This is a genomic window from Mesorhizobium sp. M0808, assembly GCF_040320025.1.
Lineage (GTDB): Bacteria > Pseudomonadota > Alphaproteobacteria > Rhizobiales > Rhizobiaceae > Mesorhizobium.
Genome location: NZ_JAMYOX010000033.1, coordinates 1 through 57,671, shown reverse-complemented (window position 1 = coordinate 57,671; position 57,671 = coordinate 1). Strand labels below are relative to the sequence as shown.

Here is a 57,671-nt window from a genome sequence, read left to right as displayed (position 1 = left end):
CCTCGACACGTTCCAGCAACGGCTGACGGAAGTTCAGGAAGCATTCGGGCGCGAGGACCATGCCGCCTTGCGCCGGTTGGCAACGCCAGAAATGGTCTCCTATCTGTTCGAGGAACTTGCCGATAACGCCAAAAAGGGCCTCAGGAACGAGGTATCGGATGTGGGCCTGCTGGAGGCCGATATTGCGGAAAGTTGGCGGGAGGGTGACCGCAACTTCGCGACGGCTGCTTTGCGATATGAATCTCGCGACGTGACCCGCGATCGCATAAGCGGCAAGATCGTTGAGGGCCAGGCCGATCAGCCGACGGAGACGACCGAACTGTGGACCTTCATGCGCCAGAACGGCGGGGACTGGAAGCTCGCCGCGATCCAGCAGCCTGGCTGATTTGCTTGCCGTGATTAAAATGTCTGCCCAGAGGTTGTTCAGGTTTCGTGCTACCACTCGAAGGCCAGCGCCCTTTCCGCGCGCTTGATCTTGTCTTCGTCTTCAATCCGTCCCGGACTGATGCGGTAGCTCAGCAGGGCGCGCCGGCGTCGCCTTGGGCGGGTCTGTCAATCGATTCTTCAGCACATCAATGAGGCTTACGGTGATGGCGATCACCGCGGGGCCGAGAACAAGGCCGGATGCTCCGAACAAGACAATGCCGCCGACCGAGCCGATAAAGGCCACCACGGTGTGGAGGCGCAACCTGTTCCCGACAAGCATCGGATAGAGCAGATTGTCGATGCCACCGACAATGACGCCGCCCCAGACGGTCAATATCGCCGCGCTGGCCCAAGCCCCCTCCAGAGCGAGATAGACCGCCGCGGGCACCCAGATCACGAATGCCCCGAGCACAGGCACGATGGCAAGAAGTCCCATGACAAGGCCCCAAAATACCGGCGTGGGCAGACCGAGCCACCAGAACATCAGGCCACCTAATGTTCCCTGGACGGCGGCGACGAACACGGTGCCGAGCAGTGTCGCATGAACGGTCTCTGCAAAGCGGGACAAGATGTGCGCTGTCTCGGGAGCGCGCAGGGGCGAAAGCCCCGCGACGGCTTGCAGGCCGTGTTGGCGATCCCGCAGAAAATAGAACAGCAGATAAAATGTCAGGCCGAACATCGCGACCTGATAGATGGACCCACGCAACAGCGATGTGCTTTGTCCCGTCAGCCATTGTACGAATGCGGCGACCGAACCGGCCGGATCGAATTGGTTCTCAATCCATTGGGCAATGGTCGAAAGGGTGGGATAGTCAGACATGAAGCCGTCTGCGTCCCAACCACGGACGACCTCCTCCAGATAATTGGCTCCGTTTACCGCTTCGCGAACGAGCTGTTGGGCGACGAGTACCAGCGGCAGGCCGACGGCAATCGCAGCAACGCTTACAGATATCAATGCGGCCAGGTTTCGATTTCCGACCCGTCTCTCAACCCATCGATGAGCCGGAGCCAGGATGATTGCCAGGACGAGCGCCCAGGTCAGTGCCGGCAAAAAAGGCCACGCCAGCAGATAGCAGACATATAGACCGATCACCGCCGCTGCGAGGACGCCGAGCAGTCTCAATTGTTTCACGTCGGCTATCTGTTTCAGATCAGGCAACCTTTCGCTGTCTCGCAAGCCCAGCGAGCCTAATTGGTTTCTTGAAAAAAGGGCAGCGTCGGCCGCGGCGCCCTGCGGTGAAGCTGCAAGGAGCGCTTGGCGTGATCACCGAGGCGGGTCAGCTCAAAGGATTGACGATGAAAATCGGCTTTCGCGCTGACGCCGGCGTTGATGAGCGCGCCACCAGGTGCATTGGGAATTTCTCGCCTAGGAGCCACGATCCGGCCGAGATGACGAGGAATATTGCCGGACTGAGGCCCAGCCATGCAAAAGGGAAGAACAGCCCCTGCCCTGCTTACCGGCGTTCCAGAGGCTTCAGAACTCTGCACGTATAATGTCTCGGCAAGCCAGAGCAGCTTCTTCAGTCAGAGATGCGGTTTGCGAAACGCCTGCGCCGGTCGGGCAACCTTGCTCCAGCCGTTCAGCGGGCTGATCCGGTCTCATGAATCACTGCTTCAAGATCAATGTCTGTACCAGATTGCGCTGAAAGACGCCGATAGAAGGCCGAAGCAGGCTCACGACCGGCCTCGCGGAGGTCGTAGAATTCGAGCGCGCGCTCGACCACATCCGTAATCGTGCGGTTTTCACGGCGAGCCAGCCGGCGCGCAAGATTACGCGCCTTGCCGCTACGGACTGAGAGCTGTGGATCGGCCATATCGGATCCCTTCGCGGCATTATTTAGACCGACTTCATTTAGACCCACTTCGCTTGCCAGCAAAGATGGCTGGTGTTGGCCTGCTGCCGCACGAGCGATTAACGCCACAGCTGAGGAAGGAGCCGCCATAATATTCGCGCTCCTATTCGAAGGAATAGGTAAACCCTTGGCCTGAGGCGCCAACCGTGACCTTTGTCATCTTTTCACCAGCGAGCGACCGGTTCAGCACGCCGCGGCTCAACTCCGGGAGGAGCGTGTTGGTCAGAATTGCGTCAATCATCCTGCCGCCCGATTCAATTTCCGTGCAGCGGGTCTTGACCAGATCCATGACACCGTCGCCGATTACCAATTCCGCGTCGTTGGTTGCACGCAGCCGGCGAGCAATCCTAGCAAATTGATGACGGGTGATCGCTTCGATCATCGAATCGGAAAGCGGAAAGTAAGGGATGGTCACCACCCGGCCAAGAAAGGCCGCTGGGAAGACCTTCAGCAACGGGCTGCGTAACGCAGTGTCCAGTTCGTCGAGCCCTGCCCGTACCGCGCCATTCCTTGTCCGGTCCATGATGACTTCGGAGCCGACATTCGACGTGAGAAGGATCAGCGTGTTCTTGAAATCGATCCGTCGACCTTCACTGTCGTCCATCATCCCTTTATCGAAGACCTGGAAGAAGATTTCGTGCACGTCCGGATGCGCCTTCTCGACTTCGTCGAGCAGGATCACCGAATAGGGCTTGCGCCGTACCGCCTCGGTGAGAATTCCGCCTTTGCCATAGCCGACATATCCGGGCGGCGCGCCCTTCAAGGTAGAGACCGTATGCGCCTCCTGGAATTCGGACATGTTGATCGAGATCAGGTTCTGCTCTCCGCCGTAAAGCGTTTCGGCCAGTGCCAAAGCGGTTTCGGTCTTGCCGACGCCCGAGGGGCCGCAAAGCAGGAATACACCCACTGGCTTTTCCGGAGCGCCGAGACCGGCGCGGCTGGTCTGCACGCGCTTGGCGATCATCTCCATGGCGTGATCCTGTCCGACAACGCGCTCGGACAGAGTGACCGCGAGCCGCAGCGCCTTCTCCGTCTGACTCGACAGCATCCGCCCCGTCGGGATGCCCGTCCAGTCCTGAACCACGGCCGCCACGGCGTTGCGGTCGACCGATGGCAGGATCAGCGGTGTTTCGCCTTGCGCCTCGGCCAGTTCGCTCATCAGTTCGCGCAGCCGAGCGAGATCGGCAGCCGGATCGGGAGGCGGAGGACCACCTGCCGCCGGAACCTTCGTCCCGGCATTGGACAGTTCGGTCTCCGGCACCTCCCCGCTCTCTGTCTCCGTGGCGGCCTCCTGCCCTTCCACGGCATCGAGCGGCACGCCGTCGCCGCGGAGCCTGGCACGCAATTCGAGTATCTCGGCCACCAGCGCCTTTTCGCGCTCCCAGCGCTGCTGCGCGGCTGCGAGCGTGCGTTCGGTCTCGGCAAGCCCGGCCTCGACTCGTGCCTGTCGCTCGGCCACTTCGATGCCGATTGCAGCCTCGCGGCCGATAATGCCGCGCTCGACCTCCAGCGCCTGGCGGCGGCGCATGATGTCCTCGACCTCGGCCGGCGTGGCGTGCTGCGATACCGCGACACGCGCGCAGGCGGTGTCGAGAAGGCTGACCGCCTTGTCCGGCAGCTGCCGCGCCGGGATGTAGCGATGTGATAGGCCGACTGCCGCGTCGATCGCCTCATCCAATATCTGAACCTTGTGGTGCTGTTCGAGGACGCCGGCCACGCCGCGCAACATGAGGATGGCTACCGGTTCCGAAGGCTCGTCGATCTTTACCACCTGGAAGCGGCGGGTCAGTGCCGGGTCTTTCTCGATGTGCTGCTTGTATTCCGCCCAGGTCGTGGCCGCTATCGTGCGAAGCTCGCCGCGTGCCAGCGCCGGCTTGAGCAGATTGGCAGCGTCGCCGGTTCCGGCAGCACCACCGGCGCCGATCAGGGTGTGGGCCTCATCGATGAAGAGGATGACCGGCGCTTCAGAGGATTGGACTTCGTCGATTACGGCCTTCAGCCGTTTTTCGAATTCACCCTTTACGCTAGCGCCTGCCTGCATCAATCCGACGTCGAGCATGCGCACGCTCACTCCCTGCAGTGGGGGCGGCACATCGCCTTTGGCGATGCGCAGAGCAAAACCCTCCACGACTGCAGTCTTGCCGACGCCCGCCTCGCCGGTCAGGATCGGATTGTTCTGCCGGCGTCGCATCAATATGTCGACAATCTGCCTGATCTCCGGATCGCGGCCGACGACCGGGTCGATCTTTCCATCGCGGGCGCGCTGGGTCAGGTCGGTGGCGTATTTGGCCAGTGCCGAATCCCCGCCCGGAGCCCGCCGCGGCGCCTCTGTCGCGGTGACCGTTGGCGCAGCGCCGGCTTCGAGTGAGCCCTCCGTGACATCGGCGAAGCGCGCCACGACGGCGTCGGCGTCGATCTTGTCGAACTCGCCGCTGATCTTCGACAGCAGGCCTTCCAGCACCGGTGTCTTCAGGCAAGCAAGCAGAACATGTGCGCTGCGGACCTCCTCCAGTCCGAATTCCAGTGTTGCCAGATTCCAGGCCTCCTGGATGGCGTGGAAGATATGGTCGGAAAACTCTTCGATCGAAGTTGCGCCATAAGGCAGCTTGTCCACCGCGCGCGTCATATCGGCCGCGAGCCGGCTCGCATCCACTCCCGCATCGGCGATCATCATCTGCACATCCGAGCGGTCGGAGAGCACAAGTTGTTCGATGAAGTGGACAAGTTCGACGTAGGGGTTGCCGCGCAGCTTGGCGCTGTCTGCCGCAGCCTTGAAGGCCCGCAAGCCTACAGGATTGAGCTTGCCGACCAGTTCCTTGCGCTTGAAGCTCTGCGATGACCGGCGCTGTTCCATCGAACGTGCTCCTGCATTCTGCAAGTTGATAACCTGCCACATAAGCAGCCGCTTGACAAAGTCGGTGATGAACGAAGGCTTTGGTGCCCGATTTCGCCGGGTCCTGCCATTTGTGAAAGGTCTCGCCTCACCGACTACAAACAACCACGCGACCGGCAGGCCCGATGCGATGGCTTTCGGATGCTGAGTTCGGCAGTTACGCCAGCGATTTCAGCACTCAAGAGTCGGCTAAGTTAGCTTTCGTTAATTTTTCAGCGATCGCTGAATTGTGGTGAGGTGCAGCCGTGTGATAACGTAAAGGCAGGCATGGCCTCAGGGCCAGTCACTGGGGGATCGGTGTGATAGATATCGCACTCTGGCTTGCTCCGCTCGACGGTGAAAATCCGTCCGGCGAAGATTTGCGCAACGATCGGATGTTTCATGAACTGGAGCGCCTGACAGAGCCTCAGGTCAAGGTTGTCCATGATGGCAACAACAAGCCAGTCTCGCAAAGCACCATTCCCGTCGACTGGCCAGCAGTACTCACCAAGGCCGAGGAATTGCGCGCGCGTGGCCGCGACCTGCGCCTGATTGTCATTGTCACACGCGCACTGGCCAACGAGCAGGGACTGGCCGGGTTGGCGCAGGGTCTGACGCTTATTGGGCGGACATTCGACCAGCATTGGGAAACCATGCACCCGTCGCTGCGGCCCAACACGCCGCCTCGCGAAGCGGCCTTGCGCCGCATCAACGCGCTGCTCGACGTTCAAAATGGTCAGGACGGGCTGCTGGCCAACCTGCGGCAAATGACTTTCTTTGCGCCACGCTCGATCGGGCCGATCAGCGGACGCGACCTGGAACAAGCTGCGCTCGACGATCGTGTCATGCTGCAAGAAGCAGCGTCAGGGTTGAATGCGGCCGAAAAAGCAACGCTTGTCAGTGCGCACGGACAACTGTTGAACCGGGTCCGTGCCGGGTGCGCGGCACAGGCGGACCAAGCCAATGAGGAAATGCATTCGCTCATTACCAATGCGCGGGCAGCGGTCGCGGCACTGGAAGCCGTCGAGACAGCCCTCAACGCTCACCTTGAGGGCAGCGGCGGCACCACTATCCCGGAATTGAGACGGTTCCTGCAGCGTTTGCTAACAACCCTCGAGCGCAACTCGGCTGCCGGCGCGATGGCAAATGGCGCAGTAAAGCCGTCCGCTTCGCCTGCAGAACCGGTAATGCCTGCCCGAAACGGTCATGGAGCCGATACTATGGCAAGTGTGGCTAGCTACGCTGACTCGAGCACCGCACTTCCCGACCGGATTACTTCGCGCGACGACGTGGTGAAATGCCTGGACCTCGTGGTCGCCTTTTATGACCGCACCGAACCGTCCAGTCCGATTCCGCACCTCGCCCGCCGTGTACGCCGGATGGTGCATATGGATTTTGTTGAACTGATGGAAGATCTCGCCCCGTCGGGATTGAAGGAATTCCGGCTTCTTGCCGGCGTTCCCGATGCCAAGAAGACGGTCCAGAAGGATGAAAGGTAGCAAGCCATGCCAGCCGAAAGCAAAGCGAAGGTCATCGAACGCAATCGAGCGCCGCGGGTGCAGATCGCCTATGATGTGGAAACCTACGGCAGTCCGACGACAATCGAACTGCCGTTCGTCATGGCCGTGATGGCCGACCTTTCGGGCGCTTCGCAGACCAAGGAAGCGATGAAGTCGGTGCTGGACCGCTCCTTTGTCGAAACCGACGCGAACCGGTTCCCACGTTTCATGGAAGCGCTCGGACCGCGCGTGAAAGCCCGCGTGAAGAATACGCTGCCCCAGGCTGAGGGCGCCGAGCGCGACGAGGAACTGGCGCTTGATCTTACCTTCACCAAGATGGGCGATTTCGCACCAGACAAGATCGCCGAGCAAGTTCCGCAATTGGCCGAAATCCTCAAAATGCGTCGCCAGCTCGAGGAACTTCTCGGCTTCATGGACGGTCGCGTCGACGCCGAAAAGCGCATTGCGCAACTTCTCAATAACGAGCCGCTTCTTGGCAGGATCGCCAGCCAGGCACTGGCCGACGACGATAAGGCAGGGGAATGACCATGGCCGAACAGCAAAAGACTGCCGCCGTCACCGCCGCGGCCGAAGCCATCGACCTTGGCGAATTCAGCGACCTCCTCGAGAAGGATTTCAAGGTCAAGAAAGACGACAGCGAGAAGCTGCAGCAGCTCGTGCGCAATCTCGCGCTTGCGGCGCAATCGCGGTCCGATACCACCACCATCTCGTCCAATGCGATCAAGTCGATCAAGTCGCTGATCGCCGGGATCGACAAGATGCTGTCGGAACAGGTCAACGAGATCCTGCACGCGCCGGAAGTGCGCGAAATCGAGGGCACATGGCGCGGCCTGTGGTATCTCGTCAACAATACCGAGACGGATCAGAAGCTGAAGATCCGGGTGATGAACATTTCCAAGCAGCAGCTGGCCGACACGCTCGAAGATTATGAGGGCCAGATGTGGGATCAGAGCCCGATCTTCAAGAAACTCTATACGGACGAGTATTCGATGCTTGGCGGCGAGCCTATCGGCTGTGTGATTGGCGCCTACGAATTCTCCAACCACCCGCGCGATGTCGGTCTTTTGCGCAACATCTCCGGGATCTGCGCCTCTGCACACACGCCGTTCATCGCAGCTGCCTCGCCGCGCCTGTTCCGTATGGACAGCTGGCAGGAATTGCCGAACCCGCAAGACCTGCAGCAGATCGTCTCAAACCCGGCCTATGCCTCGTGGCAGTCACTGCGCGAGAGCGAAGACGCGCGCTACATCGGCCTGACCATGCCTCGCGTTCTGGCAAGGCTGCCGTATGGGACGGATACCGTTCCGGTGAAGAGCTTCACCTTCGAGGAGGAAGTGCAGGGCGATCACAACAAATATGTCTGGATGAATGCAGCCTTCCCGATGGGCGTGAATATCAACCGCAGCCACAAGCTCTATGGCTGGGGCACGCAGATCCGCGGCGTCGAAAATGGCGGCACGGTCCTCAACCTGCCGGTGCACAGCTTCCCGACCGATGATGGCTCCATAGCGATGAAATGTCCAACGGAGGTCGCCATCGACGACCGGCGCGAGGCGGAACTGGCCAAGCTCGGCCTGATGCCCATCCTGCATCGAAAGAACACCGATCTCGCCGCCTTCATTGGCGCCCATTCGCTGCAGGACGACGAGACAAGGGCGGGACGGCTGGTGGACCCCGATGCGCAGGCCAACGAGCGGCTGAGCGCCAACCTGCCCTACCTTTTCCCGGTCTCGCGCTTTGCCCACTACCTCAAGGCGATCGCGCGCGACAAGGTCGGCTCGTTCAAGGAGCGCTCCGACATGCAGATCTGGCTGACCGAATGGATCAACCGGTATGTGCTGGCCAACCCGGCCTTTGCCGACGACAAGGCGCGCGCCAAGCGCCCGCTCGCCGCCGCCGAGGTTCAGGTGGACAGCGTGGAAGGGCGCCCCGGCTACTACAATGCCCGCTTCTATCTGCGCCCGCATTATCAGCTGGAGGGTATCAATGCCTCGCTCCGACTGGTTTCGGAACTTCCGTCGGTGAAGACTTGATTTGCAGCAACAACATCTTGGTTTTGAAAGCGGTGGAGAAAGAAAATGCCCACAAATACGAAGATTGATGGCTTTCTAAAGGTTCCGGATATCAAGGGTCCAAGCACTCGAGATGGCCATGAGGATGAAATCGAAATCCATGGCGTCGATTACAAGATGATCGCACCCTATGATCCAAATTCGCTCTCGCGTCGCGGTCGTGTGTCCTTGGGTATGATCAAGTTCACCAAGCACTATGACAAGGCTTCGCCCTACCTGAAAAAGGCGCTGTTCGAAAACAAGGCCCTGGACGAAGTCGTGTTTTCGGCACGGCGGACCATTGATGGCGAGACCAAGGATTACCTGGTCGTCACACTCACCGACGCCTCGATCATGGAATACGACATGTCGCAGGCCGAGGATGAGGAGGACCTGATCGAGGAAGAGGTCAGCTTTGCCTACAAGAAGATAAAGTTCGTCTACGACGACAACGACGAAATCGAAATGGATGTCTATGTCGGCAAGTGAGGCCCGGCGGCCCGGCGCGGACAAGTCGCTGGGTAGCGGCAGTTCGCGAGCAAAGCGCGAAGCAGTCCAGCCCTCTCTATGGGACCGCCTCGTAAACGATCTGCCGGGTATGACTTCCGAGATAGACGGGCTGCGCCAGGCCTTGCAGGACGAGCTTGGCGCGGAGCGGCTGGACAATCTGGTTGCGGCCAGTGCGCGGCTCATCGACGCGGACGCGGAGTTGACGGCCGACCAGAAGCGGCGTCTGCATCGCCTGGCCTTTCAGAGCCAGCACCGCGCTGAAATCGAAAGCCGCGGCGTGGTGGTGTCGGCTCGTGTGCTCAAGGAAGCCGTGCGGCGCGACGTCGAGGCCTTGTTCAATACCGAGCGCTTCGAGGCCATTCCGCTTCTTTCCGATCTTGAAAGCGAGCAGGCCGCGGACAACCCCCCGGGGCTCGCTGATTTTCCGGAGGTGCGTCGCAGCGTCGTCAATTACGGCGTGCCTTCCTTCTCGGGCCGTTCCTCCCGCGACTTTGATCGCGAGGCCCTTGCGCGCGAGATCCGCTCGGTGCTTGCCACCTTCGAGCCGCGTCTCAAGGACAGTGCAACAAAAGTTACGGTAACCCTTGGCGACAAAACCGTGGGCCTGAAGATCGAGATAGATGCGGTGTTGATCATGACGCCGACGCCCGAACGCATGCGCCTGCGCACCACGATCAATCTCGATAACGGCTTGGCTCGGACCGAATTTAGGGAAGCCTGAGATGGACCGGGTCTTCGTAGAATATTACGAGGAGGAACTGACCCATATCCGTGCGCTCGCGGCAGAATTTGCCGACATGCATCCGGCGGTGGCGCGCAACCTTTCACTCGATACGGTCCCCTGTCCGGACCCCTACGTCGAGCGGCTGCTTGACGGCGTTGCTTTCTTGGCCGCGCGGACCCGGCTCAAGGTCGATGCGGAACGCTCGCGTTTCTCGCGCGCCGTCCTTGATGTTCTCTATCCCGATCTTGTCACGCCGGCGCCGGCAACGGCCATGGTGGTGCTCAAACCCGGCCAGCAGGTCCAGACAATGATTGGGGGTCATGTCGTCAAGCGCAATACGCGTCTGGTTTCCAGCCTCCAGCCTGGCCTGTCGACGCGTTCCACGTTCACCACCGCCCAGGACATGACGCTGTGGCCGATTGCGATCACGTCGGTCGGCTATTTTCAGGATCGCAGCGCCTTGGCGGCAGCCGGCATCACGCGGATCGGCGGTGTGGATGGCGAGGCGGCGCTTCGCATCACGCTGGCTCGTACCGGAAAAGGCAAGCTCGACGAACTGTCGCTCGACCGGCTTGATCTCTATTTTGCCGCGCGCACCAAGGCACCGCTGCTTTTCGACGCGATTTTCGGCGCCTGCTCGGCCCTTGGTACACGACCGGAAGGCAAGGCCAACCCGATATCGGCGTTGCCGGTACCTAAAATGGTCGGCATCAGCGATGACGAGGCGCTGATGCCTCGTACACGTCCGACGTTCGAAGGATACCGTCTTCTGCGCGAATACTTCATGATGCCGGAGCGCTTTCACTATGCTCGGATTTCGGGGTTGCAGCCCATTGTGCGCAGATGCACAGCCGAGCTCGAGATCATCTTCATCTTTAGGCGTCCGGTGCCTGAACTTGCCGATCTGACGGCGGCCGATTTTGAACTTTTCGCAACGCCGATCATCAATCTGTTCGAGCGTGAGTGCAACGTCGTTGAGCTCGATCCGCGCAAGACGCGGCAGGTGCTGCATGCCGACCGCACGCGAGCGCGGGACTTCGAAATCTATCGGGTTATCCGCGTCGAGGACGCCGACAGTGAGGGGAGCGACGCCGCAATCCCGGAGCTCTTCAGCCTGGGACAGAACCGCGGCAGCGGTTGGGTTTATTCCACCGAACGGCGCCCACGCCGCCCGACGGAGGAGGAACGGCGCGACGGCCTCACCCGCACTTCATACACGGGCGACGACGTTTTCCTGGCGATTTCACGCCCCGCGGAAAGTCCGCCGAACCGGCCGCTGAAGCGCGTCGACATCGTGGCGCTCTGCACCAACCGCGATCTGCCGATCCTTGACGACAACCCTACCTTGACGCTGGAAGCCGGCGATCCGGTCGAAACAATCCGGCTTCTCGGCGCATTGCGCCCGCCTCGCCCAGCCATCCCCGCAGCGTTGCCGTCGGGCGCGGCGGGTGAATCGCGAGCCGACAATCTCGCCTGGCGGCTTGTATCGCAACTCGCGCTCAACTTCTTAAGCCTTGCAAACGAAGGTCGCGGCGTCGATCCGCTGCATGCGCTGCTTGAGCTATACGCCGACAGGGGAGACCCGAGCCTCGCCCGCAATGTGCACTCGATCGTGCGCATCGATTCCCGGTCGGTCATCGAACGACTGCAGATCGATGGGCCGATGTGCTTCGGACGAGGCACGGAGGTGACATTGCATGTCGATCAATCGGTCCTGGCGGGGCAGAGCACCTTGCTGCTTTCGGCCCTGCTGGCACGGCTGTTTGCCCGTCATGCCGGAATAAACGGCTTTGTGCGAACTCGCACATGGCTGCTGCAGAAGCAGGAGGATGTGCCATGGCCGATGACGCCCGGCAATCGCTACCTGATCTAGACAAGCCTGGTCGGTCCGAAGAGCTGTCGGATGCGTTCGACTTCTTCGAGCTGTTGCGCCGGCTCGAACGGAGAGGCGGGCTGTTCGGCTATTCCGGCCCGCCGGAGCGCGAACCCTCGCGGCTCGGGCAGCATGTCCGTCTCAGCTTTTCCGCCAAGGACCTGGCAGAATTCCGCGAAGCGAAGGACAAGGTCCCCGCCCGGGTTACAGTCGCCAACATCGGGCTGATGGGACCTGAAGGTCCGATGCCTTTGCATTTGACGCGCTGGGTGCTCGATCGTCTGTCGCAGCGCTGGTTCAGCGGCGCCGATTCACAGCAGACCAGCGACACGACGTTCATCGACTTCGTCAACATTCTTCAGCACCGTATGATCGCCCTGTATTATAGAGCGTGGGCGGATGCGCATCCGGCGGTTCAGGTCGAACGCGCGGTCGGTGGGCGCGTTCGCGCCATGCTTGAAGCCATGGCAGGGATAGGGCTTCCCGGCACCCAGAACGCCGATCTGGATGCCGTGAAGCTGCGCCAGGCCGCTTCGCTTGCCAATCAGGTCGACGGCCCTGAGCGGCTGACGCTATTTCTGGCAGAGGCGTTCAAGGTGCCGGTCCAGATCAGGGAGTTCATCGCTGCCTGGATAACCATACCAGCCGCGCTTCAGACCCGCCTTGGCAAAGCCTACGCGGGGCTTGGTCGGGGAGCGACGATCGGTCCGCGCGTCTTCAACCGTCAAAGCAGGCTCGAGCTCCGCGTCGGCCCACTGGGCTATGAGGACTTCAAGGCGTTCCTGCCGGGCGGTCAACGCCTCAAATTATTCAAGCAAGCCGTTGGCGACATGGTTGGCGAATCGCTCGACGTCGATCTGCGCATCGTGCTGGCGCGCGATGCCGTTCCGCCGCCGCGTATTGGAACCGTGCAACTCGCCCGGACCGCGTGGCTTGCGCGGCCCGCTGAAAGGGGCGATGCTGACGACATGCAGCTGCGGACATTAGTCGGCTGGCGGCAGGAAGGGGCGGAGGTCGCGGCATGAGTCTGCTGCTGACGCTGGAGCAAGGGCCACGCACCCAGGCGGTACGGCAGGCCTGGCTTGACGAGGGGGAACTGGTGATCGGCCGCAGCGCGGACGCCGGCTGGCAGATCGACGATCCCGACATGTTCGTTTCACGCGCCCATTGCAGGATCACTGGTGGGCGCGACGGATATTTCGTCACCGATACCTCGAGCAGCGGATTGTTCATAGACGACTCCGACAGGCCGCTCGGTGCCGGCAAGTCGACGCGCCTTCGCAATGGAATGCGGCTGAGACTGGGCGACTACATCGTGTATGTCGATCTGCAGACGTCGAGCCCTCAAGCCACATCTGCAGCAGCCGCAGCGCCAGTTCCGGAGCGCTCGCGGCCGGCGTCTCGGGCACCGGTCAGCATCGGCCGGGACGATTTCTTTTCAGCCGCCATGGAAGAAGAGCCGCAGCGGCCACGTCCAGCCGAGCTGCCTAACCCGTTCGAGCAGCCGATCCCGGGTGCGTTTGAACGCGCCAATTCCAGACAGCGAAGCTCGCCTGCTTTCGACGACCCGTTCAGCCTCGATCCGGTTTCAACGCCCCTGTCAAAAAGCGCCGACGCCTACCTGGAACCAGACAGCACCCCCAGCCACGCGGACCCATTCGGCCTCGACCCTATGTCGTCCCCTAAAGGCGCAACGGAGCCCGCGACGGCAAAGCTGCCGGAATTCAATGACGACTTCGGTTTTGGTCCAGCCGCGGCGCCCAGCCCGGGAAGAGATGCGGGCTCGACCGGTCAGCGCGAGCGCGACGCCCACCCACTGCAATCGGGCAATCCCTTGGAAGTGCCCGTGCGAGCGGCAGATGCCCCTCCCCCAATGCGGGCAGGCGCAGCCGCCAGCCCCGCCCGCCAGCCGCCTGCGAGGCAGCACGCCGACATGGCGCTTCGCACCGCATTCCTGCGCGGCATGGGCGTCGCGGAAGCCGATTTTCCCGGGCGCGACGCCGTCGCTGAGATGGAAAAGTTCGGCCGCGAATACCGGCTTATGATGGAAGGATTGATGCAGCTGCTGCGCAAGCGTGCCGAAGAAAAGGGAAATGCCCGCGTTGCCCAGACAATGGTCGGAGCCTCCGAGGTCAATCCACTCAAGTTTCTGCCGACTGTCGACGACGCAATCGTGACGCTTATCGCCGAACGTAGCCCCGGATTTCTCGCCGGCGAAGCGGCTATCGCGGATGCGGTTCGCGATCTGGCACAGCATCACGTGCGCGCCTGGCGCGGCGTGCAGGCTGCCTTGCGGCGGATGGTCGACCGTTTTGAGCCGGCAGCCATCGAAGAAGAGCTGAAATCGAGTTCCGCGATCGGCACGCTGTTGTCGGGCGGGCGCGGCGCCAAGCTGTGGGAGCTCTACCAGAAACGCCATCGTGAAATCGCCGAGAGCGCGGAAAAGAGCTTTCTCGGCGAAATCGGCGCCGATTTTCGGGATGCATATGATGAGGAGTAAGACATGATCGATCGACGCGAATTTATCGTTGCCTTGGGTGCGACCGGGCTGCTTACGGCCTGTCAAAGCGCCGGGCCGCCAAAACCGTCGGTCATCACCGTGAAGCTGACAGGAGCGGCCGGCATGAACCCTGGACCAGGCGGCGGCGACCGGCCAGTGACGGTGCTGGTCATGCGGCTGCGCAGCACCGGTAAGTTCAACTCCGCCGACTACTTTGCCTTGCAGGGGGATGCCGGCTCGCCACTGGCAGGCGATCTCATCGGGTCCGACCAGATTGCCGTCGGGCCTGGAAAAACCGCGACCAAGACCATTACAGTTGAACCGGATGCGACGGCCCTGGGCTTCGTTGCACTTATCCGTGAGCCTGGCGGGCGAAACTGGCGGACGACCAAATCGGTTTCGCCCGGATCAAACTTTACGATCAATGTCACACTCGGCAGCGGCGGCATTTCCGCCTGACGGCCAAGGCAAGGGGAGCTCGATGCAGAGAGTAGCCGGATGAGCGATGCAAACAGGGTGCTGTGGTCCGAGGGCCTTTTTCTGCGGACCCAGCATTTCCAGCAGCAGGATCGTTTCTTCGAGGCGACTGTGCGCGGCGCGTTGCGGGCCGGCCAGCTGCATACGTTCGGCTTTCAGCAATTGACCCTGGATAAGGCATTGCTCGATGCCGGCCAGATCTCGATCCTGTCTGCACGAGGCATTTTCCCGGACGGAACCCCCTTCTCCATTCCGGATCTGATGGACGCGCCGCGTCCGCTGCCGGTCACCCCGGATACAGGCGCCGGCCCGGTGCTGGTCGCCTTGCCGCTCGAGCCGGCCGGCGGCGTTGGCTTCGATCCGGCGCATGCGCCGCCCAGCGGTGCGCGCTATCATGGACGGATCGTTTCGGTGCGCGATGCCGTCCAGGGCGGTTCAGACCCCGAAGAAATCGAAATCGCCCGGCCGCAATCGCTGTTGCTTGCACCCGGCAAATCGGTCGGCGGCTATACCGCCCTGCCGATAGCCGACATCAAGGGGGTTCGTGCCGATGGCGGCGTTTCGCTGGACGAGACGTTCCTGCCACCGGCATTGGTTACCGGTGCAGTGGCCTGGTACCGGCAACTGCTTCTGGAAGTCGTCACAGGCCTCGACCAGATCGCCGAGGCGCATGGCAAGATGGTCATGGGCGGGCCAGGGCGCAGCGTCGAAGACCTGTTGATGCTCAACCTCGCCAACGCGGCGCGTCCGCGACTGGCCCATATGCTGGCGCAGGATGTCTTCCATCCGGCCGAACTTTACCTGGAACTGGCCGGGCTTGCCGGCTCGATGGCGACCTACGGCTCGAGCGCGCGGCGACTGGGCGAGCTGCCGGCTTACGATCACATGGCGCCCGGCCCACCGTTTTCGGCGCTGGCGGATGCATTGCGCTCACTGATCCTGAGCCTGCGTTACATCGAGCCGAAATCGCGTGCGCTGCCCGTCATGCGCCATTCGACCAATGTTTGGAAAATCCGCATCGACAATCCGAAGCTGCTGGTGGCCAGCCGGATCGTCATCCGGGTCGGTTCGGAACTGTCGGAGGACGCGCTACGCAAGATATTCGTCAACCAGGCGACCGTGGGCTCGGCTGATGAGTTCGAGGGCCTGTGGAAGTCCCGCCTGCCCGGCATCCCGCTGAAACCGCTTCATTCGCAACCGCGCGAGATTCCTTACGACGGCGATCGGCTGTGCCTTGAGCTCGACCAGAAAAGCGAGCACTGGGCATCGCTGCTCGGTGCCCCAGGCTTCGTTATTGGCGTTTCGGGTGTACTGCCGAGCGAACCGCAGGTGGACTGCTATTCGGTGAACAGGTGAAACCATGAGCCGGGATGATCCTTTCGGACTGTCGGAGGATCGCGAACGCACTCGCATCAGGCTGACCGGCACGCCGATGCCGCGACCGATGGCGGCATCCTTGCCGGGCGGGCCGGTTAAACGCTCGCGCACCCACCCGAACGGCCTTGTCAACGCCTTTGCGCCCCTGCTCGAGTTTGCGCCTGAGCTTGAAAGCGCGCTGCCACCAGAGATTCCGGAAGTGTTACGCACACGGCTGCTCGAAGAACTGGTTCGGGCACGCGACACGGCAATGGCGGCGGGGTCATCGATGGAGCGGGCCGATCAGGCAGCATGGGTGGTGGCGGCCTTGCTCGACGATCTGGCCCTGAACACGCCCTGGGGCGGGGCCAGCGCATGGCCGCGTCAGCCGCTTGTGGTCATGTTGCGCGGCGACGTCGACGCCGGCACGCAGTTCTTCACACGGCTCGACGAACTGGAACGCCATCCGAACCGCGATCGCGAATTGCTGGAACTTCAGTATGACTGCCTGGCACTCGGTTTTCGCGGCAAGTATCGCGTGCCCGGCCGGTCGGGCGATCGCTCGCTCAATGCCGTTCGTGTGGCCGCGGCACGTTTCCTGCGCGATGCCGACGCCGAGAATGGACCGCTGTCGCCGAACTGGAAAGGCGTCATCGCATCCGACGAGCCGCAGCGCTTCATCGTTCCGATCTGGGTGATGGCCTTGGCCGCGGCGGTCATCGCCACCGCGACCTATGTCGGGCTCTCGATGGGACTAAGCAGCCAGGCGGTGGAGCTTTCAGCGCTGGTCCGCGCATTGCCGCCGCCGACCCGTGGCGACATCAGCCGCGTATCGCCAACCGCCGATGTCCCGCCGCCGGAGACTGTGGATTTCGCGCTGCTGCCCGAATTTGAGGCCGGCGCGCCGGGCAATCTCAGATCGGCTCTGAGCGGCACGGAGAGCGTTTCGCTGGCCAAGCTGGTCATCCAGGCCTCCAACCCGGAACTGTTCCAGTCGTCGCGGCCAACACTGACCGAGGGATTCGAGCCGCTGATCGGCTCGATCGCCAAGGTGATCCTGGCCAATCGTGACCTGATCGGCAACATCACTGTGGTCGGACATACGGACGGGGTTCCTCTGCAAAGAACCAATCCGCTGTCGACCAACCAGCGACTGTCAGAGGCTCGCGCCCAGACCATTGCCGACATGCTGATACAAAACGGAGTGCCGCAGGAACGCGTCCATTCCGAGGGCCGGGCAGCGACGGATCCAGTGGCCGATGACGGCACGCGCGAGGGCCGGGCCCTGAACCGGCGCGTTGAGGTGCTGGTCGAAAAGAGGCTGTGAGATGTTCATCCTGCGCTTCCTCTGGGCGGTCCTGACATCGCGCTGGCTGTGGACACTGATTGGCATCACGCTGCTTTCCTTTGTGATCTGGGTATTCGGGCCGATCGTCAGGGTCGGACCCTACGACCCTTTCGCCTCCGACAATGTGCGCATCGTCATCATCGCGCTGCTGGTCATCTTCTGGCTGATCTGGCTCATCGCCGCCCAGCGTCGGGCGATCCGTGCCAACCGTATGTTCGTCGCCGAAATCGCCGCGCCGGCGGTAGAGAAGCCACTCAGCCCCGGCGAAGAGAATGTCGCTGCCGTCGGAGCCAAGTTCGGCGAGGTCATGGCCGAGTTGAAGCGCCGCAAACTGGGTGGTCGCAAGTTCCTGCGCGAGATGCCCTGGTACGTGATCGTCGGACCGCCGGCCACCGGCAAGACCACGGCCTTGCGCCAGTCGGGGTTGAATTTTCCGATCGACCTGACCGACGACCTGCAAGGGGTCGGCGGCACGCGCAATTGCGACTGGTTCTTTTCGGAGAGTGCGGTTCTGATCGACACTGCAGGCCGCTATGTCCAACAGGAGAGCCAACCCGACGTCGACGCAGTGGAGTGGCTGGGCTTCCTCGACCTTTTGAAGAAGCACCGGGGCCGTCGGGCGCTCAACGGTGTGATCGTCGCGCTTTCGATCGATGTGCTTTCGGAGGGCGACGACGCCATCAAGGCGCATGGCCGCAAGATCCGCCGTCGGCTGGCCGAGCTCAACGACCGCCTCGAAATCCGCCTTCCGGTCTATCTGATGCTGACCAAAGCCGACCTGATCAAGGGGTTCGAGGCTTTCTTCGGCGGTTTGTCGACGGCTGGGCGCGAGCAGGTCTGGGGGACTACGTTCGCACTCGACGCGCATGTCGATGCAAAGACCATCGAGCGGGAAATCGCGATGTTAGCAACCGAGCTCGAGCGGCGGCTGGTGCCCCGGCTGGAGGACGAAGACAAGCTTGCTGCCCGCGCCGAAATCTTCAGGTTTCCCGCCCAACTCGCCAGCCTGTCCGAGCCGATCCAGGTACTGATCGAGGCGATGTTCGGCGAAAGCCGGTATGAGGAGGCCGCTTGGCTGCGTGGCCTTTATCTGACGTCGGCGACCCAGGAAGGGGCGCCCATCGATCGGCTGACCGCAGCGCTGTCTGCCTCCTTCGGCCTTCCGCCGCGCCGGGCGTTGGCCGCGCCGCGTGTCGAAAAACGCAGCTTCTTCCTAAAGAACCTGCTTACAGAAGTCATCTTCAAGGAAGCCGGCCTAGGCACCTTCGATCCGCTGGCGCAACGCCGCCGCGCCTGGATCTGGCGTGGCGCGGCCGCCGCATGTGCCGCAGCCGCCCTGCTGGTCAGCGGCCTATTCACCTGGTCCTACTACGACAACCGCAACGCGATCACGGCCCAGGCAAGCCAGTTCGAGGCGCTGCAAACGCCACTGACCTCGGCCGCGGCAAACCCGGCATCCGTAGAACAGCCTGCCATCGATGTCGCCCTCGGTGCGATGGATGAGGTCGCAAATGCCCGCACCCCGCCGCCTGGCGCAGCACAGGATTTGCTGGGGCCATCAGCCTCGGCGGAACTGGTGCGGGCACAGACCGACACTTACGACCATGCTTTGCGTAACGTTCTCGAGCCGCACATGGTGGCGCTGCTCGAAGCGACGATGTGGCGGCAGATCCGCGATCCGGACTTCATGCTTGGCGCGCTGAAGACCTATCGCATGATGACCGGCCTTTCTCAGATGGATCCAGACTTCGCCCAGAGCTGGTGGGTCAACAGTCTGCCTGAATTCGCCGCGGCTGCCCCCTTTCCGACAGCTGACGCCGAAGAGCACCAGCTTGCCGCGATCCGTCGCATGGCGGTTGACGCCAGTTATATCGCCCCGGACCAGGCACTGGTTGCAGAGGCACTGAAAACCGTCTGCACGATTTCCTTGCCGGCGCGTGCCTACAAGCAGCTGCTGGCCGACCCGGCGGTGGCTGCGCTCAAGGAATGGATTCCTGCCAACTTCGCCGGCCCCAACGGCGCCAAGGTCTTTGCGCGGCGTTCCGACAAGACGCTTCGGGTCGGCATTTCGGGAGCATTCACCTATGCCGGCTTCCATGACGCCATTCTCGACCGGGTCGAGGATGTCGCCGCCCAGGCAGCACTCGACCGGGCGGTGTTCGCCGGCGGTTGCTCGGAAAATTCCGAAGCCTCGGTGTCGGCGCTGTCAGAGGATATTCTGAAGCTTTATTACGACGACTATATCGCGCAATGGGACAGCTTCCTGCGCGACATGAGGCTCGCGCCATTGACCGACCTCAACGTCGCCAGTGAGAACCTCAAGGATCTTTCAAGCGCCGACTCCGCGCTGAAGCGCCTGGTTACCGCGGTGGTCCAGGAGACCGAGCTTACGCGATCCGATGAAGCGCCGACAAACGACAAGGCCGCGGCGGCAGGTGGCTCGAAACTGCTCGGCAAGCTGGGCAAGCTTGGCAAGATCGTAAAAACCGGAGCAAAGCTTTTGCCGCGTGCGGGCTCCGCCGACGAAGTGGATCTTACCGGCAGTCTGGTGGCCGAGCATTTCAAACCGCTCAAGGGTGCCGTTGCCGAGGTCGAGGGCCAGCCGCCGGCGCTCGACGCCGCCATCGTCGCGCTCACCGCACTGTCCAACGTGCTGCAGACGGTGACGGCCAATCCCGATCCTCAGGACGCCATCAAGAAGCAGGGCGGCCTCGCCGAACTGACTGGAGCGGTTGCCAGACAGGCGCAGATCCTGCCCGACCCGATCGACGATTGGTTGGGCGGCATTGCCGGCGATACCAGCGGCCTGACGCAGAAGGCGGTCACCTCGGAGCTCAACGCCATCTGGCGCGCCGACATCCTGCCGTTCTGCCAGGCAGCACTCAACAACCGCTATCCTTTCAGCCCGGACAGCGCCGTCGACGTCAATATCCGCGACTTCGCCCGCCTGTTCGGACCGGCAGGACTGATCGACACCTTCATCAACGACCACCTGATCAGCTATGTCGACACGTCGGCGCAGCCATGGAAATGGCGCGCTGATTTCGGCCTCGACCCCCCGGCTCTGGCCGCGTTCGAGCAGGCAAGGCGGATCCGCGATGATCTCTTTCCGGGCGGTACAGGCCCGCTGATGAGCTTCACGCTCGAACCGAAGGATCTGTCGCCCAATGTCGCGCGCGTGACGCTCAATCTCGATGGCCAGAACCTCGTCTATTATAACAATGCAACAAGGCCGCAGCCGATGACGTGGCCCGGCAAGGACGGCACAGGCGTCATCTCGCTGGCCTTCCAGCCGATCGATGGCTCGCCCGAAATCTTGCTCAACGAGACCGGCAGCTGGGCGTGGCTGAGAATGTTGCGCAGCGGTCGCTTCACAGGCACCTCGCTGTCGGACGTCTACAGCCTGCGCCTTGGCACCCAAGGCATGTACGCCGATTTCCAGCTCAAGGCCGCCAGCGTCGAAAACCCGTACAACCTGCAAATGTTCAAGAAATTTTCATGTCCGCCGCAGATATGATCCTGCCCGGCTTTTACGGCAAGATGCCTGCCACCGGCGATTTCGTCACGCGGCGGCTGCCCGGGGATTTTGTGCGCGTCTGGGACCGCTGGCTGGCGCAGCACATCGTGCCGCTGATGGGCTCGGAAACCTGGCCGCGCGGCACGGCGCTACGGTTCCTAACGGGTCCGGGCTTTGTCGGCGCGTCGGCGGGCATTATCTTGCAGAGCGTCGATAGGGTTGGCAGGCAGTTTCCGTTGAGCGTCGTCGCGCAGCTTCCTGAGGCTTCCGTTCAACTGGCTCGCGCCGATGCGTGGTTTGCCGGGATTGAAGAGACTGCCTTTGCCGCCCAGCGGGGCGAGCTGACGCCTGACGAACTGGATACAGCGCTGGGCGCCCTGCCCGTGCCAACCGTCGAACCGGGTGAAGAGGTGATCGGCGATATGGTGATGTGGACTTCGCATTCGGACATTTTCGACATTGATCCGAGGTCACCGCAAGCGACGCTGGAGCAGATCTTTGCGGCAAGCTGGGAGACCAGCTGATGTTCGTCAGCCAGAACACCACGCCGTTTCTCGCCGAGACCTTTCCCTACCAGGACAAGCATTGCGTGAAACATTGTGTGGCTGTCATTCGTGCCACGTTCGATGTCGATGCCGACGGAAACTGCACGCCCAGTAAGGAGCAGTCGCCCTTCGTCTATGCCGACACCCACTATGGCGATCCGGAAGTCACCTCCATTCGCGTCGAGACCGACTTTGCCCCCGTCAAGCCGAAATGCGAGGTTCTGCTCGACGCGATGGCCGTCGCCCCGAAAGGGCGGCAGGCGGAAGCGATCGAGGTGCGATTGGTTGGCCCGGGACTGGACAAGCGCGCGGTGGTCAGCGGACAAAGGCGCTGGTTCCGAGGCGGGCTCGGCATCCAGGCTTCACGGCCCCACCCCTTCACGTCAATGCCGCTGGCGTGGCACCTCGCCTTCGGCGGCACAGACCGGACCGATCCCGATCCAGCGCAGCATCGAAGCGACGCCGTCAACCCGATCGGCAGCGGCTACCTTGCCGGCCAGGGCAACATCGACGGCACGCCGCTGCCCTGTGTCGAGCACCCGCAATCGCGGATGCGCATCTGGAACGACCGGCCGCGCCCTATCGGCTTCGGGCCGGTGCCGCGCTTTGCGAAAGAACGCGCGCGCTATGCCGGCACCTATGACAAGCACTGGATGGAGAACGTCCTGCCATTCCTGCCGCAGGATTTCGACGACCGCTACTTTCAGGCGGCGCCCGAGGACCAATGGCTGGACAAGCTTGGCGAAGGCATGGTCTTCGGCTGCCTGGGCATGAACGAGAGCGGCAAGTTCAAGGTGAAGCTGCCGGCGATGTCGGTACCGGTACGGTTCATGTTCAACGACAGGACCGAGCACAAGGTGGCGGCGCCGGACACGCTCAACATAATGCCGCATGCGGGGAGGATCGTTCTAGTCGGACGGGTGGGCGTAAAGTTGCCGCGAAAATTCGTGAAACTGCAGCAGGTGCAGGTGGGCAGAGAGCCGAAGCGGATCAACGCCAAGCCGCATTACGCCGGGTTGAAGGAAGCCGTGGCGGCGCTAGCCGCAACGCGCAGGAAAAGATGACCGCTATCTCCTGCATCAGCCTCGTCTGTCCGGTCGGCTACACCCCGGCAAGTGCCATTGCCGCGATGCGGGCGAAGATCGCCGTGTTCGAGGAGTTGCCGTACCGGGACAACGGCGGTCAGCCGCTTCGCGGCGCTGTGGTCGACGCAATTCTGCCCGAGACGCGCGGCCGCAGCCGCCTCCAGGCGCTGGCCCGGTTCGCTGTCGAACATATAGATGAAAAGGTTGCGGCCCTGCTCCCGTGGGGCGAGATGCCGTTCCTCCTGTGCATGCGCGATGCCGGCATGGCCGGCGCCCGCATAAATGGCATTCTGTCCGGGCTTGCTGTGCCCGGCGGAGCGCCGTTGGTGGGATCACGCACATTCCAGATCACCCATGGCCAAATTTCGGCTTTTGTCGCGATAGAACAGGCGCGCAAGCTGTTGGATGAACGCGACGCGGATGCCTGCCTCGTCATGGCGATCGACAGCCTGATCGACGCGCGCTCGCTCAGTTGGCTCGACGACCGGATGCGATTGAAGACGAGCGACGTGACGGATGGCCTCCTCCCCGGCGAGGCGGCCTGCATTCTGGTCGTCAGCAAACGTCCGATCGTCGAGGGGGCTTTGCGGCTGCGAGGGCTGGGCCTCGCTATCGAAACGGCAACCCCCAGCAACGAGGAACCATTCCGGGCGGATGGACTTGGCGCGGCAGTGAAAGCCGCGCTCGCCGAGGCCGGCGTGCAGATGCACGAAATCGCGTTCCGTCTCAGCGATGTCGCGGGCGAGTCCTACGCCTTCGAGGAACTTGTTCTGGCGCAGCTTCGCAACATGCGCCAGACGCGACCGGAGCAGCCCGTGTGGCATGCCGCCGACTGCATGGGCGATTGCGGAGCGGCGGCTGGACTGATCCAGTTTGCCTGGGCCGAGCAAGCATTCAAGCGCGGCTATGCGCCCGGCAACCTCGCGGCTCTGCATGGTAGTTCGATGGCATTCGGCGGCCGGGCTGCCGCCGTGGTTTCGGCCTGAGGGGAGCGAAGATGACAAAGAACGTCTTTGCCGGAATGTGGGAGATCGCCGCCGAGAACGGCATGAACAAGTCAATCGCGCGCTTCCCTGACGTGTGCATGTCGCCGCCCTCGCCGCCGGCCGGGCCGATCCCGATCCCCTATCCGGACACCTCATTCTCCAACAATCTCAAATCTGCTTCATCCACGGTGAAAATCGGCGGCAAAGGCGCAGCGCTGGCACAGAAGTCGTACTACAAGGAATCCGTGCTGGGTGATGAAGCAGCGACCCGCACATTCGGCGCAAACGTCGTGACGCACCAGATTACGGGCAAGACCTATTTCCAGGCCTGGTGCATGGACGTGATGTTCGAAGGCAAAAATGTCTGTCGGCATTTCGACATCACGACGAGCAACCATGCATCCTCGGCGACGACCACGGCGCCTCTTGCAACCATTGAGACAATGAGCCCCGCCGACCAGGATGCCCTGTTGGACAAGGGAATCTGCCCTTGCTGCAAGGGGCCGGTACATAATCCGGAGCAGAAGAAGGGTAACAACATTACTGCGGCAGAGTTCTACAAGCCGAATTTGGCTCAGAATAGAAAGGCGACCGGCAATCCGGTGGGAAAGGATATCGTTGAACGAGCCCAGGCCGCGATAGACTCCATGGAGAAAATTCGGGAAGAAGCAAAAAAGGATGACTGTGAGGCAGCTATTCCTGAAGACAATCCTAATGACGCGTGCGGCCGCCATTATATAATCAAGAGCGCAAAGAACTCGCGTGAAGAGTTTACCGCGCAAGATTCCCCGCTAACGCCCGAGGATCATTATAACACGACCGGTCAGTATGGCCCCGCCGGCCCCTCAATCCTTGCACAGGCAAAGAAGATTCATGCTGCAAAGGATGGCACCAACGTAGCGATAATCGGGCACAAAACCGCGCTCGGCGCAGGGGGGTGCCCCGTTGGCGCGGGGAATCACCAGGGAGTCAGCGCAAAGTGCTCAAAGTACGAATCGGCGCTCGCGAAGGCACAGAGCGCGCTTGTCGACTTCCATCGCAAAGTGCACTTCTGAACACAGTCCCGGAATACCGAGAGCGGTGATCTAATGGCGAATGCAGATCTTCCTTCATTTCTCTACGGGACGTTCGACTGGAGGTTTCGTGGTCTCAACTTTGCACAGACACCTCCGAGCGGATTGCTTGGTCCTGCGGCGCTGGGCGATCGAAATCCCTGGATCGTTCTGGCCACTGTGGTGGAACTGGCCAGGCAAGGTGACCATTCTCACGCCCAGATCCTGAGCCGTTATTATGATGACAAGGACACCCCCGCGCTCTCTCGCGTTTCACTCATGCTGACGGGCGACCTGGCTCCGCAGTCAGATCTGGTCCTGCTGCAGCAGGCCTTGCGAAGTGTTGATCCAGGGGTCCGGATGTACGCCGCGGAAGGCGCCGCGCTTGCCGGTCAGATTTGGCTGATTGGCGACATGTTGCGTGCCTGGGAGAATGCCGAGGAAGCGCGCGACCATGAGGTAATCGGCTTCAGCATATGCGACTTGCTCGAAAAACCGGGAGGTGAGTTGGAGAGCTATGCCGACATTTTTCCATTCAAGGACGTCGACCAGGTACTTGCCGAGATTCCAGGGCTCAAAAACGTGGAAGAGCAACTTCGCCTTTTGGCCGAGGGTACTCCGGAATTCGTCCACAGAACGGAAGAAGCCTACCGTAATACCAGGTCGAAGCTGGCCAACGACGACGTCTTCATTTTCGAAGCGAACGTCTGGACAATGGAGAGCTTTGTTCGGCAGCTTCAGGATCAGATATCACAAGAAGTCGCTCCCGCCTTCTACAATTACCGGCACCGCTTTGAAGCGTACACGGGAATTGACTGCACGTCCTTCTTCAGAGGGGGTTCCGCCGATCGACTCGCGATAATGGCCGCGCTTGAAACATTCACCGAATCCAACGCGGCAGCGAACTATCTGCCTGGACGCCGATACTTTGCCGGACATCTCATCCCGCCCTAGCAATCGGCCGGGCATTGGTCTTGGCCCAAGTCTCAACCTTGTCGGCCAGCAGCAGAGCGGGCTGATCATCGCCGAAGTGTTCCGCGAAATTTGGTCCGATCTGTGCCGCGTCGTTGGCGAAAAGCTTTGTTTCCTCCCGCGCCACGGGAAATAACTCCAGAAACGACGAGCCTGCTGCGACGGCCAGGGCCGGTTCCCTCATCCGCTCAATAAGCCAGGGCAGAACCGCGCGATCGCCCAGCATGCCGATGCCCCGCACCGCGATCGGGGCCGTCTGTGATGATTTCATTAGCCCGCCCAGCCAGGCGCGCACCTCCTTTTCGGGTCCCGCCTTGACAGCGGCGCGTAAGGCGCTCAGCGCATCGGAGCCGCCGGCCACCGCAGAGCTGCGCAGCTCGGCTCGCGCTAGATCGCCAGAGCCGAGTTCCGTCAACGCCCACCCCGCCCAAAGCCGCACGGCATCGTCTTCCGCCTGCATCGCAGCCTCCATCTCCTGCGCAAGATCCGTGCGTTTCAGCTTTCCAGCCAGTCGCAGGCTGAGTGCACGTGTGTCCGAATCCGGGTCGCGGACGAGACGCTCAAGCAACCGCTTCGGATCGACACCATGTGCGACGCAGGCGGCAACGCCGAGGTAGCGCAGAAGCGCATCATGCGCACCCAGCCAGTCCCGCACGAGTTTCCCGATCTTCTGTGGCTTGTGCCAGGAAAATGCACCGACCAGACCTCGGCGTTCCCCAGCTTGCCGCCCCGCCTCGATCGTGCTGTCGACCCGCTTTGCGTCCTCCTGCTCAATCGCCATCCAGCCGGCGACGAAGAACTCGCCCTTGTCCGGGAAGTCCGCAAGCTGGCGATCCACGAACGGCCATGCCGCGCTACCGGCGATACGAAGGCCGTCGAGGTTGATCTCGAGGCGCTGCCCAATCTCGGCGATCACGGCCTCGTCGGGCGGATCCTCCAGGGACCAGGTGTCGCGCTGCGCCCACAGAAACGCCGCCTGCTCCACATGCTGGCGCACCACCTCAACCGCTATGCGTTGCGGCGACGCGATAAGCTGAGCGCTCACCGACGCCATCAGGAGACGGCCATCAATTCAGGTTGATCGAGCCACCGCGAATGCGCTGCGCGCCGCTGGCGTGGCTGATGATATGACCGCCGCGGATTGTGATGCGGCCATCGCTCTCCATGATGATTGTCGCCTTGCCGCAACGCAGCTCGAGTCTGTCGTTGGCGGTGATCCGCACATGGTCGCCGTCGCGCATGACATGGTGAGTGGCCGCCGCGCGTACTGGGTCGACGATGCGTCCAACGATCAGCGGCTTGCGCGGATCGCCTCCCTGGAAGAGCAGGGCGACCTCCCTGCCGATCATATCCGATGAGAGTTCGCACAGGCTACGCGCCGGCAAGGCCGTTTCGTCCGGATTACCCGGAAACACCACCAAAGGTGCGTCCTCGCCGAAACCAAGGAAGACACCGATGACAACCCCCTCAATGCGCTCACTGACTTCAACCATCTTCGCCCTCAATTCTCGTGGATCTTCGAGCCCTTCATGGTGATGTCGCCCGATGCCTTGATGTTGATCTTGCCGGAAGCCTTGACAGAAATATCCTTGCCCTCGATCGCGATCGTGCCGTCCTTTTTCATCATGATCTTCGCCGATCCGGTCTGGATCAAAATCTCGTCACCTGCGTCAATCACCAGTTTCTTGCCGACCTTGATGGTACTGTCCTCGCCGATGCTGATCCCGCTACCCTTTGCGATACCCAGCGTATGGGCGCCCCCGACGCTTGTGGAGTCGTCCGCGGCAATGCTCGCGCTGCGTGCCGCACCGATGCTGAAAGTCTGGGCGCTGCCAACCGTGACGCTCTGATCGGCACCGACATTGACGGTCTGCCCGGCCGCGATGTTCCAGCTATCGGAAGCCCCGATGTCGTGGCTTTGCGCCGAACCTACGGTCACCGACCGTGTCGCCCCGATCGTATTCGTCTGGACCGCGCCGACGCTGCGCGTCTCCGAGGCACCCACTGTATCGACACGCGCCGCGCCAACGGTGATCGTCTGGACGATCGCGACCGTCTGGGTGTGATTTGCGCCGATCGTCTCCGTCGAATTGGACCCAATACCGATGGTCTCGTTCGAACCAACCGTCAGCGAGCGGTTGATACCAACCGTCTCGGTATCGTTCGAGCCGATATCCGTCGTCTGGTCGACGCCGACCTTGACCGTCTTGTTGTTGCCGACGTCCTCGTCGAGGTTGTGGCCGACGGAGTGCTTGGCGTCGTGGTCGATACGGTCGGACTGGTCGTGCTGCACCAGCTTGGTGCGGTCGTTCTTGATCAGAAGGTTGTGGTCCTTCTGCGCCTGGAAATTGACCAGTTCGGAGCCGGCCTTGTCTTCGAACATCAGCTCGTTGTAGCCGCCGCCGCCTTTCGACGAGTCGGATTTCCAGCCGGATTGCGTGGCGCTGCCCGGCAGTCCGTAGGGCGGCATCTGCGAGGCGTTGTAGACCCGGCCGGTGATGATCGGCAGATCCGGGTCGCCTTCGATGAAGTCGACGATCACCTCCTGGCCGATGCGCGGGATCTGGATGAAACCCCAGCCGCTGCCGGCCCAGGTCTGCGAGACCCGCACGAAGCAGGAGCTGTTCTGGTCCTTCTTGCCGAGACGGTCCCAGTGGAACTGCACCTTCACCCGTGCATATTTGTCGGTGAATATTTCCTCGCCGGACGGGCCGACCACCGTCGCCGTCTGCGGGCCGCGCATGATCGGCCGTGTCGTGACCCGCGGCGGGCGATAGGCCAAGGCGGTCGGCGCCACGCCGAGGATCACCTTAAAGTTTTCGCTTTCGACATCGGCAAGGGCTCTGTAGCCCGGATCGAACAGCCTGTATTCGGCGCTGACCACCAGATACTCCTGGTTCTGGTCTTCGCGCGGAAAACCGTCCAGCTTGAACGTGCAGCCGGAATACAGGCCGCGCACGGTGCCGACTGCAGCAATGCGCTGGTGCACCGCTTGGATTTCCTCGCGCCGGATCGCCGCCAGGCTATCACCGCGGCCGACTTCCAGGTGGGCGCCGGGCTGACGGTAATTCTCGCCTGCGGCCAGCTTGTGATTGAACGGCTGGGCGGATTTGACCATCAGGTCAGCGCCCGGCTTCTTGAAATCATAGTCGGTATGGACATAGGCGCCCGGCCGCACCGAACTCCCCGGAATCCATTCGGTAATGTATTCGACATCGCGCCGGGAGCCCTGCCCCTCAAAGTGGTACGGCACTTTTTCATAGCCCGGCGCCGGCTTGAGCTTGTTCATGGCATCGGCGAGCACAAGCGTGTGCTTGCCCTCACCATGCTCGAAGAAATACAAGATGCCCTCGTGCTCGAGCAGCCGCTGCACGAAGTCCAGATCGGTCTCATCATATTGCACGCAATATTCGCGCGGCGGATAGGAACCTTGCAGGCGTTTCTCGAATTTTGCCGTGCTGTATCTCGAGAAAACCTCTTCGACGATTTCGATGACGCTCATGTTTTGGAAAATACGGCAGTCGGTAGTATTGCCGAGAAACCAGAGCCATGGCCTGACGACTGCTTCGTAATAGGCCAGTCGATCCTCGATCCGGGTGAGGCGAAACTCCGACACGATGCCGCTGAACCAGCGCTGGGGGTCGGCTTCACCTTCGATCGAGACGGGGCCACCCAGCATCTCCAGCGGATCGATATCGTGGCTGGGGCTCACGAACCCGACCGTATAGGCCAGACAACGACTGATCTCATCGCGCCCGACGAGATGTGTAAAGGTCAACAGTTCAGCGCCAACTGGCGTTTGCACAACCGTGGCACGTTGTTCACTTGGCATGGGTCGTGCCCCTCCTCGGCCTGGCGGCCAGCCCAGTGGATTTGAATATCCTAATCAGGAACTCGAAATCACATGAAACCCTGATGGTTGCCAGTCCATTTCGAGCGTACCACATGTTTGTTGTGCAGGCCAAAGCGGACCACGAATACTGTGATGCGTATTTTGGGATTAGCCACGCTAAAAACATGGAGTATCGTGTCGGCAAGGCCGCCAGCGATCACACAGGCGATTTCGCATGTTAATCAGTCTGCAGATCAGCAATGTCGATGCCCTGCCCACTGGCGTGGCGCCTGGCTACCGATCGCGTAATCGCAGCTTCAAAATCGGCCGCGAACATTGCGACTGGATCTTGCCTGATCCTGACAAGTTCATCTCAGGCCGGCATTGCCAAATCCGATACGAGGCAGGCGCGTTTTGGCTGCACGACATTTCGCGCAATGGCACTTTCATCAATGGATCGAGCCAACGCATCACCGGTCCGCGCCGGCTAGACCAGGGCGACAGGCTCCTGGTCGGCCGCTACGTCATCTTTGTATCGATTGACGACGAGCATGCAACGCCAAGTCATCCGGAGGCCGACCGAGGTTCGACGCAACGACACATGCCGGTCGCGGCCGATCGGCTGCTTGATTCCGGAGGCGAGCCTCTCTTCAGTTCGGCAGAGCGATGGCTCGGGCAAGCACCGCCATCGACATCGTCGCTGCCTAGGGCCGTCCCCTCGACGACAGACGAGGTGCTGCGGGAAATTGCAATCGGCGCAGGCATCTCGCCGGAATTGTTGCAATTGCGTGATCCGCATGAAGTCGCTGCCGAAATCGGCGCAGTGCTTCGCACGGTGGTCGAGCAACTGGCCATGCTGCTGAAGGCACGTGCGGCTGCAAAGACATTGGCCAAGAGCCCACACCGAACGATGATAAGCTCCGCTGAAAACAATCCCCTCAAATTTGTCCCGGGCACCGACGACATACTCGAAATCATGTTCGCACGGCGCAGGGCCGGCTATCTCGATGCCAGGCACAGCGTCGAGGACGCGTTCCGCGATCTCAAGGCGCACGAATTTGCCACCTATGCCGCCATGCAAGCAGCGCTCTCGCGACTGCTTGACGACCTTTCGCCGGAAGCGATCGGCAAAAAGCTCCCGCCGACATCGTTTACCTCGAAGAAGACCCAAGCATGGGACGCTTTTGTCGGGACGTGGAGGAGCATGGAGGAAGCACACGAAAACGGCATGCTGGATATATTCTTGGCCTATTTCAGCGAAGCGTATGCAAAAGCTGACAAGCAAAAATAGACGGCAAAACAAACTGCGGCGCTTTAGCTGACGAAGAAAAGCGCGTCGGCGCACCGCATCATGTTCCAATCGACAACATCTGAGACTACGATCGCATACGACAGTTCGCCAAGCGGGTAAGCCTGATTGACCTGGGGGTCTGCGGCAGATGTCATATTGCGGCGCCATAGTTTCTTGTAGCTCCGGACCGCCTTGCCGGAAGGACCATTGCCTGTCCTATCCTGCCAGGAAAGATCTGGCGCCTCTCGCACGCGAGCGCGGACACTGCATGGCAGCGGCATATCGGCGATGAGCTCGAAGGACGATCCTTTCGGCCCGGTGGGCAAGACCGTCATCCGCCCACGGCTCGGGCAGAATGCGAAACCAGCCGCAAACGAACTGATCGCGAAGACCGTCGCGCCCTCGGATGTCAAGGAACCGACAGTTTTCGATCCTGACATAGGTCGGCATATGCCGCCGGACTGGACATCCGGAACCATTCTTTATCAGGGAGCATCGTCCGGTACAGCCGCCGGAGCCGAGGCAGCCGGGTCAAGGCCGACCATTCAGCAGGAGGTGCTGCTCGGCGCCGCAGACACGGTAAAATATTCGACGGCAAATCCGATCCTCGCTGCGTCAGCACCGTTGCTCGTCCTGTTCGGGCATCTCAGGCTCGTGCCGGTCGAAAGACAGGCGGCGCCATTGGCCGAACATATCGCCGATGCGATCGAGAGGTTCGACTGGACGCTGGAGAAGTCAGGGGTTCCCGAAGAGGATGCGCGGATCGCGAAGTTTGCCCTTTGCGAAACGGCCGACGATCTTGTGGGCAACCTGCCTTGGCCCGGCGAGGATACCTGGGCACAGCACAGTATGCTGTCGCGGTTCTTTCACATCGAGCCCACCGGCGCCAGCTTTTACGAAGCACTGAACAAGGTGCTGGCCAATCCTGAGCCACACTTAGACCTGCTCGAGCTGATGCATGTCTGCCTATCCCTGGGATTTGAGGGCCAGTATCGTGGCCTGGCGCGCGACGATACCAGTCTCGAACGTGTGCGGCGCGACGTCTACGAGACGCTTCGCTACTTCAGGGCCCGCGCCGGAGAGGACATCTCCCCCCGCTGGCAAGGCATGGCCGCTATGATGGTGCCGTCTTCGACCCGCCTGCCGCTCTGGGGTGTTGCTGCAGCGGCGTCAGCCCTGGTGACGGCCGCGTTCTTCACGTTGCGGGCGTTCATGACCGATGAAGGCGATGCTGCAGCCAGACAATTGCTGGCGCTCAATCCCTCGACGCCTGTGACGATCGAGCGCGCCAGTGTGGTACCCCCACTTGCCAAACCGGTGACAGCCGCCTCGCCTGCTGCAACCGAGCAGATCGACCGCATCCGCTCAGCACTGTCCACGCAAGTCGAGCGCGGCGGGATGACCATCGGCACAAAAGGCGACTTCATCGTAGTGGAGATCAACAATCAATTGTTGTTTCAGCCAGGCAAGACCGAAGTGAAGCCCGAGTTTTTGCCACTGGCCGCACAGATTGCCGCAGCCCTTGAGCACGAGCCAGGTCCAATCAGGATCGTTGGCCACACGGACAATGTGAAGCCACGGAAATCAAGCACGTTGAAATCCAACTTTGATCTTTCGGTCGCCCGCGCGAAGGCTGTTGAAACAATGATCGCCGAGAAACTTGGCGATCCCTCGCGAATAACCGCCGACGGCAAGGGCGAAGATGAGCCAATTGCCGACAATGCGACGTCCGAGGGCCGCGCCAAGAACCGCCGTGTCGACGTGATGATCCCCAAGGAGGAAACGCTGTGAACACCGCCGGTCGGAAACGCCCATGATGCGTTGGCTGCCGCGGATATTCAGCACGGCCGCGTTGGCCGGTTTCGCGGCGGCGATCTGGTTTGCTGGACCTTTGATCCGCTTCGCCGATATCCGGCCGCTGGGACCTGTCTGGTTGCGCGCGACAATCATCGGCACGATCGTGGCGACCGCGGCCCTCGTTTACGCAGTGCGCGTCTGGCAGGTGAGAAAGGCACAAAAAGCGCTCGAGACGGTCGTTGCCCGCAACGACGGGGGCAATGACGATTCACCGGTGCTCGAGGCGCGCATGAGTGAGGCCATCGCAACACTCAAGCGATCGAGCGGCAAGCGCAGTTTCCTCTATGACATTCCCTGGTACATCGTCATTGGCCCGCCGGGCGCCGGCAAGACGACGGCACTGGTCAATTCGGGTCTGAATTTTCCGCTTGCCGGTTCAGGAGACGCTCAGCCGGTGGCCGGTGTTGGCGGCACCCGCTCCTGCGACTGGTGGTTTACCGACGAGGCCGTGCTGATCGACACGGCGGGACGCTACACCACGCAGGATTCCAATGCTGGAAGCGACAGCAAGAGCTGGCTTGCGTTTTTGTCACTGCTCAAGAAATACCGCACCAGACAACCGATCAACGGGGTTATCCTGGCCATCAGCCTTGCCGATCTCATCAGCCTCGATGACCAGCAGCTGGACGGCCATGTCGTTGAAATACGCAGTCGCCTGAGGGAGATCCACGAGACGCTGAAAATCCAGTTTCCGGTGTACCTGCTTTTCACCAAGGCCGATCTTGTTTCCGGCTTCATGGAGTATTTCGGCAGTTTCGAGGAGCCCCGCAGGCGCAAGGTCTGGGGCGCAACATTCCAGACCACCGACCGCAACAAGAACATGGCCCGTGAGGCTCCGGCCGAATTCGATGCACTGGCGAACCGATTGGCGGACGAGATAGCTGACCGCCTGCAGGAAGAGCCTGATCCGGTCTCGCGCATATCGATCTTTGGCTTTCCGGCCCAGTTTTACGCGCTCAAGGGCCGAATTGCCGGTTTCGTGACCAGCCTGTTCGATCCGGTCCGCAGCCAGGTGAATGTCAGCTTGCGTGGGCTCTACTTCTCGTCGGGGACCCAAGAGGGAACGCCGATCGATCAGGTGTTGGGCGCAATCGGCCGCAGTTTCGGCAACAATTCCCGCCCCCATCTGTCCGGGACCGGCAAGAGCTTCTTTTTGCACGACCTCCTGACTGATGTCATTTTCGCCGAATCCGGATGGGTTTCCTATGACCGAGCGACCGAGAGGCGGGCAGCGGCCCTCAGATATGGCGGCTTTGGCATCATAGCCTTGATCACAGCCATAGCCCTTGGCGCGCTCGGGATGAGCTTCATGGCCAACCGCTCGCTGATCGCCTCCACGACGCAGGCGATGAGCCAATATCACGAGACAGCGGACGCCCTGCTCAAAAGCACGACGGTCACCGATGTCGACCTTGAAAACGTCATCGGGCCGCTCGACGAATTGCGCAACATGCCGGCCGGTTTCGAAACCAGTGACTTACCGACACCGATCGCGGAAACGGTCGGCCTTAGCCAGCGGGAAAGGCTTCTTTCGGCATCGACAACGGCCTACCGGCAAGCACTGGAACGAATGTTGCGGTCGCGTCTGCTTGTTCAGGCTGAGCGGACAGTCCAGGCGACGATGGCTGATCCCGCCGCGCTTTACGAACCGCTCAAGATTTACCTGATGCTCGGCGGCAAGGCACCTAAGGTCGATGACCCATTGATCATCTCCTGGATGAAGCAGGATTGGGAACAGCACCGGTATCCGGGCGAGAGCAACCGCGAAGGACGCGCGCAGCTCGAAAAGCACTTACGCGCCATGCTTGCGTTGGACGATGCCTATGATCCAGTTTTCGAACTCAACCAGCCGCTTGTCGAAGCCGCTCAGCGTTCGCTCGGACGTATGAGCCTTGCGGATCGCGCGTCAGCATTGATCAAGTCGGCGGTGTATGCGGCTGCGCTGGACGATTTTGCTGTCTCTCAAAAAGCTGGAACCGAAGCGCAGCTTGTGTTCGAGCGCGTCGATGGCGGCGATCTGTCGAAGCTTCGTATTCCCGGTCTCTACACCCATGCCGGATTCAACAACTTCTATCTCGGACAGCTTTCGCGCATTGCGCAGACACTCGACGACGACCAGTGGGTTCTGGGCGGTGGCGGCGAGCAAGGCGGCATCGATCAGGAGTTGCTCAAACTCGGCCCCGAACTTCTCGACCGCTACGGCAAGGAGTTTGCAGCCGCATGGAACAGCGTTCTCGATGGCTTGAAATTCAAAGCCATGCTGAACGACAAGCCGCACTATGTCGCGCTTTCCGCCGTTGCCTCACCAAGCTCGCCGATCGAACAGCTTTTTACTGCGATTGCCGAGGAAACAGCCCTGGCGCGCGACTCTGTCTCCGGCGAAGACTCGGGCATTGGCATGCAAGCTGGGACCGTTATGCGCCAGTCCCAGGACGCCGCAGACATGGCCAAGGGCCTGGCTCGCATCGGCATTCAAATTAGCTCCGCAAAATCGCAAAGCCGTGCTGGTACCGGGTCCGCGAAATTTCAAACCCAGAGCCCTGGGGCAAACATCGAAGCGCAGTTCAGGTCCTTCCAGGCTCTGGTAAGCGGTCCTTTTGGACACCGACCGATCGATGCGCTGACCCAGAATTTTCGCGACATCCATCAGAGTCTGCAACTGGCAACCGAGGTCCCCTTGCAGACGGAACGTGTCAACGCCAACCTGCAGCTGCAGATAGCCACCCTTCGCGCCAATGCATCGCGTCTGCCCAAGCAACTCGGCAGAATAGTCAACGCAACCGCAGACGAATTTGAGGGCAACGCGGCTGAAATTTCGTTGACGAATTTGAACGAGATGCTCGACCAGGCCGTCACGCAGCCGTGCGAGAAGGCGGTCAACGGCCGCTACCCCTTCGCCGGCGATGGTGCCAAGGATATTGCGATGGCGGACTTCGCCAAGTTGTTCTCTCCGGGCGGTCTGATGGACCGGTTCTTCGCACAAAACCTTGCTTCCTTGATCGACATGAGCGGCCAGGACTGGAGCTGGAAACAGGATGCGCGCTTTGGGCGCGACCTGTCGAAGTCGACGCTGAAAAACTTTCAGCTGGCTGCGGAAATCCGCAGCGCATTTTTCCCTTCGGGCGGGTCAATGCCGTCGGTCAACCTGACCTTTACCCCGTTCTCGCTGAACGATGATGCAGATACTGCGGTGCTCGACGTCGATGGCCAGATCGTCCAGAGCAACCAGGCGGGTAACACGCCAAGCACTGTGTCCTGGCCGACCGGTGCGGCCTCGACATCCGCCAGTCTGAGGCTGATGCCGGAAATGCCGGGCCGCGAATCCGCAATCAGGTTCGAAGGGCCGTGGTCGCTCAAGCGGTTGCTGGACAAGGCGACGATCACCAGCAAAGACGGCTCTGTTGAGGCGCGCTTCGTAATCGGCGGACGCGACGTCAGCTATACGATCCAGACCGGTTCCGGACCCAGCCCCTTCCTCCGTCCCGCACTTTCTGCATTCAGCTGCCCGAAGGCGTTTTGAGAGGATTTGAGCCTCACCTGGTGCAACTAGGGCGCCAAAGCTGCTGCGATCCCGCGTCACGGGCTCAAAGCTAAATTTCGATACTTTAATATTCCAGGCTGTGGCAAAGTGGCAGCAGCGAGCGCCTGAAGGTGCGCCGCAGAGGACGCTTTGAGAAGCGCTTGGTGGCAAGGTGAGCGATGTCGCCCTTTCCTTTGAAAGCTTCGGCGTGAGCCACAATGGCTGTGTCCGTGAGCACAATGAAGACAACTATCTAGTGGAGCCACGAACCGGCCTGTGGGTGGTGGCCGACGGAATGGGTGGACATGAAGCCGGAGAGGTCGCTTCAGCCAGCATTGTCGATCATCTGGCCACGATCGGCATTGCCAGTTCCGCCCCGGATCTTCGTGCGCGCTTCGAAGACAGGCTGAGCCGCGCCAACGCCGAGATCCGCAGGATCTCCGAATCTCGCGGCATAACCATCGGCTCCACCGTTGCCGCCCTGTTGGCGATGGATGGGCGATTTGCCTGCCTGTGGGCAGGCGACAGCCGGGTTTATCTGGTCCGTAATGCCTCGATCTCGCAGATCTCGAGGGACCACACCGAAGTTCAGGAACTTCTCGACCGCGGTATGATCAGCGCAGCAGAGGCGCTCACCTGGCCGCGCCGCAATGTCATCACGCATGCCGTCGGCGTCAGCGACGAAATCGTCATCGATTTCCAGCAAGGCGAAATTATGCCGGGAGACATCTTCGTGTTGTGCACCGATGGGCTGACGGCGCATTTGACCGACGCCGAGATCGGGGCCGTGGTGGTGTCTGCGACGCCTCAGGCGGCTTGCGAAAATCTGCTGCAAATGGTGCTGGCGCGGGGCGGAACAGACAATGTCACCATTGTGCTGGTGAAGTTCGCAAACGGGCACAACGGACACCCCCCCTACCCTGATCTGTCCAGAGCGGAGGGTTGAGGCTGATGAGCGCCGACGACAAGACGCGAATATCGCCGCAGCTGGCCAATACCGCCGTCGGCACGCAACTCAGCGGCATCTACGAACTTGACGAGCGGATCGCATTCGGTGGCATGGGCGAGGTCTACCGTGGCCACAACATCCAGACTGGCGACCACGTCGCGATCAAGATCGTCCTGCCCGAATTTGCCCGCGACCCGACGATCTTGTCCTTGTTCCGCAAGGAAGCGTCAATCCTCAATCACCTGTCGCATGATGCGGTCGTGCGATATCACGTCTTCACCATCGATCCAGGCATCGGCCGTCCCTACCTTGCCATGGAATTTGTCGACGGCGAGTCGCTGTACGACATCATGCGACGTGGCCCGATGCCAACTGAAGAGGTACGCAAGCTCTGCCATCGCCTCACGTCGGGTCTGAGCGCCGTGCATCAAGCGGGAGCAATTCACCGCGACCTCTCGCCCGATAACATCATCTTGCCAGGGGGTAGAGTCGACCACGCCAAGATCATCGATTTCGGTATTGCGCGATCGGCGACCGTCGGCGGGGAGACCCTGATCGGCGGAAAATTCGCGGGAAAGTACAACTACGTTTCGCCCGAACAGCTTGGGCTGTACAGCGGCGATGTCAGCGAGCAATCCGACATCTACAGCCTGGGGCTGGTGCTGGTTGCCGTTCTGCGCGGCAAGCCGATCGACATGAGCGGGTCCCAATTCGAGATCATCGAAAAGCGCCGGACTGTGCCCGACCTGTCCGACATCGACGACGATTTTCGTGGCATTGTTGAAGCCATGCTGCAGCCGGATCCGCGAGACCGCCCGGCGAGCATGGCGGAAATCGCCAGAATGACGCGTGACGAGGACGAAGGCACAACGCCACCAACGTTCATCCCGACCCGCGATCGGCCGGGTTTGCCACGAGCGGGGCAAACCCTTGCGCCTGAGCCCAAGGCCCAGCCTTCCTATGATTTGGGGCGCAACGCGCCTTTGACGGCAGCTTCCGGTGGGCAGCGCTTCGTCCCACATGTCCGTCCTGCGCTGCTGTCGGAACCGCGGCCTTCAGCAGTCGCCAGCCCGCCACGCGCGGTCGCACGTGGCGGGCCTGGAAAATCCACAAAGACCCGAACCATCGCGATTTCTGCCTTCGCGACGCTGTCTCTCGCCGCGGGTGCCGGCCTCTATATTAGCGGTTTTATGACGCCTACCACGCCGAGCGCCGGCACCACATCGCTGTCCGCCCCAGAACCATCTGAGCCCGCACCAGAGGCATCAAAGCCGGTCGCGACGGATAATGTTGCGAACGCTCCTAAGCCGCCAGAGCTAGCTCCACCCGCGCAGCCGCGAACGCAGACCACGGCATCGCCAACTAAAAATCAGGCAGAGGCGGCTGCGCCTCAAAAGCCGCAACCGCCAGAGTCGCCCAAGATACTCCCACAAACCGGGGAAGCCCCGAAGCCATCAGCTAGCACAGCGCTGCCGCCGGCCGAAAACGTAGCGCCGGCAATTCAGCCCGATACCGCTGCCAACGCCAGCCCGACAACACTTCCGCCGCCTGACAAGCTCGTTCCAGCTCCAACGCCAGCCGAAAAAACGTCAACCCCGCCAGCGCCGCAGCCCGACGTCGCCGACAGCCAAAAGCCGCAGCCGGCAGAGCCCGCCAAGATCCCCCTGCAAGCCAGGGAAACACCGAAATCGTCAGCAAGCGCGGCACAGCCGCCGGCCGAAAAAATGTCGCCGGCAGTTCAGCCCGACATCGCGGCCGGCGACAGCCCGAAAACGCCTCCCCCGCTTGGCAAGATCGCTCCAATCGCTCCACCAGCCGAAAAAGCTTTAACGCCGCCAGCCCCCCAGCCCGATGTCACGGTGAGCCAAAAGCCTGAACGACAGGCAAACCAGCCGGCGGAGGCGAAATCGGCCGCGCCCTTTCCCGAGCCGGCTGCAGGCCAGGCAGATGCGATGAGCGCAAAGGACCAGCAGGCCGACCAGCCGGCCGCCAGACAGCCAGACCAGGCCACGGTCGCCTTGAACGTGCCCAAGCCGGAAGTTCCTCCGGTCATCGACGACGTAGCGCAACGGGTCTCGTGGGTTCGCGACTTCAGCGGCGGCGACTGTTTCTATGCGGCCGTCACGTCGATAACCGACAAGACGGCGGCCATCGAAGGATTTGGAACGGCGGTTCATCCATTCGAACAAATGTTGACTGATTTCCAGGCAAAGTTCCACGTTGAACCGGACATAAGCGTGCGCCTCATCGAGCCGCCCCAGTGCGAAGTCACCAACTTCCTGCGCTTTTTGGGCCAGACTGCAGTCGTCAAGCCGCAGCTGGTTCTCGATCGAACATCGGTGCCTAACGGTACGCCGATCAGCGGCACGCTGGTGACGCATGGCGGGCTCATTTCCAGCGTGCTGTTGATCGACCACAAAGGCATGATGTTCAACCTCGACGACCGCATGGTCGTACAGTCGGACAAGGCCACCTTCAGCATCCCGATCGGCCTCGGGGCCGCCGACAGGGCTGCAGGCAAGGCCGTACCGCAGATCATTATGGTGATCACCGGCCCCCAGGACATTCAGGCGGCTGCGTTCTCTACGCCAATGCCGGCCTCGCAACTGTTGCCCAAAATTCTCGAAGAAATCGAGACCAACGGATCTCAGTTCTCGGCCAGTGCCAAATATTTCCGGCTCGGCGGGTAGTATGGCGTGCAATGGAACTCTGCCGCTCGCGTTTGCCCCGCTCGTCTGACGGCCTGCCCGTAAAGCAGCGCGATCGGTTTCGAGCCTTGCTTATCTTGACAGGCCGCATGAGGCTTGCGGTCGTTTCGGGCGCGGCACTCCTGGCCGTGCTCTCATGCAATGAAGCGCGCGCCGAATTCACGGTCTGCAATCAGACACTCGACCTCGTCAACCTCGCTATCGGCCAGACAATCGACAATGCCGACCAGACCGATGGCTGGTGGACCATCGGCGCAAATCAGTGCGTGAACGTCATTCGCGAGGAACTGACGAACCGCTACATCTACATCTACGCCACGGACGTTTTTGGCCACGCGATCCTGACCGGGTCGACCGAAATGTGCATCGAGCGTCGACGGTTCTCGATACGCGGCATCGACGAGTGCTGGCAGCGCGGCCATATGGCGGCGCGATTTGTTGAAGTCGACACACTTGAACAGGTGCGGTGGACGTTTTTCCTGACCGGAAGCACTCCGTGACGCACGCAATCGACACCAGCTTCAAGGCGAAAAAGCAGGCGCGCGCCGCCCTTCGCCGGCGCACGCTTTGGCGCAGGCTTATTGCAGGCTTGGCCTTGATTTTCCTGTGTTCGATCGCCGTCGGCTTCTACCTCACCGCGGACTATTGGTCATTTGGCGACGAAGACGAGGAGTTGCGCGCGGTAGAAGGAGCCGACGATGTGCCGGCCGATGCATCTGTCTATGTGCCTGCGATTATCGGCCTGGCGGGGGACCCTATGTGGATCACGCTCGCACCCGATAACGGCGCAGCAACGAAAGGCCGCGTGATTCCGCGTCCGGCAGAACTCGACCCGGCAGGGGTTTCGCCACAGATCGAGATCCTGTCCGACGTCATGCTTAGCGCCAGCGAAAAATTCATGACGACGATACCGTCGACGCAGGAGGATTTTGCATTCTTCCAGGCGCAACGAAAGACCGCCCCCGCGCCCTCCAGCGATCTGCAGAACGATCTTGAGCCATCTCCTGGCGCGGGTGAGCCCGCGCCGGCTTCGGATCAACAGGCCGACACCGACGATCCCGAAGCCGGCTGGGGTGAAACAATCGATGCAGGCGACGCAGCCCTTCCCGCATTCCAGAAGACCCAGATCGAAAACAACACCAGCGTCGCAACTGTCACGAATGAATATCAGCGGTTCGAGGCCACCGAAGACACTTTCGTGAAGATCCTCAACAGTCGCAGTCTGGACAGCGTTGCGCTCGATGCGCATTTCTCCGCCGAGGACGCCAGGCTGGCAGGCGAGGCCCTGAAGGCGCTCTTTAGCCGGGACGGCCTGGAACCGGGTTATGTCGTCGCCCTGCGTGGATACCGACCCAACCGCGAGACGACAACAATGTCCCTTATGCAGGTGTCGATCTACGCCAAGAACGTTTTTGTCGGGACGCTGACGCGTAATGCCGCGGGCGTGTTGGTATCGGGCGTTGACCCTTGGGTACGCGAAGACCTGTTCAACTACTCGGGCGCGCCGGCAGAAGGCGGCCACAAAAGGCAGTATCGTCTGCTCGACGCGATCTACTCGACTGCGGCACGCAACAGCGTTCCAACCGGCGTGATCGGCGAAGCCATCATGTATCTGTCGAGAGGACAGGATCTGGACGCTTTCGCAAGCGAGGACCAGCGTCTTGTGCTGATCTATTCGCAGACGCCCCGCGGCAAGGACGAAAGCGCCGGGCGGGTGCTGTATGTGGGTGTCCAGGGGACGACGAAAGGCCTCGACTGTTTCGTCTTCCAGCAGGGCGATGGCCAGTTTGCATGCGTCACGGGCGACGATCAGGTCCGCTCGCTGACGGTCACCAACGGCATGGTCACACCGGTCAACGGGGTCTTGACCTCGACCTTCGGGCCGCGCAAGCATCCAATTCTAGGCACCGTTCGCATCCACAAGGGCGTCGATTGGGCGGCGCCGGTCGGCACGCCGATCGCAGCCGCCTTTGATGGCGAAATTAGCTTCCAGGGCGATGGGGGCGGCTACGGCAATCTGGTCAAGATTTCGCACGGAAACGGGCGCGAGACGCGCTACGCTCATATGCAGAAATTCGCAATCGAGGGCGGCGTCGGCACCAAGTTGAAGGCTGGCGACATCATTGGCTATATCGGCACGACCGGCCTTTCGACCGGACCGCATTTGCATTTCGAACTCTATCAGAATGGCGCGGCGATCGACCCACTGGGCACGGTTACCGCGGTCGCTTCGGATCTTTCCGCCGTGGAAACGCTCACCGACCGTATCGTTCATGTCGAAAGTGGCGGCAGCGCCCGTGCCAAGAACCCAAATTCTTCAGCGACCGGCGCCGGCCAATTCATCACAAAGACCTGGATCCGGATGATGAACACTTACCGCCCCGAACTTGCACGCACACTCTCGACTGCCGACCTGCTCGCCCTGCGATACGACGCCACGATCTCGCGCGAGATGGTTCGCAATCTGGCGCGAGAAGGCGAAGCCTATCTTCGGGCGCGCGGCCACCAGATCACAGCCGGCCGGCTCTATCTCTGCCACTTTCTCGGCATGGAGGGCGCGCATCAGGTGCTGTCGGCATCGGGTTCGGCGCAATTGAGCGCCGTGCTCGGGTCAGCCGTCATTCAGGCCAATCCCTTTCTGACGGGCAAGACCGCCAGCTATGTCGCGGACTGGGCCGAAAGAAAGATGGGTCGCAAGCTGAGCCCAGCCACAACCACGGCGGGCCAGCAGACGACGACCACCATGGAGGTCCGGCAGACATCGCCCGAGTTCGCAAAGTACAAACAGGTGATCACGGCGATGCTGAGCTCTGTTCAGAATGCGCTTTGAGCCTGTGCATGGCCCCGGCAAATCGTAACCGCTTGGGTGCACGCAGACGACCGGTTTTCGGTCCAACGAGTGCTGTACTTCGACCTTGTTGGCAGATGTTTTTCTGGTCTGCGCACTATCGAACCGTGGCCAAGATCACGTACGCCACGGCGGTTGTATTCGTCACGTTCTGCAAGAATGGCCGGCTATTTTCGAGTAGAAGCGTCCGGCACCGAGAGAATTCAAGGCGATCGCTGATGCGGCCGATGGCGGTGCTGAGCCGAGCCTGCCCGGTGTCGGCAAGTTCAAGGTGAAGGAAACACCTGAACGCGAGGGCCGCAACCCGTCGACGGGCGCGACCATCAAGATCTCCGCCTCGAAGAAGCTGTCCTTCACGCCGGCTAAGGCCACCAACGGCTGATCCTTTGCCGGTATGTACCCTGACAGAAAGAGCCCCGCGGTCTACCTTGTGGGGATCAGGTGCAGTGTAGTCTTCCCGGCCTTCACGGCCGCGACTGACAGCTTGCGGTCAAAGCTCGCAAGTTGGCCGCCATTCGTCTTGGCGAGCGCAAGAAGATAGGTATCCGTGACCTGTGCCGAGGTCAGGATTTTCGCCGCATCGATGTCGCCGGAGCCAACCAGGCTCACATCGTCGGACCAGAAGCTGTGCCCGTGCAGAGCCCGCAACTTGGTAACGATTTGCGCAACGACGGCGGGCGAACCGGGAGAATTAGGATATCTTTGGTTGCCGACGATGCGCAGGACGCCGTTTTCGGTAATGGGACACGTAGCCCATGCGGCGTTACCGGTCACTTCGAACCAGCCATGCGCGTCGTCATGGGCCACGTGGCCAGGATCTATCAGTGCGATCAGCACATTGACATCGAGCAGGAACGTCAAGGCAGTTCGTCTCGCAAGGCATTGACCGTCTCAAGCGTGACAGGAGGTGCATCCGGCCGAGGCGACAGTAGAGGAATCCCGTTGCGCTCGCCGCCGGCTTGTGGCCGGCGCAGCGAGCGCCGGGCGAGATCGGTGATGACCTCGCCGAGGCTGCGATCCTGCTGCCGGGCCATGGCCTTGGCCGCGACCAGGACATCGTCATCGATCGCCAGTGTCGTTCTCATATCGCCCTCCTTGGCGCGCATCAATCATCACGCATCATATAGAATAGCGACGACGGATACTCAAGCGGTACGATCGCGCACGAAATGGAGGCTCGATCCCGCCGCCGATAAGCGGGCCTTCCGACCGGCGCCGCATCCCTTGCGAGACCGGCGACGACATACGAAACATAGCCCGGCACCAGCGGCAGCATGCAGGGCGAAAGAAACGACACGATGCCCGTCGCGAAGGCGGCCAGCCCGCCGATATTCGAATTTCGCGCATTGGTCATCACCACCCCATCGTTGGGTTAATGCTCATTATCGACCAGTTTCCGAACGGTCGCTTCGCCACTGTGGAGCCGCTGAGCATCGATAAGTTGAACACGCCCAAAGCCTAAAACTAACAGATCGCGGCGCGCGATGAGGACCAGGCGAATGCCAGCTCGGATTTGCGGTGCGCACATCGGTCGGCGTTTCGGACCAGGTAAGCAAACAGCGGGCACCGAATTGACAGAAGGTGCGATCGGTCTTGACCGCCAAAGCCGCATCGACCTGCAACTGCGCATCGAGGGGTTGGGCAACGAACTTGGCCGCATCGACGGAAACATAGGTCCGCAGACCCGCCGGGCGATCGGCATCTGGCAAGCCAAGAATGGTCTTCCGGCCGACCACCTATCTGCCGCGCGAGCAACTTGCATTCCTCGTGGTTCGGACAGATCCGACGATGGAAGCCGTGCGTGCCGGATATACTGCCGATCAAGCCCGTACGACGCAGCCGAAAAAGCAGGTTGCGCAGAAGGTCCGCACCCAGCGGCCGGTGGCGCAGAAACCCCGCAAACAACAGCAGGTCGTTCAGAAACGGCGCTTCCGCAAGACCGTGGGGCGGCGGGACGATCCTCCGCCGCCCAAGGATAACGACTTCCTGACCAAGGCGTTGCTCTTCGGCTCCGGTGTGGTGGTGGGCGGCGTGCTCAAGAACTGACCGGGGTCGTTCCAAGCCTATTCGCCTGACTGCCGCTGCGCTTGCCACTCAGTTCCTGACGCACTGCTGCACAGTTTCAGGCGGCATCCGTACGCTACTCGGCCTTTATACGCATTTCCACGCGGCGGTTGACGGCGTCGTATGGATTCGGGCTACGCGGATGCGCTTCGCCCAACCCGATCGCGTTGATGCGGTCAGCCTCGATGCCACTGGATGTGAGGAAGGACGTCACCGATTGCGCTCGTCGCTGCGACAGCCGCTCATTGTAGTGCGCCGGACCGGAAGCGTCGGTGTAGCCTTCGACGACGAAGTGGAAAGTACTGATCCGGCTGTCCTTCAGGGCCTTGGCATACTCCTCGAGTTCAGCGCGTGCGGTCGCGTCGAGTTCGGCCGAATCCAGCCCGAAATTGATCAGCATGTCGAGACTGGATTTGTCGGCCGGCCCCTCTTTTGCCTTGGTCTTGCTCTTACACTGCTCCTCCGTGCCGACACAAATCCCCCGAGACTTGCCGAGGTCGGCCGCGCCAGCAAAAAACTTGACGATGTCTTCTGATTTCTGGACAGGGTCGGCGGAAACATGGGTCGAGAAAGCCACGACCGCCAACACCAAGGGTGAACTGGCCCACCGCATAGCGGTTACTCCTGTTGAGCATCCGATATTACCAACCGTGAATATACCACATTCCCACGCGTTTGTCTGTCAATAAACGCCGAGCCTGGCTGTGTCGGCCGATCTCCCGTCCCCACGAGTTGAGACTTGACCGGCGCCACGCCGGGGGCTTGAGTACCGACTGGTCCTCGATGAAGGCGTGGCGTCATGGCCAATGGGCTCCGATTCAAAACGGCACGGGATCTTTTTGTGGCTTGTCCCGCTGTCGCCAGAGACATGAGAGCCCTTCCAACCGAGCAGCGTTCGATCGAGTTTTGCCGCGATCTCCTCGCCGGGCCCATTCCCGAAGAGGCGATCACGTTTTGTGCCTACCTGCTTCCTGATCGGGCTGCGGTCTGGTGGGCCCATGAATGCCTGGGGCATCTGAGCGAGCTGCTCGATAAGACAGATCAAGAGCTGCTCGCGCTTGTTCGCGACTGGGTCAGCGAACCGGACAGTCCCCGCCACCGCGCCGCAGTAAGCGAGGCTGCGGCAACCCCGCCGGCTACGCCGGGCGCCTGGATTGCCTTGGCTGCGGAATGGCGTGACAATGGTTTTGGCGTTGCCGGATCTGTCGTCGGCGCAGCCGCGCCAACGGCCTTGCAGCGACATCCTGCCGCCCATGCAGTCAATGCCGGTGTTCTAGCAGGGCTGGCGCGCGTCGCACTGGCGGACCGCTTTGCCGTTCTCTCCGCCTTTGTCGAAATGGGCCTGCAGTTGGCCGAGATCGAGGCGCAGCGCCAATCGGCTGATGCGTATTAGACCCGAACCATTCCAATAGACGCAGCTCCATGGTCTTGTTTGACCAGGGGTTTTCGAACCGAAGGGCCCAGATCTCACTTGCAGCCGCCTTGCGCCCATTTGGCCAGCGCCACCTTGAAGCGTGTCCCAAGCGGATGTTGCAGGCGTAGAACGGAGACATCGTTGGCGGCGAAATTTTTCGCCTGTTCGCATAGCCGATCCTCATTCCACTCATGACAGCCGTTGCAGTGCTTGCCCTCCCACACCGCCTTGTCGAGCCCTTCCACGGGAGTGAAGAGTGGTTTGCCTGTGATCAGCTCGGCGATACTCTTGCCGTCGATTGCTGGATCTCCGAAATCGACAGGTTGGTCGAAAAAGATCGGCTCGTCCGAAGCCAGTCTCGGGATTTTCTGACGCAGCACATTGAGCGCAAGCTGGGCATCGTCAGCGCCAGACGGATTTGCGGCGGCGTTGCGCCCGCCCGAGGCGCCTTGCGGTTGTTGCGGAGCGGTCGCCTCACCGACGATCAGTGGCGCGTTCAGATCCACCTTGTGCAGCACGACCTCGGTGGTGAGCGAGACATTGATCCACGGGCGCTGTTTGCCGGCCGTTGCTTTGAACACGTCGGCGGTAACCCTGTTCATTGCGTCGGTGATGGAGACGTTCGAGGCCCCGATATGGGCAAGCAGCGCCGACGTGAACGGCGAGTGCTCGCTCGATCCGTCATAGGCGACCTGATTGGGACTGGTGGAAAAGGCGACCAGCGTGCCAGTGCCGCCATTCTCGATCGGGATTTCGGCAAGGCCACTTCTCGCTCCCTTGACGCCTGCGGTCTTTGCCAACACCTCGGCCAAGGGATTGTCGCGACAGGCGTCGAGAAAAATCAGCCTTATGCTGGTCTCGCGCGACATTTGCCGCAAAACGAAATCCACCGGCACCGCTTCGAAGTCGAGCGAGGTCTCGTCTTCCAGTGCGGCATCGACCGGAAGCAGGTAGTTGCTGCCTGAAACCTGCAAGCCGTGGCCGGCGTAAAAGAAAAGGGCAATGTCGGCGCCGCGAACCTGCTTTGCGAACTGCGCAATGGTCGTCTGGGTCTGCAATTTGGTCAGATCGAACCCGGAGACGACTTCAAAATCCAGGCTTTTGAGACGTTCGGCAACAGCCTGCGCGTCGTGTACCGGGTTGGTCAGCGCCGGCGCATGCTGATACTGGGAGTTGCCAAGGACCAGAGCAGCACGACGTTCGGCGTTGGCCGCCGTCAAGGTCAACAACAGCGAGAGCATCACCAGCCCGATCGCGCCTAGGACACCAATAAACCAAGCAATCAGATCGAAGCCCCGCCGGAACAAAGGCCCTTCCTCAGTTGACGAGCTTGGTGGCGGAAAACTCTATCCGCCGATTGAGCGCCTTGTTCTTCGGCGTGTCGTTGCCAGTAACCGGCCGCTCCTCGCCATAACCGATCGCCATGATCTGCGTGCGAGCAATACCTGCGGCAACAATGGCGTCAGCTACGGCCTGGGCCCTCCGCTCCGACAGGAGCTTGTTGGCGGCGGACGACCCATCGGAGTCGGTGTGGCCGGAAACCTCCACCTTCAGGCCCGGGCACTTGCCGACGACGCCAACGACCTCCTCCAGTAGCGGACGGCTTTGGGTGTCGAGCCGTGCGCTCGCCGGCCGAAAATAGATGGCTCCGGTGCGAGAGAGCACCTCGAACCGGTTGAGGCACTCCTCGTCGCTGAAGTTCGCCTTCGCAGCATCAGTGGCAACAGGCCCGACGTCGGCGGTGCTTGCCGCGACGGTCTGGACGGCCGCGGGCTTGCTACCATCGGCGTTGAACACGAAATCGAACGATACCGAAGCGGTCGGAACAATGTTGGCCACATTGGCGGCCTGCTGCAGCTTGTCGACATTCGGCAGCAGTCCGAAGTCCTCGACATGCACGGCGACGGGGGCTTCCGAAGCGACGGAAACCATGCTGTCGCTGATCAAGGTCACGACGACATTGGCCTCGAGATCCTTGTCGACCCCGTGCAGGTTGAGTCGGAATGGAAGCACTGCCTTCATCCTTCGCTTCGTCGCAAGATCGGCAAACGCCGCAGGGTCCACTTTTGCGGTCAGTTCGGCGGCCGGATACTTGAATGTCTCGAAGAAAAGGAACCGCATGCGGACGTTTCGAAGGTCGACGCCGGTATCGACTGAATTGAGGTCGAATGTGATTTTGGCCTCACCCGTCGAAGAAAGGGTGCCGGCGATGTTCCTGATCTTGTTGGTTTCAACGATCGTGTTCTTCTTGACCGACTGGTAGGTGAGCACCGAAGCGGTTGGATCAAGTGTCCAGTTCGTCTGTGCATTCGCGCTTTCCAGTCCGGGTAAAAACAGCACCGACAGCGCGATGATCAAGCCAAGGGTGTTTAGGGCTAACCAGCTTCTCGAGCCCGTTTTCCGCCAGTCTCCGACGACTTCGAACATCGAACCCCCCACAGGACAACAGCCTTCCGTGTCGCAATCACCACCAAGCGTGCCAAGGAGAGCATAGAACAATTGTCAAGGCTTGGCGAGCATCGGCCAATCGACCGCAATGGTGTAATTCCGCTCAGGTCCCGGGCTGCGTAAGTCCGGAAAAATGGTGTTGCGCGAACAAGCAGTCTTGTTGGCGAACAATGGAGCTGATTGGAGAATATTCGCTGCGCTACCTGCCGCTGTCTTGAAGCCGGTCACGCTGGACCAGCCAAGCGAGGGAAACGCCCGGCTTACTCCATCCTGCTTCTCCCGCGGAATGCAGCTGGCGGCTCTTCGATTGAAGATTTCGACCATGTGAAGCAGGCCGCGAGGCGCGTCCGGGCCTATTTGCAGGCACCTGCCCAAAGCCGCGACATGAAGCCAGCCGCCAGCCTGCCATGTTCGACGGCAATCGTTTAGCTTGCTGCCGCCGATCGTTTGAAGATGATGGTCACCTTCGTCCCTTTGCTGGCGCTAGAGTCGACTGCGAACTGCGCCTTGGCGTTCTCGGTCAGCGAGCGCGCGATCAGCGCTCCGAGCTTGCCTGGCTTGGGCCACGTCTCGCCTTCCGGCAGGCCGATTCCGTCGTCCGCCACTATAACCCGGCAGCCGTCGCCATCGACGACGCTGTGCAGTGTTATCGTGCCGCCGTCGCGCCCCCGGAACGCATGCTTTAGTGAATTGGTCAGCAATTCGTTGACGACCAGTCCCGCCGGCATGGCGACGTTTATTGACACGGGATATGTATCCACCTTCATATCCAGGCGGATCCCCTCGACTGCATGCGAGCTCATCACCGCGGACGCGATCTGGCTGAGATAGACGCCAAGATCGACCTCCTCTTTCGGCTCGTCGGCCGTTAGCGTCTGGTAGAGGATCGCCAGAGCGTCGACGCGACCGGCAAGCCGCTCAAACCGTCTCCGGTCGGCCTCGGTCGCGTTGCGGCTTTCCAGCCGGATCAGTGCGGTGATCATCTGCAGGTTGTTCTTTACCCGGTGCTGCAGTTCGCGCAGCAGTGTGTCTTTCTCGCTGACAAGCTCCTCAACCGAGCGCTCATCTCCCGCCTCGCCATGGGCCGATACGTCGACCAGCGCCACCAGCCGGAAGCACATCTTGCCGTTGTCGTCCTCGATCACATTGGAATAAACGTCGACGATCGTCGGCTTATCCTCGTTGCGTTCCAGCCTGTAGGTGCCGACAAAATCGGTTTCCTCGACCACGGCCTCGGCAAGTGGCCGGTTCTTCTGCTCGTGGAGGCCTTTGCCCAAAAGGGCTGCCCAGTTTGCTCGTGTGAGCCTGGCGGCCGTCAGGCCTGACAGTTTCTCGAATTCCGGGTTGGCGTAGACTACGCGCTCCTCAGCGGCCAGGTTCGCAACGGCAATGGCGATCGGCACCTGGTCAAGGAATTTTTTGAACTGTTCGCTTTCCAGTGCGGTTGCAAGGTCAGGTGTATCAAGCAACTGCTCGACCGCCTCGGCCTTTTCTGAATCCGGTGTCATTTGCGCGCCTGTTCCGTGCGGACAATATCAACAATGCAGCGCGCCCGCCATCGCCAAAGCTGCATTTGACGCACCGCGTCATGCACCTGACAACAAGCTTGCGTCGTGCGCAACGGCCATACGTCTAAGATTGCGACCGGCCGAAGGAGAGCGGCAGGCGCCGGGTGCCACGCCTTGTGCCCTTGAAGGGGTGAGCCGGCCCCCGCGGCAAGTGGCTCCGCTGAATATTAAGCTTTTGGTAACCCTCCAAACTCGAAGGCTAAATGGTAATGGCTCCTTTTGCTCTCAATAGGTGTTAGGCCCGATATCGAGGCGAGAAAGAGGAGAAAGGACCAAAATGGCCAACGTACTGAACGCCAAGGGTGTTCCACTCCCCTACAGCGGATCCTCCGTAAAGTGGTATTCGGCGACGAATTCCGGCCCGACACTTTATGGCAGCATCTACAACGACTCAATGTACGCCGACGGTAGCGTCACCGTGACGATGTACGGCGGCAAGGGCGATGACATCTATTATCTGTATTCCTCCAAAAACAAGGCGGTCGAGCTGCCCAACGAGGGTGTCGACACCATCTCGACCTGGATGAGTTACAAGCTCCCAGCGAATTTCGAGAACCTGACGGTCACCGGCGACAAACACTATGCTTTCGGAAACGAGCTAAACAACATCATTACCGGCGGCTCCGGCCAACAGACGCTCGACGGTTTGCAGGGCGATGACGTTCTCAAGGGCGGATCCGGTGCGGACATTTTCGTCGTGACCCCCGGCAACGGCAGTGACCTGATCCTCGACTTTGGCGCCGATGATACCGCGCGCGTCGGGAGCTTCGGCTTCACCTCCTTCGAGGATGTGCACGCCAACATGGTCCAGTCGGGGGCGAACGTCAGACTTAACCTGTCCGATGACGAGTTTCTCGTTTTCGCCAATAAGACCATCGACCAGTTCAACCCAGGCCAGTTCGATCTGGCCCTAGACAGGTCGCATCTGGAACTCACCTTCTCGGACGAGTTCAACACGCTCGACCTGTGGAATGGCTCGAGCGGCACCTGGGACTCGAACTTCTGGTGGGGCGCCGCGAACGGCAGCTCGCTCACGAGCAACAAGGAGCTTCAATGGTATATCGATACCAACTATGCCCCGACGCGTTCCGTCAGCCCGTTCAGCGTTGAGGACGGTGTTCTCTCGATTACCGCCGCCCGGGCTCCCGCGGCAATCCAGCCCTACATAAACGATTACAAATACACGTCAGGTTTGCTGACGACCTATGAGTCCTTCGCACAAACCTACGGCTATTTCGAAATTCGGGCTGACATGCCCGAAAAGCAAGGTGTATGGCCGGCCTTCTGGCTTCTCCCGGCTGACGGCTCCTGGCCACCGGAACTGGACGTCGTGGAAATGCTCGGTCAGGATCCAAACAAGCTCATTCTGACAAGCCACTCCAACGAGACGGGAACTCATACGACAGTGTCCTCGACGGCCTATGCCGCAGATACCGAAGGGTTCCACACTTACGGAGTGCTGTGGACAGAAGACGAACTCGTCTGGTATTTCGACGACGTCGAAGTTGCTCGTGCCGCAACGCCTTCCGATATGCACGACCCCATGTATATGCTGGTCGATCTGGCGGTTGGTGGCCTCGCGGGAGCGCCCGCCGACGGGCTTGCGACACCTGCGGAAATGCAGATCGACTACATCCACGCGTACGCGCTGAACGATTGGCATATCTAGGCGCAAAACCTGACGCTGGCTGCGGTATGGAGATGTCGTAACCAAGCCTGATTGCGGGCACGATCTTTGCGCCCGGGACTGAACTTGAACCGATGTGAAGGCGATGTCGCATTCCCATTCGTCCGAGCCGCCACGAACAACCCTCGCTGCGGTTTTGGCTTCTTTCCGCCGCGCGTTCGCTGGAATTGCCCTGATGAGCGGCGTCGTCAATGTTCTGGCGCTGACCGGCTCGTTCTTCATGCTGCAGGTCTATGATCGGGTCGTACCCGGCCGCAGTGTGCCGACGCTTGTCGGGCTTGCCGTATTTGCCGGCATGCTGTTCATTTTCCAAGGCGTTCTTGAGCTTATCCGGTCGCGGTTGCTTGTGCGCATCGGGATGGCTTTGGATGCGCGATTGAGCGGGCAAGTCTATGCCGCCCTTATGCGTTTGCCCCTGCGCACCAAGCTCCCAGGCGACGGCCTTCAGTCGTTGCGGGATCTTGACCAGGTGCGTTCGTTTCTGTCGAGCACTGGTCCGACTGCGCTTTTCGACCTGCCCTGGATGCCGCTGTATCTGGCAATATGCTTCCTGTTCCATCTCTGGATCGGCGTGACGGCGCTGGCAGGCGCTATCATTCTCTCTAGCCTGACTGTGCTTGCCGAAGTTCGCACCAGGGAGCCTGTGAAGAGGGCAAACAGCCAGGCGGCAGCGCGCAATACGCTTGCGGAGGCGACGCGTCGCAATGCAGAGGCTCTGCAGGCGATGGGCTTTGGCGCGCGCATCGCCGAGCGCTGGTCAAGCGTCAACGCCGACTTTCTCAACACGAACGCAAGAGCCAGCGATCTGGCTGGGACGCTCGGCACGATCTCGAAGATCCTGCGCATGATGCTGCAGTCGGGTATACTGGCGATCGGCGCCTATCTGGTCATTCATCAAGAAGCGACAGCCGGTATTATGATCGCCAGTTCGATTATGATGAGCCGGGCGCTCGCACCGGTCGAACTGGCTATCGCCCACTGGAAGGGTCTCGTCAGTGCTCGCCAGGCATGGACCCGGCTGAGCCAGCTTTTGGCCCTGCTTCCTGAAATTGCCACGAGTGTCTCGCTGTCGGCACCTGTATCTGCTCTTGCGGTAGAAAGCATCTGTGTCACGCCACCCGGCGAGCGTCGTGTGGTTGTGCAGGATGTCGGGTTCGCGCTAGAAAGGGGTGCCGGCCTTGGCATTGTCGGACCGAGTGCGTCCGGAAAATCATCGCTTGTCAGAGCAATAGCCGGGATATGGCTTCCAGCCCGCGGGACCGTCAGGCTGGACGGAGCAACGCTCGACCAGTGGTTGCCGCAAGAACTGGGCAACCATGTCGGCTATCTGCCGCAGGATGTGCAACTGTTCGATGGCACCATTGCCGAGAACATCGCACGCTTCGAACCTCAAGCCTCTTCGGACAAGATGCTGGCGGCTGCGCGCGCGGCCGGCGTTCATGACCTTGTCGTCCATCTGCCGGAAGGCTACGAAACGCGGATCGGCGAGGCCGGGTCGGCGCTTTCGGCGGGCCAGCGACAGCGGGTTGCGCTCGCACGGGCACTCTATGGCGATCCGTTCCTCGTTATCTTGGACGAGCCCAATTCCAACCTCGATTCCGAAGGGGAGGCCGCGCTGGCGGCGGCAATTGAGGGCGTGCGGGCGCGAGGCGGCATTGCTGTCGTGGTCGCCCATCGGCCGAGCGCGCTTGCAAGCCTGGATCAGGTACTCGTCATGGCTAACGGCCGTGTCCAGGCGTTTGGCCCCAAGAATGAGGTCTTGAGCAAGGTAACCCGTTCGGGCGGCGTTCCCCTGAAGGTCGTCTCCGGCCCTGAGGAGGCGACACACTGATGACGCAACACGCGGCATCGGCGATCGACCGGACCATTCGACGCTATCTGTTCGGCGGCCTCGCGGTCTGCATGCTCCTGGTTGGCGGGGCCGGAAGCCTGGCCGCGGTCACGGAGCTTTCTGGAGCCGTCATTGCTTCGGGAAGGCTGGTCGTCGATTCCAGCGTTAAAAAGGTGCAGCATCCAACGGGTGGAGTGGTCGGTCAGATCCTCGTGCGAGAAGGCGACGCCGTGAAGGCGGGCCAGGTTTTGATCCGTCTCGATGAAACCGTGACCCGGGCCGATTTAGCCATGGTCACCAAGAGCTTGGACGAATTCGAGGCCCGTCTGGCCCGCCTCGAAGCCGAGCGCGATGGCACGGACACCATCGCCTTCCCATCTTCGCTGACGTCGCGGCAGGACGATCCTGAGATCCGGCGTGCGATGGCCGGCGAGCAGTCCTTGTTCGAATTTCGTCGCCAGGCACGCGCTGGCCAGAAGGCTCAGTTGAGAGAGCGCATTGCTCAGCTCGCCGAAGAAGTCGCCGGCTTGAGCGAGCAAAGGGATGCTAAAAGCCAGGAAATCAAATTGATCGGGCTTGAGCTCGACGGCATGCGCAAGCTCTGGGAACGCAAGCTGGTTTCAATCGATCGCATAACGACACTTGAGCGTGACGCAGTCCGGCTTGAAGGCGAACATGGGAAGCTGACTGCCGCAATCGCGCAATCGAAGGGCCATACATCCGAAATCCGCTTGCAGATCATTCAGATCGGCCAGGATTTGCGCAGCGAGGTGGCAACCGAGCTCCGTGACGTCCAGGCAAAGCTCGCCGAGTTGGTCGAGCAAAAGGTCTCGGCCGAAGATCAGCTCAAGCGTATCGATATACGCAGCCCGCAAACTGGCGTGGTCCATCAGCTTGGCGTGCATACGGTCGGCGGCGTCATATCCGCGGGAGAGCTCATCATGCAGATTGTCCCTGTGACAGACGATCTGACGGTCGAGGCGCGTGTGGCACCGCAAGACATCGATCAGCTGATGCCAAGGCAGAGCGCAACGTTGCGACTTTCGGCCTTCAACCAGCGGATAACGCCTGAGCTGAATGGTGTCGTCAGTGAGATCTCCCCCGATCTCAGCATCGATGAGCGAAACGGCGCGAGCTTCTATACTGTGCGTGTCAGCCTGCCGCGCACAAAGCTTACAAGGCTGAAGGGCCTGACCTTGTCGCCCGGTATGCCTGTCGAGGTGTTCTTCTCGACCGGCAGCCGCACAATGCTGTCTTACCTCGTAAAACCTCTGGCAGATCAAATCCAACGGGCATTCAGGGAGGATTGAGTTCGCGTGACGGACTCGGCCATAACCCATGCCGTGCTTAGAGCGTGATGATTAGATTGCGGCATACTCGGCCTCGGTGAAGGAGTTGGCGCATTCCTTTGATGTGAGAGTGTCGTGGATTTTCCCGATGCTCGCAGACGGCGTCGGTGTTGCGTCTGGCGGCCGTTCTCAGCACGTGTTTGGTTTGGCGAGGAGCATCTCGATCGGATCAGGTCTGGCGAGTATTTCGGCAGGAAGAAGAGCTTGGCGCCGGCGTTGCTGACGGCGTGCCGGACGGCCATGACGACGATGTCGCCCGGCTTGAGGGTCGGCAAGAGCACCTTCCATAGAGCCGGAAGCCATTGATCGGCCCGTCTGTGAGCATCGGGCGGCGGCCCGGTCCACTGCGCCCGCCGACGCGCCAAGTCGGGCCGATCTTGCGCGCCCCCGCTGGATGATGACGAACGGCTATCGACATCTTCTTCGTTGTCGCTCCAACCGTCGGTTGGTGGACGCACTGCCGGTGAGAGCCTAACGTTCCTGAACGGTACGCGCGCACTGGGCAATTCCGCCCCCGCATCCCCCATGCCCGGTGCAAAGGCGCTCCGATCGGTCCCGCCGTCCTGGCATGTACGGCGGGACTTTTTGCGATAGGCCTTGGAACCCGCGCGGTGAAGGCCAGCAACTTCTCCCTCACACATTGCTGCCAGGTCGGTGGCCCCGAAGCCGGCGTCTCCTAGTTTCAGCCTGCTCTGTCGCAGATGGCGCTAAGTACGGCCAGCTCCTGGTACCTCGTCCAAGAGATCTGGACCGTTGCCCGCGGGCATCTGGCCGTCGGGCGTAAGCTTGTCCACCGCGTCGGGCAATTCTCTTGTGAGCCGGTCGAGAAGTTCGTCATGGGACAATCCGGTTTGCTCAGCCAGATCGCTCAATGTTTGCGGGTCGATTGCTTTCTCAACCTGATCGCGCTGAACGGGCCGGTTTGATCCTTTACTTACCCACGAATCAACCTGATCGCCCGCACCCGCATTTCTGAGACGGTCCAGGATGTCGCCGAGGCCGCCAGGGGAGCCAGCGCTAGCGTTGGGATCTGTCGATTTCCTACCAGCGATCAACTCGCCGATCTTGTCCCTATTCTTGTAGGCAAGCAGGCCAAGCAACGCTATGGCGACCTTTCCTATATCAAGGCTCATTTCGCATCTCCTTCTATAAGGAAGGGACAAGGCATGCGGCTTCGAAAGGTTCCATGGTTATGCTGCTGGGCCGATATTCGATTCGGTTTTTAGCCGGACGATTGCGGCTTCTCGGCTCGTTCTGACTAGACTTCAGCTTCCGTGCCTCCGCAGAGTCAGCTCGCAGCTCGCGTCGTCTCTCCGGAGGCGCGGGCTTTCTACATTCCGTCACCGATTGTGAGCGACACGCTCATTCAAAATCTTGCATTAGAAACTTGGAAGATAAGTGCAGCGGAAAACACTGCTGGCGCCATGGACAAGAACGATGGCGACACAATCGTCCTGGCTGGCTTCCGAGCCGCCTGCTCGGGGGTCCGGTGATCCGAGCAGACAGGGCGACAAGGATTTCGAGAGAGAGACCGACGGCAAATGGGTTAGACGATAGCGGTCACGAAAGCCGGGTGGGCATCACAATGTGGGAGGAACAGGAAGAAGCTGACACCGCCCTCGACAGCCAACCAGCCGTGGTTCCGTTGCTCTGGTCGTGTATGTGCTCTCGATCTTGCATAGTCGGTGCGATCATTTCGGTCAGCTCGCGCGCCTGTGCCTGCGCAATGCCGGTTCATCGGCTAAAACTTGGACCTGCCCTCCTTCAGTCTTCAGTCGCTCGCAAGCGAACTTGTCTTCTCCCATGTTGAAAACCTGTTTACGTTCGGCCCGTTGGAACCCAATGATTGGCAAAGCGACTTGTTCCTTGAGCTGCCAGCGCCCGACGGTCCCCAGCCGTTCGTGGTCGCTGACGCTGTCGCTGCGGAGACAATCTTTGGCGTGTCGGATCCCGAAATCTTTTCCAAAGCGCCAGCATAGGCCGCCGCATCCGCCCACCGCTTAATGCCGCGCTTGACCCTTAGGCGAAGCCGCCTAGGCTTAGCGCAAAGCAGAGTTGAGTTGTCGCAACGCCCCCTGGGCGGCCGATAGCCTGTGTTTTTCGAAGATTGCTAGCTTCTGCTGATAAGTGATCCGCACCTTGGCGTTGCACCCGTGGCATCTGAAGTGCGCGATCGTTCTTAGTGTAGAACCTTTCCTTACTGCCGGATAGGAGCAATCCGGACAATTGAATGTGAGCGCAACATGAGACAAGTCTTTGGCTAAACCCAATCTCAGATCGTGTCCCAGGATGTGGTGGTGTAGCTGACGGCTTGGTCGCCGCGCTCTCCGGCATGGGGGCCGGGACGAGTAGCGTGCCACCGCTGGCAGGCTGATGAGCGGATCATCGCTCATTTGGCTGATGGTTTCCAATGTCATGTATCTGGCGCGCTGGACGGCCCATTCGTCGTTCTGCTCGAGCAGGAGCGCGCCTACGAGGGACGATAAGGTGCCGACGACCTCGGTGCGCCGCTTGATCTCGCCGTTGAGCCCAATCACGCGCAGAGTTCCTGGACTGATGCTCGGCTGGCGGCAACTTGCTCGCCAGCCGAGTGAGTTCAGGCGGTGGTCAGGGGAGGCTGGCCAGCCACACGCTGGTG

General features: G+C 61.1%; 46 protein-coding genes and 4 pseudogenes (1 of these 50 running past the window's edge). 34 read left to right on the top strand and 16 right to left on the bottom strand.

Annotated features, from left to right (window positions below):
• Positions 1 to 385 carry the final stretch of a TIM44-like domain-containing protein gene (locus NKI25_RS27580; protein ID WP_352786606.1) on the top strand. Its footprint begins 605 nt before the window's first position, so only the last 385 of its 990 coding nucleotides appear in the window; the start codon falls outside the window, past its left edge; its stop codon occupies positions 383 to 385.
• Between the two features lie 102 nt (positions 386 to 487).
• On the opposite strand, the gene NKI25_RS27575 is transcribed toward NKI25_RS27580, so the two are convergent.
• The 3 genes from NKI25_RS27575 to tssH form a co-directional block, all read right to left on the bottom strand.
• Positions 488 to 1,585 carry an AI-2E family transporter gene (locus tag NKI25_RS27575; protein WP_352999932.1) on the bottom strand — a complete coding sequence of 366 codons (1,098 nt, stop codon included), beginning with the start codon at positions 1,583 to 1,585 and terminating at the stop codon, positions 488 to 490.
• Positions 1,586 to 2,006: 421 nt separating this feature from the next.
• On the bottom strand, positions 2,007 to 2,240 hold the full coding sequence (locus NKI25_RS27570) for a type II toxin-antitoxin system VapB family antitoxin (RefSeq protein WP_352786607.1): 234 nt from the start codon (positions 2,238 to 2,240) through the stop codon (positions 2,007 to 2,009).
• 142 nt (positions 2,241 to 2,382) lie between these two features.
• A complete protein-coding gene (tssH, locus tag NKI25_RS27565; protein WP_352707773.1) occupies positions 2,383 to 5,133 on the bottom strand; it encodes a type VI secretion system ATPase TssH in 2,751 nt (916 codons plus the stop codon).
• Between the two features lie 338 nt (positions 5,134 to 5,471).
• On the opposite strand from tssH, the gene tssA reads away from it, so the two are divergent.
• From tssA to NKI25_RS27480, 17 genes are read left to right on the top strand one after another with little or no spacing between them, the layout of a single operon-like run.
• On the top strand, positions 5,472 to 6,650 hold the full coding sequence (gene tssA / locus NKI25_RS27560) for a type VI secretion system protein TssA (RefSeq protein WP_352999929.1): 1,179 nt from the start codon (positions 5,472 to 5,474) through the stop codon (positions 6,648 to 6,650).
• A gap of 6 nt (positions 6,651 to 6,656) precedes the next feature.
• Complete coding sequence (gene tssB / locus NKI25_RS27555) at positions 6,657 to 7,196, top strand: type VI secretion system contractile sheath small subunit (RefSeq protein WP_352592754.1); 540 nt, start codon at positions 6,657 to 6,659, stop codon at positions 7,194 to 7,196.
• Between the two features lie 2 nt (positions 7,197 to 7,198).
• The gene (gene tssC / locus NKI25_RS27550; protein WP_352592757.1) at positions 7,199 to 8,704 is read left to right on the top strand and encodes a type VI secretion system contractile sheath large subunit; all 1,506 of its coding nucleotides are present in this window, start codon (positions 7,199 to 7,201) and stop codon (positions 8,702 to 8,704) included.
• A 45-nt stretch (positions 8,705 to 8,749) separates the two neighbouring features.
• Entirely contained in the window at positions 8,750 to 9,211 is a 462-nt protein-coding gene (locus NKI25_RS27545) for an Hcp family type VI secretion system effector (RefSeq protein ID WP_352592760.1), read from the top strand.
• Positions 9,198 to 9,953 (top strand): type VI secretion system baseplate subunit TssE, encoded by a 756-nt coding sequence (tssE, locus tag NKI25_RS27540; protein WP_352999927.1) that lies wholly within the window; start codon positions 9,198 to 9,200, stop codon positions 9,951 to 9,953. Before NKI25_RS27545 ends, tssE begins: the two co-directional genes overlap by 14 nt.
• Position 9,954: 1 nt before the next feature.
• On the top strand, positions 9,955 to 11,829 hold the full coding sequence (gene tssF, locus NKI25_RS27535; protein ID WP_352999925.1) for a type VI secretion system baseplate subunit TssF: 1,875 nt from the start codon (positions 9,955 to 9,957) through the stop codon (positions 11,827 to 11,829).
• Complete coding sequence (tssG, locus tag NKI25_RS27530; protein ID WP_352786533.1) at positions 11,793 to 12,854, top strand: type VI secretion system baseplate subunit TssG; 1,062 nt, start codon at positions 11,793 to 11,795, stop codon at positions 12,852 to 12,854. The genes tssF and tssG overlap by 37 nt, the downstream gene beginning before the upstream one ends.
• Complete coding sequence (tagH, locus tag NKI25_RS27525; protein ID WP_352786534.1) at positions 12,851 to 14,329, top strand: type VI secretion system-associated FHA domain protein TagH; 1,479 nt, start codon at positions 12,851 to 12,853, stop codon at positions 14,327 to 14,329. Before tssG ends, tagH (NKI25_RS27525) begins: the two co-directional genes overlap by 4 nt.
• Positions 14,330 to 14,332: 3 nt before the next feature.
• Entirely contained in the window at positions 14,333 to 14,788 is a 456-nt protein-coding gene (tssJ, locus tag NKI25_RS27520) for a type VI secretion system lipoprotein TssJ (RefSeq protein ID WP_352786535.1), read from the top strand.
• Positions 14,789 to 14,827: 39 nt separating this feature from the next.
• Entirely contained in the window at positions 14,828 to 16,162 is a 1,335-nt protein-coding gene (tssK, locus tag NKI25_RS27515) for a type VI secretion system baseplate subunit TssK (protein WP_352786536.1), read from the top strand.
• A 4-nt stretch (positions 16,163 to 16,166) separates the two neighbouring features.
• Positions 16,167 to 17,489: a type IVB secretion system protein IcmH/DotU gene (gene icmH, locus NKI25_RS27510; RefSeq protein ID WP_352786537.1), complete on the top strand. Its 1,323-nt coding sequence runs from the start codon at positions 16,167 to 16,169 to the stop codon at positions 17,487 to 17,489.
• A 1-nt stretch (position 17,490) separates the two neighbouring features.
• On the top strand, positions 17,491 to 21,027 hold the full coding sequence (tssM, locus tag NKI25_RS27505) for a type VI secretion system membrane subunit TssM (RefSeq protein WP_352786538.1): 3,537 nt from the start codon (positions 17,491 to 17,493) through the stop codon (positions 21,025 to 21,027).
• Positions 21,024 to 21,551, top strand: coding sequence for a type VI secretion system-associated protein TagF (gene tagF / locus NKI25_RS27500; protein ID WP_352825099.1), 528 nt, complete (start codon positions 21,024 to 21,026; stop codon positions 21,549 to 21,551). The genes tssM (NKI25_RS27505) and tagF overlap by 4 nt, the downstream gene beginning before the upstream one ends.
• The gene (locus NKI25_RS27495) at positions 21,551 to 22,636 is read left to right on the top strand and encodes a DUF2169 family type VI secretion system accessory protein (RefSeq protein WP_352637736.1); all 1,086 of its coding nucleotides are present in this window, start codon (positions 21,551 to 21,553) and stop codon (positions 22,634 to 22,636) included. Before tagF ends, NKI25_RS27495 begins: the two co-directional genes overlap by 1 nt.
• The gene (locus NKI25_RS27490; protein WP_352786540.1) at positions 22,633 to 23,643 is read left to right on the top strand and encodes a hypothetical protein; all 1,011 of its coding nucleotides are present in this window, start codon (positions 22,633 to 22,635) and stop codon (positions 23,641 to 23,643) included. The genes NKI25_RS27495 and NKI25_RS27490 overlap by 4 nt, the downstream gene beginning before the upstream one ends.
• An 11-nt stretch (positions 23,644 to 23,654) precedes the next feature.
• Positions 23,655 to 24,698, top strand: coding sequence for a PAAR-like domain-containing protein (locus tag NKI25_RS27485; RefSeq protein ID WP_352786541.1), 1,044 nt, complete (start codon positions 23,655 to 23,657; stop codon positions 24,696 to 24,698).
• 33 nt (positions 24,699 to 24,731) lie between these two features.
• Entirely contained in the window at positions 24,732 to 25,649 is a 918-nt protein-coding gene (locus NKI25_RS27480; protein WP_352786542.1) for a hypothetical protein, read from the top strand.
• On the opposite strand, the gene NKI25_RS27475 is transcribed toward NKI25_RS27480, so the two are convergent.
• From NKI25_RS27475 to NKI25_RS27465, 3 genes are read right to left on the bottom strand one after another with little or no spacing between them, the layout of a single operon-like run.
• Positions 25,636 to 26,721, bottom strand: a complete 1,086-nt coding sequence (locus NKI25_RS27475) for a HEAT repeat domain-containing protein (protein ID WP_352786543.1) — start codon at positions 26,719 to 26,721, stop codon at positions 25,636 to 25,638. The two genes, NKI25_RS27480 and NKI25_RS27475, sit on opposite strands and share 14 nt — an antisense overlap.
• Before the next feature lie 13 nt (positions 26,722 to 26,734).
• Entirely contained in the window at positions 26,735 to 27,160 is a 426-nt protein-coding gene (locus NKI25_RS27470) for a DUF6484 domain-containing protein (protein ID WP_352786544.1), read from the bottom strand.
• An 8-nt stretch (positions 27,161 to 27,168) separates the two neighbouring features.
• Positions 27,169 to 29,499, bottom strand: coding sequence for a type VI secretion system Vgr family protein (locus NKI25_RS27465; protein WP_352786545.1), 2,331 nt, complete (start codon positions 29,497 to 29,499; stop codon positions 27,169 to 27,171).
• A 235-nt stretch (positions 29,500 to 29,734) separates the two neighbouring features.
• Between NKI25_RS27465 and NKI25_RS27460 the strand changes: the two are divergent.
• The 9 genes and pseudogenes from NKI25_RS27460 to NKI25_RS27420 form a co-directional block, all read left to right on the top strand.
• A pseudogene (locus tag NKI25_RS27460) lies at positions 29,735 to 29,956 on the top strand (FHA domain-containing protein); the annotation flags it as partial.
• A gap of 144 nt (positions 29,957 to 30,100) precedes the next feature.
• Positions 30,101 to 30,790, top strand: coding sequence for a type VI secretion system-associated FHA domain protein TagH (gene tagH / locus NKI25_RS27455; protein ID WP_352637790.1), 690 nt, complete (start codon positions 30,101 to 30,103; stop codon positions 30,788 to 30,790).
• Between the two features lie 288 nt (positions 30,791 to 31,078).
• Positions 31,079 to 32,581, top strand: a complete 1,503-nt coding sequence (tssL, locus tag NKI25_RS27450) for a type VI secretion system protein TssL, long form (RefSeq protein ID WP_352825097.1) — start codon at positions 31,079 to 31,081, stop codon at positions 32,579 to 32,581.
• Positions 32,582 to 32,603: 22 nt separating this feature from the next.
• On the top strand, positions 32,604 to 36,167 hold the full coding sequence (gene tssM / locus NKI25_RS27445) for a type VI secretion system membrane subunit TssM (RefSeq protein WP_352999921.1): 3,564 nt from the start codon (positions 32,604 to 32,606) through the stop codon (positions 36,165 to 36,167).
• 172 nt (positions 36,168 to 36,339) lie between these two features.
• Entirely contained in the window at positions 36,340 to 37,113 is a 774-nt protein-coding gene (locus NKI25_RS27440; protein ID WP_352452799.1) for a PP2C family protein-serine/threonine phosphatase, read from the top strand.
• Between the two features lie 5 nt (positions 37,114 to 37,118).
• Positions 37,119 to 39,806, top strand: coding sequence for a serine/threonine-protein kinase (locus tag NKI25_RS27435; RefSeq protein WP_352892049.1), 2,688 nt, complete (start codon positions 37,119 to 37,121; stop codon positions 39,804 to 39,806).
• A 107-nt stretch (positions 39,807 to 39,913) separates the two neighbouring features.
• Positions 39,914 to 40,324, top strand: coding sequence for a DUF1036 domain-containing protein (locus tag NKI25_RS27430; protein ID WP_352786548.1), 411 nt, complete (start codon positions 39,914 to 39,916; stop codon positions 40,322 to 40,324).
• Positions 40,321 to 42,654, top strand: a complete 2,334-nt coding sequence (locus NKI25_RS27425; RefSeq protein WP_352999919.1) for a M23 family metallopeptidase — start codon at positions 40,321 to 40,323, stop codon at positions 42,652 to 42,654. Before NKI25_RS27430 ends, NKI25_RS27425 begins: the two co-directional genes overlap by 4 nt.
• A 226-nt stretch (positions 42,655 to 42,880) precedes the next feature.
• Positions 42,881 to 43,054: pseudogene (locus tag NKI25_RS27420) on the top strand (HU family DNA-binding protein); the annotation flags it as partial.
• 41 nt (positions 43,055 to 43,095) lie between these two features.
• Here NKI25_RS27420 and NKI25_RS27415 read toward each other — a convergent pair.
• From NKI25_RS27415 to NKI25_RS36555, 3 genes are read right to left on the bottom strand one after another with little or no spacing between them, the layout of a single operon-like run.
• Complete coding sequence (locus NKI25_RS27415) at positions 43,096 to 43,533, bottom strand: TA system VapC family ribonuclease toxin (RefSeq protein WP_352999917.1); 438 nt, start codon at positions 43,531 to 43,533, stop codon at positions 43,096 to 43,098.
• The gene (locus tag NKI25_RS27410; protein WP_352569963.1) at positions 43,530 to 43,757 is read right to left on the bottom strand and encodes a CopG family transcriptional regulator; all 228 of its coding nucleotides are present in this window, start codon (positions 43,755 to 43,757) and stop codon (positions 43,530 to 43,532) included. Before NKI25_RS27410 ends, NKI25_RS27415 begins: the two co-directional genes overlap by 4 nt.
• A 20-nt stretch (positions 43,758 to 43,777) precedes the next feature.
• On the bottom strand, positions 43,778 to 44,026 hold the full coding sequence (locus tag NKI25_RS36555) for a hypothetical protein (protein ID WP_502897451.1): 249 nt from the start codon (positions 44,024 to 44,026) through the stop codon (positions 43,778 to 43,780).
• A gap of 130 nt (positions 44,027 to 44,156) precedes the next feature.
• Between NKI25_RS36555 and NKI25_RS27400 the strand changes: the two are divergent.
• Positions 44,157 to 44,345, top strand: a pseudogene (locus NKI25_RS27400) (hypothetical protein); the annotation flags it as partial.
• Between the two features lie 43 nt (positions 44,346 to 44,388).
• On the top strand, positions 44,389 to 44,718 hold the full coding sequence (locus NKI25_RS27395) for a hypothetical protein (RefSeq protein WP_352786614.1): 330 nt from the start codon (positions 44,389 to 44,391) through the stop codon (positions 44,716 to 44,718).
• Positions 44,719 to 44,812: 94 nt separating this feature from the next.
• Here the strand turns inward: NKI25_RS27395 and NKI25_RS27390 are convergent, their stop codons facing one another.
• Positions 44,813 to 45,349 carry an OmpA family protein gene (locus NKI25_RS27390; RefSeq protein ID WP_031212166.1) on the bottom strand — a complete coding sequence of 179 codons (537 nt, stop codon included), beginning with the start codon at positions 45,347 to 45,349 and terminating at the stop codon, positions 44,813 to 44,815.
• Between the two features lie 186 nt (positions 45,350 to 45,535).
• Between NKI25_RS27390 and NKI25_RS27385 the strand changes: the two genes are divergently transcribed.
• Entirely contained in the window at positions 45,536 to 46,129 is a 594-nt protein-coding gene (locus NKI25_RS27385; protein ID WP_031212167.1) for a DUF6931 family protein, read from the top strand.
• Between the two features lie 74 nt (positions 46,130 to 46,203).
• Here the strand turns inward: NKI25_RS27385 and NKI25_RS27380 are convergent, their stop codons facing one another.
• The 4 genes from NKI25_RS27380 to NKI25_RS27365 form a co-directional block, all read right to left on the bottom strand.
• The gene (locus NKI25_RS27380; RefSeq protein WP_352592832.1) at positions 46,204 to 47,457 is read right to left on the bottom strand and encodes a caspase family protein; all 1,254 of its coding nucleotides are present in this window, start codon (positions 47,455 to 47,457) and stop codon (positions 46,204 to 46,206) included.
• A gap of 10 nt (positions 47,458 to 47,467) precedes the next feature.
• Positions 47,468 to 48,577, bottom strand: a complete 1,110-nt coding sequence (locus NKI25_RS27375; RefSeq protein ID WP_352592835.1) for an OmpA family protein — start codon at positions 48,575 to 48,577, stop codon at positions 47,468 to 47,470.
• Positions 48,578 to 48,652: 75 nt separating this feature from the next.
• Positions 48,653 to 48,922 carry a hypothetical protein gene (locus NKI25_RS27370; protein ID WP_352999915.1) on the bottom strand — a complete coding sequence of 90 codons (270 nt, stop codon included), beginning with the start codon at positions 48,920 to 48,922 and terminating at the stop codon, positions 48,653 to 48,655.
• Between the two features lie 101 nt (positions 48,923 to 49,023).
• The gene (locus NKI25_RS27365) at positions 49,024 to 50,106 is read right to left on the bottom strand and encodes a histidine kinase dimerization/phosphoacceptor domain -containing protein (RefSeq protein WP_352592838.1); all 1,083 of its coding nucleotides are present in this window, start codon (positions 50,104 to 50,106) and stop codon (positions 49,024 to 49,026) included.
• A 337-nt stretch (positions 50,107 to 50,443) separates the two neighbouring features.
• Here NKI25_RS27365 and eglC point away from each other — a divergent pair, with 337 nt between their 5' ends.
• The 3 genes from eglC to NKI25_RS27350 all read left to right on the top strand — a co-directional run bounded on the left by eglC (position 50,444) and on the right by NKI25_RS27350 (position 54,994).
• Positions 50,444 to 51,835 (top strand): endo-1,3-1,4-beta-glycanase EglC, encoded by a 1,392-nt coding sequence (eglC, locus tag NKI25_RS27360; RefSeq protein WP_352592841.1) that lies wholly within the window; start codon positions 50,444 to 50,446, stop codon positions 51,833 to 51,835.
• A 103-nt stretch (positions 51,836 to 51,938) separates the two neighbouring features.
• The gene (locus NKI25_RS27355; RefSeq protein WP_352999913.1) at positions 51,939 to 53,684 is read left to right on the top strand and encodes a type I secretion system permease/ATPase; all 1,746 of its coding nucleotides are present in this window, start codon (positions 51,939 to 51,941) and stop codon (positions 53,682 to 53,684) included.
• Positions 53,684 to 54,994 (top strand): HlyD family type I secretion periplasmic adaptor subunit, encoded by a 1,311-nt coding sequence (locus NKI25_RS27350; protein WP_352458611.1) that lies wholly within the window; start codon positions 53,684 to 53,686, stop codon positions 54,992 to 54,994. The genes NKI25_RS27355 and NKI25_RS27350 overlap by 1 nt, the downstream gene beginning before the upstream one ends.
• Before the next feature lie 746 nt (positions 54,995 to 55,740).
• Here NKI25_RS27350 and NKI25_RS27340 read toward each other — a convergent pair.
• The gene (locus NKI25_RS27340) at positions 55,741 to 56,166 is read right to left on the bottom strand and encodes a YidB family protein (RefSeq protein ID WP_352592850.1); all 426 of its coding nucleotides are present in this window, start codon (positions 56,164 to 56,166) and stop codon (positions 55,741 to 55,743) included.
• 615 nt (positions 56,167 to 56,781) lie between these two features.
• On the opposite strand from NKI25_RS27340, the gene NKI25_RS27335 reads away from it, so the two are divergent.
• Positions 56,782 to 57,012 (top strand): hypothetical protein, encoded by a 231-nt coding sequence (locus tag NKI25_RS27335; RefSeq protein WP_352848828.1) that lies wholly within the window; start codon positions 56,782 to 56,784, stop codon positions 57,010 to 57,012.
• A 375-nt stretch (positions 57,013 to 57,387) separates the two neighbouring features.
• Here NKI25_RS27335 and NKI25_RS27330 read toward each other — a convergent pair.
• Positions 57,388 to 57,671, bottom strand: a pseudogene (locus tag NKI25_RS27330) (hypothetical protein); the annotation flags it as partial.

Coding starts and splice junctions, on each gene's coding strand:
- NKI25_RS27570 (WP_352786607.1), bottom strand. CDS start 2,240: ATGGCCGATCCACAGCTCTCAGTCCGTAGCGGCAAGGCGCGTAATCTT.
- tssH (WP_352707773.1), bottom strand. CDS start 5,133: ATGGAACAGCGCCGGTCATCGCAGAGCTTCAAGCGCAAGGAACTGGTC.
- tssB (WP_352592754.1), top strand. CDS start 6,657: ATGCCAGCCGAAAGCAAAGCGAAGGTCATCGAACGCAATCGAGCGCCG.
- tssC (WP_352592757.1), top strand. CDS start 7,199: ATGGCCGAACAGCAAAAGACTGCCGCCGTCACCGCCGCGGCCGAAGCC.
- NKI25_RS27545 (WP_352592760.1), top strand. CDS start 8,750: ATGCCCACAAATACGAAGATTGATGGCTTTCTAAAGGTTCCGGATATC.
- tssE (WP_352999927.1), top strand. CDS start 9,198: ATGTCGGCAAGTGAGGCCCGGCGGCCCGGCGCGGACAAGTCGCTGGGT.
- tssF (WP_352999925.1), top strand. CDS start 9,955: ATGGACCGGGTCTTCGTAGAATATTACGAGGAGGAACTGACCCATATC.
- tssG (WP_352786533.1), top strand. CDS start 11,793: ATGGCCGATGACGCCCGGCAATCGCTACCTGATCTAGACAAGCCTGGT.
- tagH (WP_352786534.1), top strand. CDS start 12,851: ATGAGTCTGCTGCTGACGCTGGAGCAAGGGCCACGCACCCAGGCGGTA.
- tssJ (WP_352786535.1), top strand. CDS start 14,333: ATGATCGATCGACGCGAATTTATCGTTGCCTTGGGTGCGACCGGGCTG.
- tssK (WP_352786536.1), top strand. CDS start 14,828: ATGAGCGATGCAAACAGGGTGCTGTGGTCCGAGGGCCTTTTTCTGCGG.
- icmH (WP_352786537.1), top strand. CDS start 16,167: ATGAGCCGGGATGATCCTTTCGGACTGTCGGAGGATCGCGAACGCACT.
- tssM (WP_352786538.1), top strand. CDS start 17,491: ATGTTCATCCTGCGCTTCCTCTGGGCGGTCCTGACATCGCGCTGGCTG.
- tagF (WP_352825099.1), top strand. CDS start 21,024: ATGATCCTGCCCGGCTTTTACGGCAAGATGCCTGCCACCGGCGATTTC.
- NKI25_RS27495 (WP_352637736.1), top strand. CDS start 21,551: ATGTTCGTCAGCCAGAACACCACGCCGTTTCTCGCCGAGACCTTTCCC.
- NKI25_RS27490 (WP_352786540.1), top strand. CDS start 22,633: ATGACCGCTATCTCCTGCATCAGCCTCGTCTGTCCGGTCGGCTACACC.
- NKI25_RS27485 (WP_352786541.1), top strand. CDS start 23,655: ATGACAAAGAACGTCTTTGCCGGAATGTGGGAGATCGCCGCCGAGAAC.
- NKI25_RS27480 (WP_352786542.1), top strand. CDS start 24,732: ATGGCGAATGCAGATCTTCCTTCATTTCTCTACGGGACGTTCGACTGG.
- NKI25_RS27475 (WP_352786543.1), bottom strand. CDS start 26,721: ATGGCGTCGGTGAGCGCTCAGCTTATCGCGTCGCCGCAACGCATAGCG.
- NKI25_RS27470 (WP_352786544.1), bottom strand. CDS start 27,160: ATGGTTGAAGTCAGTGAGCGCATTGAGGGGGTTGTCATCGGTGTCTTC.
- NKI25_RS27465 (WP_352786545.1), bottom strand. CDS start 29,499: ATGCCAAGTGAACAACGTGCCACGGTTGTGCAAACGCCAGTTGGCGCT.
- tagH (WP_352637790.1), top strand. CDS start 30,101: ATGCCGGTCGCGGCCGATCGGCTGCTTGATTCCGGAGGCGAGCCTCTC.
- tssL (WP_352825097.1), top strand. CDS start 31,079: ATGAGCTCGAAGGACGATCCTTTCGGCCCGGTGGGCAAGACCGTCATC.
- tssM (WP_352999921.1), top strand. CDS start 32,604: ATGATGCGTTGGCTGCCGCGGATATTCAGCACGGCCGCGTTGGCCGGT.
- NKI25_RS27435 (WP_352892049.1), top strand. CDS start 37,119: ATGAGCGCCGACGACAAGACGCGAATATCGCCGCAGCTGGCCAATACC.
- NKI25_RS27430 (WP_352786548.1), top strand. CDS start 39,914: ATGAGGCTTGCGGTCGTTTCGGGCGCGGCACTCCTGGCCGTGCTCTCA.
- NKI25_RS27410 (WP_352569963.1), bottom strand. CDS start 43,757: ATGAGAACGACACTGGCGATCGATGACGATGTCCTGGTCGCGGCCAAG.
- NKI25_RS36555 (WP_502897451.1), bottom strand. CDS start 44,026: ATGACCAATGCGCGAAATTCGAATATCGGCGGGCTGGCCGCCTTCGCG.
- NKI25_RS27395 (WP_352786614.1), top strand. CDS start 44,389: ATGGTCTTCCGGCCGACCACCTATCTGCCGCGCGAGCAACTTGCATTC.
- NKI25_RS27390 (WP_031212166.1), bottom strand. CDS start 45,349: ATGCGGTGGGCCAGTTCACCCTTGGTGTTGGCGGTCGTGGCTTTCTCG.
- NKI25_RS27385 (WP_031212167.1), top strand. CDS start 45,536: ATGGCCAATGGGCTCCGATTCAAAACGGCACGGGATCTTTTTGTGGCT.
- NKI25_RS27375 (WP_352592835.1), bottom strand. CDS start 48,577: ATGTTCGAAGTCGTCGGAGACTGGCGGAAAACGGGCTCGAGAAGCTGG.
- NKI25_RS27370 (WP_352999915.1), bottom strand. CDS start 48,922: ATGGTCGAAATCTTCAATCGAAGAGCCGCCAGCTGCATTCCGCGGGAG.
- NKI25_RS27365 (WP_352592838.1), bottom strand. CDS start 50,106: ATGACACCGGATTCAGAAAAGGCCGAGGCGGTCGAGCAGTTGCTTGAT.
- eglC (WP_352592841.1), top strand. CDS start 50,444: ATGGCCAACGTACTGAACGCCAAGGGTGTTCCACTCCCCTACAGCGGA.
- NKI25_RS27355 (WP_352999913.1), top strand. CDS start 51,939: ATGTCGCATTCCCATTCGTCCGAGCCGCCACGAACAACCCTCGCTGCG.
- NKI25_RS27350 (WP_352458611.1), top strand. CDS start 53,684: ATGACGCAACACGCGGCATCGGCGATCGACCGGACCATTCGACGCTAT.
- NKI25_RS27340 (WP_352592850.1), bottom strand. CDS start 56,166: ATGAGCCTTGATATAGGAAAGGTCGCCATAGCGTTGCTTGGCCTGCTT.